53 protein-coding genes and 3 tRNA genes (1 of these 56 running past the window's edge) are annotated in these 57671 nt (G+C 38.5%); 32 read left to right on the forward strand and 24 right to left on the reverse strand.

Going from position 1 to position 57671, the window contains the following annotated elements; all coding sequences use genetic code 11:
- Positions 1-337 precede the first annotated feature (337 nt).
- The 3 genes from FBD94_RS03900 to FBD94_RS03910 all read right to left on the reverse strand — a co-directional run bounded on the left by FBD94_RS03900 (position 338) and on the right by FBD94_RS03910 (position 3447).
- Positions 338-889, reverse strand: coding sequence for a NifU family protein (locus FBD94_RS03900; protein WP_136879198.1), 552 nt, complete (start codon positions 887-889; stop codon positions 338-340).
- Between the two features lie 90 nt (positions 890-979).
- The gene (purB, locus tag FBD94_RS03905) at positions 980-2326 is read right to left on the reverse strand and encodes an adenylosuccinate lyase (RefSeq protein WP_136879199.1); all 1347 of its coding nucleotides are present in this window, start codon (positions 2324-2326) and stop codon (positions 980-982) included.
- A gap of 908 nt (positions 2327-3234) precedes the next feature.
- The gene (locus FBD94_RS03910; RefSeq protein ID WP_090779564.1) at positions 3235-3447 is read right to left on the reverse strand and encodes a hypothetical protein; all 213 of its coding nucleotides are present in this window, start codon (positions 3445-3447) and stop codon (positions 3235-3237) included.
- A gap of 518 nt (positions 3448-3965) precedes the next feature.
- Between FBD94_RS03910 and FBD94_RS03915 the strand changes: the two genes are divergently transcribed.
- Both FBD94_RS03915 and FBD94_RS03920 read left to right on the forward strand, forming a co-directional pair.
- On the forward strand, positions 3966-4532 hold the full coding sequence (locus FBD94_RS03915) for an RNA polymerase sigma factor (RefSeq protein ID WP_131610854.1): 567 nt from the start codon (positions 3966-3968) through the stop codon (positions 4530-4532).
- A gap of 7 nt (positions 4533-4539) precedes the next feature.
- Positions 4540-5631, forward strand: a complete 1092-nt coding sequence (locus FBD94_RS03920; protein WP_131610855.1) for a S1C family serine protease — start codon at positions 4540-4542, stop codon at positions 5629-5631.
- 87 nt (positions 5632-5718) lie between these two features.
- On the opposite strand, the gene FBD94_RS03925 is transcribed toward FBD94_RS03920, so the two are convergent.
- The gene (locus tag FBD94_RS03925) at positions 5719-5901 is read right to left on the reverse strand and encodes a hypothetical protein (RefSeq protein WP_136879200.1); all 183 of its coding nucleotides are present in this window, start codon (positions 5899-5901) and stop codon (positions 5719-5721) included.
- Between the two features lie 640 nt (positions 5902-6541).
- Between FBD94_RS03925 and FBD94_RS03930 the strand changes: the two genes are divergently transcribed.
- From FBD94_RS03930 to FBD94_RS03940, 3 genes are all read left to right on the forward strand, one after another.
- A complete protein-coding gene (locus FBD94_RS03930) occupies positions 6542-7486 on the forward strand; it encodes a DUF72 domain-containing protein (RefSeq protein ID WP_136879201.1) in 945 nt (314 codons plus the stop codon).
- Between the two features lie 73 nt (positions 7487-7559).
- On the forward strand, positions 7560-8195 hold the full coding sequence (locus FBD94_RS03935) for a peroxiredoxin (RefSeq protein WP_131610858.1): 636 nt from the start codon (positions 7560-7562) through the stop codon (positions 8193-8195).
- Positions 8196-8600: 405 nt separating this feature from the next.
- The gene (locus FBD94_RS03940) at positions 8601-9149 is read left to right on the forward strand and encodes a hypothetical protein (protein WP_136879202.1); all 549 of its coding nucleotides are present in this window, start codon (positions 8601-8603) and stop codon (positions 9147-9149) included.
- A 183-nt stretch (positions 9150-9332) separates the two neighbouring features.
- Here the strand turns inward: FBD94_RS03940 and FBD94_RS03945 are convergent, their stop codons facing one another.
- The 6 genes from FBD94_RS03945 to FBD94_RS03970 form a co-directional block, all read right to left on the reverse strand.
- Positions 9333-12329 (reverse strand): glycosyltransferase family 117 protein, encoded by a 2997-nt coding sequence (locus tag FBD94_RS03945; protein ID WP_136879203.1) that lies wholly within the window; start codon positions 12327-12329, stop codon positions 9333-9335.
- 123 nt (positions 12330-12452) lie between these two features.
- A complete protein-coding gene (locus tag FBD94_RS03950) occupies positions 12453-13637 on the reverse strand; it encodes a hypothetical protein (RefSeq protein ID WP_136879204.1) in 1185 nt (394 codons plus the stop codon).
- A 6-nt stretch (positions 13638-13643) separates the two neighbouring features.
- Positions 13644-14918 (reverse strand): aspartate kinase, encoded by a 1275-nt coding sequence (locus tag FBD94_RS03955; RefSeq protein WP_136879205.1) that lies wholly within the window; start codon positions 14916-14918, stop codon positions 13644-13646.
- Positions 14919-14921: 3 nt separating this feature from the next.
- Positions 14922-15719, reverse strand: a complete 798-nt coding sequence (locus FBD94_RS03960) for a DUF3298 and DUF4163 domain-containing protein (protein WP_235884364.1) — start codon at positions 15717-15719, stop codon at positions 14922-14924.
- 16 nt (positions 15720-15735) lie between these two features.
- Complete coding sequence (locus FBD94_RS03965) at positions 15736-16203, reverse strand: GNAT family N-acetyltransferase (RefSeq protein WP_131610863.1); 468 nt, start codon at positions 16201-16203, stop codon at positions 15736-15738.
- 6 nt (positions 16204-16209) lie between these two features.
- Positions 16210-16902, reverse strand: a complete 693-nt coding sequence (locus FBD94_RS03970) for a YggS family pyridoxal phosphate-dependent enzyme (protein ID WP_131610864.1) — start codon at positions 16900-16902, stop codon at positions 16210-16212.
- 70 nt (positions 16903-16972) lie between these two features.
- Here FBD94_RS03970 and FBD94_RS03975 point away from each other — a divergent pair, with 70 nt between their 5' ends.
- The 5 genes from FBD94_RS03975 to FBD94_RS03995 all read left to right on the forward strand — a co-directional run bounded on the left by FBD94_RS03975 (position 16973) and on the right by FBD94_RS03995 (position 22518).
- A complete protein-coding gene (locus FBD94_RS03975) occupies positions 16973-17551 on the forward strand; it encodes a DUF4296 domain-containing protein (protein ID WP_136879207.1) in 579 nt (192 codons plus the stop codon).
- Between the two features lie 2 nt (positions 17552-17553).
- Positions 17554-19926, forward strand: coding sequence for an endonuclease MutS2 (locus FBD94_RS03980; protein ID WP_136879208.1), 2373 nt, complete (start codon positions 17554-17556; stop codon positions 19924-19926).
- A 66-nt stretch (positions 19927-19992) separates the two neighbouring features.
- Positions 19993-21090: a PQQ-dependent sugar dehydrogenase gene (locus tag FBD94_RS03985; protein WP_136879209.1), complete on the forward strand. Its 1098-nt coding sequence runs from the start codon at positions 19993-19995 to the stop codon at positions 21088-21090.
- Between the two features lie 52 nt (positions 21091-21142).
- Positions 21143-21844, forward strand: coding sequence for a CoA transferase subunit A (locus FBD94_RS03990; protein WP_131610868.1), 702 nt, complete (start codon positions 21143-21145; stop codon positions 21842-21844).
- Positions 21845-21861: 17 nt separating this feature from the next.
- A complete protein-coding gene (locus tag FBD94_RS03995; RefSeq protein WP_136879210.1) occupies positions 21862-22518 on the forward strand; it encodes a 3-oxoacid CoA-transferase subunit B in 657 nt (218 codons plus the stop codon).
- Positions 22519-22633: 115 nt separating this feature from the next.
- Here FBD94_RS03995 and FBD94_RS04000 read toward each other — a convergent pair whose 3' ends face one another.
- Together FBD94_RS04000 and FBD94_RS04005 are read right to left on the reverse strand one after the other, a co-directional pair.
- Entirely contained in the window at positions 22634-23293 is a 660-nt protein-coding gene (locus FBD94_RS04000; protein ID WP_136879211.1) for a uridine kinase family protein, read from the reverse strand.
- Positions 23283-24467 carry a LysM peptidoglycan-binding domain-containing protein gene (locus FBD94_RS04005; RefSeq protein ID WP_136879212.1) on the reverse strand — a complete coding sequence of 395 codons (1185 nt, stop codon included), beginning with the start codon at positions 24465-24467 and terminating at the stop codon, positions 23283-23285. Before FBD94_RS04005 ends, FBD94_RS04000 begins: the two co-directional genes overlap by 11 nt.
- Positions 24468-24653: 186 nt before the next feature.
- On the opposite strand from FBD94_RS04005, the gene FBD94_RS04010 reads away from it, so the two are divergent.
- Positions 24654-25133: a Dps family protein gene (locus FBD94_RS04010; protein WP_131610872.1), complete on the forward strand. Its 480-nt coding sequence runs from the start codon at positions 24654-24656 to the stop codon at positions 25131-25133.
- Between the two features lie 81 nt (positions 25134-25214).
- Positions 25215-27047 carry a UbiD family decarboxylase gene (locus FBD94_RS04015; RefSeq protein WP_136879652.1) on the forward strand — a complete coding sequence of 611 codons (1833 nt, stop codon included), beginning with the start codon at positions 25215-25217 and terminating at the stop codon, positions 27045-27047.
- 71 nt (positions 27048-27118) lie between these two features.
- Here the strand turns inward: FBD94_RS04015 and FBD94_RS04020 are convergent, their stop codons facing one another.
- Both FBD94_RS04020 and FBD94_RS04025 read right to left on the reverse strand, forming a co-directional pair.
- Positions 27119-28654, reverse strand: coding sequence for an OmpP1/FadL family transporter (locus FBD94_RS04020; protein ID WP_136879213.1), 1536 nt, complete (start codon positions 28652-28654; stop codon positions 27119-27121).
- Positions 28655-28672: 18 nt separating this feature from the next.
- Positions 28673-29626: a hypothetical protein gene (locus tag FBD94_RS04025; protein WP_136879214.1), complete on the reverse strand. Its 954-nt coding sequence runs from the start codon at positions 29624-29626 to the stop codon at positions 28673-28675.
- Between the two features lie 103 nt (positions 29627-29729).
- Between FBD94_RS04025 and proS the strand changes: the two genes are divergently transcribed.
- The 5 genes from proS (at position 29730) to FBD94_RS04050 (ending at position 34577) form a co-directional block, all read left to right on the forward strand.
- Positions 29730-31202 carry a proline--tRNA ligase gene (gene proS, locus FBD94_RS04030; RefSeq protein WP_131612883.1) on the forward strand — a complete coding sequence of 491 codons (1473 nt, stop codon included), beginning with the start codon at positions 29730-29732 and terminating at the stop codon, positions 31200-31202.
- 9 nt (positions 31203-31211) lie between these two features.
- Positions 31212-31907 carry a hypothetical protein gene (locus FBD94_RS04035; protein WP_131612884.1) on the forward strand — a complete coding sequence of 232 codons (696 nt, stop codon included), beginning with the start codon at positions 31212-31214 and terminating at the stop codon, positions 31905-31907.
- Entirely contained in the window at positions 31904-33043 is a 1140-nt protein-coding gene (locus FBD94_RS04040; protein ID WP_131612885.1) for a cystathionine gamma-synthase, read from the forward strand. Before FBD94_RS04035 ends, FBD94_RS04040 begins: the two co-directional genes overlap by 4 nt.
- A gap of 6 nt (positions 33044-33049) precedes the next feature.
- On the forward strand, positions 33050-33910 hold the full coding sequence (locus tag FBD94_RS04045; protein ID WP_131612886.1) for a TIGR02757 family protein: 861 nt from the start codon (positions 33050-33052) through the stop codon (positions 33908-33910).
- Between the two features lie 151 nt (positions 33911-34061).
- Positions 34062-34577 (forward strand): YdeI/OmpD-associated family protein, encoded by a 516-nt coding sequence (locus FBD94_RS04050; protein WP_136879215.1) that lies wholly within the window; start codon positions 34062-34064, stop codon positions 34575-34577.
- 2 nt (positions 34578-34579) lie between these two features.
- Here FBD94_RS04050 and FBD94_RS04055 read toward each other — a convergent pair whose 3' ends face one another.
- From FBD94_RS04055 to FBD94_RS04075, 5 genes are all read right to left on the reverse strand, one after another.
- A complete protein-coding gene (locus tag FBD94_RS04055) occupies positions 34580-35311 on the reverse strand; it encodes a polyprenol monophosphomannose synthase (RefSeq protein ID WP_136879216.1) in 732 nt (243 codons plus the stop codon).
- Between the two features lie 93 nt (positions 35312-35404).
- Entirely contained in the window at positions 35405-36898 is a 1494-nt protein-coding gene (locus FBD94_RS04060; RefSeq protein WP_136879217.1) for a peptide MFS transporter, read from the reverse strand.
- 84 nt (positions 36899-36982) lie between these two features.
- Complete coding sequence (locus FBD94_RS04065) at positions 36983-38752, reverse strand: peptide MFS transporter (protein WP_131612890.1); 1770 nt, start codon at positions 38750-38752, stop codon at positions 36983-36985.
- A gap of 102 nt (positions 38753-38854) precedes the next feature.
- Positions 38855-39781: a hypothetical protein gene (locus FBD94_RS04070; RefSeq protein ID WP_136879218.1), complete on the reverse strand. Its 927-nt coding sequence runs from the start codon at positions 39779-39781 to the stop codon at positions 38855-38857.
- Complete coding sequence (locus FBD94_RS04075; protein ID WP_136879219.1) at positions 39782-40960, reverse strand: acetyl-CoA C-acyltransferase; 1179 nt, start codon at positions 40958-40960, stop codon at positions 39782-39784.
- A gap of 242 nt (positions 40961-41202) precedes the next feature.
- Between FBD94_RS04075 and FBD94_RS04080 the strand changes: the two genes are divergently transcribed.
- From FBD94_RS04080 to FBD94_RS26560, 14 genes are all read left to right on the forward strand, one after another.
- Positions 41203-43212, forward strand: a complete 2010-nt coding sequence (locus tag FBD94_RS04080) for an HD family phosphohydrolase (RefSeq protein WP_225874862.1) — start codon at positions 41203-41205, stop codon at positions 43210-43212.
- 69 nt (positions 43213-43281) lie between these two features.
- Positions 43282-43368 (forward strand) — tRNA-Ser (locus FBD94_RS04085).
- Between the two features lie 89 nt (positions 43369-43457).
- Positions 43458-43531: transfer RNA gene (locus tag FBD94_RS04090), tRNA-Pro, on the forward strand.
- Between the two features lie 54 nt (positions 43532-43585).
- Positions 43586-43659 (forward strand) — tRNA-Pro (locus FBD94_RS04095).
- 217 nt (positions 43660-43876) lie between these two features.
- The gene (locus FBD94_RS04100) at positions 43877-44311 is read left to right on the forward strand and encodes a hypothetical protein (protein ID WP_136879220.1); all 435 of its coding nucleotides are present in this window, start codon (positions 43877-43879) and stop codon (positions 44309-44311) included.
- Between the two features lie 37 nt (positions 44312-44348).
- Complete coding sequence (locus FBD94_RS04105) at positions 44349-44573, forward strand: hypothetical protein (protein WP_136879221.1); 225 nt, start codon at positions 44349-44351, stop codon at positions 44571-44573.
- Between the two features lie 58 nt (positions 44574-44631).
- Positions 44632-46107, forward strand: coding sequence for an efflux RND transporter periplasmic adaptor subunit (locus FBD94_RS04110; protein WP_136879222.1), 1476 nt, complete (start codon positions 44632-44634; stop codon positions 46105-46107).
- Between the two features lie 12 nt (positions 46108-46119).
- On the forward strand, positions 46120-49224 hold the full coding sequence (locus FBD94_RS04115) for an efflux RND transporter permease subunit (protein ID WP_136879223.1): 3105 nt from the start codon (positions 46120-46122) through the stop codon (positions 49222-49224).
- A 1-nt stretch (position 49225) separates the two neighbouring features.
- The gene (locus tag FBD94_RS04120) at positions 49226-50401 is read left to right on the forward strand and encodes a TolC family protein (RefSeq protein ID WP_136879224.1); all 1176 of its coding nucleotides are present in this window, start codon (positions 49226-49228) and stop codon (positions 50399-50401) included.
- A 124-nt stretch (positions 50402-50525) separates the two neighbouring features.
- Positions 50526-51134, forward strand: a complete 609-nt coding sequence (locus FBD94_RS04125; RefSeq protein ID WP_136879225.1) for a class I SAM-dependent methyltransferase — start codon at positions 50526-50528, stop codon at positions 51132-51134.
- A 131-nt stretch (positions 51135-51265) separates the two neighbouring features.
- A complete protein-coding gene (locus FBD94_RS04130; protein ID WP_136879226.1) occupies positions 51266-51778 on the forward strand; it encodes an HYC_CC_PP family protein in 513 nt (170 codons plus the stop codon).
- A gap of 81 nt (positions 51779-51859) precedes the next feature.
- A complete protein-coding gene (locus FBD94_RS04135; protein ID WP_136879227.1) occupies positions 51860-52333 on the forward strand; it encodes a DUF3347 domain-containing protein in 474 nt (157 codons plus the stop codon).
- 63 nt (positions 52334-52396) lie between these two features.
- Positions 52397-52972 (forward strand): DUF3347 domain-containing protein, encoded by a 576-nt coding sequence (locus tag FBD94_RS04140; RefSeq protein ID WP_136879228.1) that lies wholly within the window; start codon positions 52397-52399, stop codon positions 52970-52972.
- Between the two features lie 98 nt (positions 52973-53070).
- On the forward strand, positions 53071-53262 hold the full coding sequence (locus tag FBD94_RS26560; protein ID WP_394347781.1) for a heme-binding domain-containing protein: 192 nt from the start codon (positions 53071-53073) through the stop codon (positions 53260-53262).
- Here the strand turns inward: FBD94_RS26560 and FBD94_RS04150 are convergent.
- Together FBD94_RS04150 and FBD94_RS04155 are read right to left on the reverse strand one after the other, a co-directional pair.
- A complete protein-coding gene (locus FBD94_RS04150; protein ID WP_136879230.1) occupies positions 53236-54360 on the reverse strand; it encodes a reverse transcriptase domain-containing protein in 1125 nt (374 codons plus the stop codon). The two genes, FBD94_RS26560 and FBD94_RS04150, sit on opposite strands and share 27 nt — an antisense overlap.
- Before the next feature lie 605 nt (positions 54361-54965).
- On the reverse strand, positions 54966-55217 hold the full coding sequence (locus tag FBD94_RS04155; protein WP_136879231.1) for a hypothetical protein: 252 nt from the start codon (positions 55215-55217) through the stop codon (positions 54966-54968).
- Between the two features lie 136 nt (positions 55218-55353).
- Here FBD94_RS04155 and FBD94_RS04160 point away from each other — a divergent pair, with 136 nt between their 5' ends.
- Positions 55354-55629, forward strand: a complete 276-nt coding sequence (locus tag FBD94_RS04160; RefSeq protein WP_235884366.1) for a hypothetical protein — start codon at positions 55354-55356, stop codon at positions 55627-55629.
- A 143-nt stretch (positions 55630-55772) separates the two neighbouring features.
- Here FBD94_RS04160 and FBD94_RS04165 read toward each other — a convergent pair whose 3' ends face one another.
- The 3 genes from FBD94_RS04165 to FBD94_RS04175 all read right to left on the reverse strand — a co-directional run.
- The gene (locus FBD94_RS04165; RefSeq protein ID WP_136879233.1) at positions 55773-56342 is read right to left on the reverse strand and encodes a hypothetical protein; all 570 of its coding nucleotides are present in this window, start codon (positions 56340-56342) and stop codon (positions 55773-55775) included.
- Positions 56343-56545: 203 nt separating this feature from the next.
- Positions 56546-57667, reverse strand: coding sequence for a hypothetical protein (locus tag FBD94_RS04170; RefSeq protein WP_136879234.1), 1122 nt, complete (start codon positions 57665-57667; stop codon positions 56546-56548).
- A 1-nt stretch (position 57668) separates the two neighbouring features.
- On the reverse strand, positions 57669-57671 hold the final stretch of the coding sequence (locus FBD94_RS04175; RefSeq protein ID WP_136879235.1) for a hybrid sensor histidine kinase/response regulator. Its footprint extends 1581 nt past the window's final position; only the last 3 of its 1584 coding nucleotides appear in the window; the start codon falls outside the window, past its right edge; it ends in the stop codon at positions 57669-57671.

Raw genomic sequence — 57671 nt, forward strand, 5'->3', positions numbered from 1 at the left:
ACGTGCGACTTCCTATGGAATACAGAATATGGAAATGCAGGGGGCTATGGCAATTTTTACCGTAAACTTAAAAAGAATCCTAAAACTGATCTAATATTCAATAAATCTGAGTTAAATCCAGTCAATTGCAACCAAAATGCTTATTTATCCTTCGAAAAAGACAGGTATATATTGATCAAAAAATCAGTATAACGAAATCTCAACTTTGTTCAATAAAAAAAACGATCAAGTAAAAAACATGTTCTACTTGATCGTTCCTTAAGCTGGCTCATAAATGAGGAACTTTTTCAGTGCCCTCTGTTAAATGAACCCCTTTTTACTAAATCGTTATTGCTTTCTACAAAGCTTCTGAAACTACTTCTTTCACTTCAGGAACCATACGTTGCAATAAGTTCTGGATACCAGACTTCAACGTGATGGTAGAAGAAGGACATCCACTGCAAGAACCTCTCAGTTCTACAGTTACTACACCTTCATCAAATGATTTATAGCTAATTGCTCCACCATCTTGCTCAACCGCTGGGCGAACATAATCGTGTAGGATTTGCTGAATTTTGATCTCTAAATCTGTTCCTTCAAAAGCAGGCGCTTCATCCGATGTAACTTCTTTTATTTTGTATTCAGATTCAACTGCTCCTTTTACAAATTCCTTCAAAATAGGTTCAATATCTGCCCATTCTGCATCTTCTGTTTTGGTGATTGTTACAAAGTTACTTGCAAAAAAAACACCATTCACAAAATTGAATTTAAACAATTCTTTTGCGAAAGGAGATTGCTCAGCACTCTCTTTAGTTGCAAAATCTTCGCTGCCATTGATCAATAATTTATTGACCATGAATTTCATTGTAGCAGGATTTGGCGTTTGTTCTGTATATACGTTGATAGTCATTGTCTTATTTTTTTATACAAAAATAAATAATTCATAGATGCAATTCCCCTAGCAGGTGTCTGTTTTAGGTCATTATATCTTAAATCATCCTTAAAACACCCCTGTGTAGTTAAATGGCGTGATTTGTTTCAATTCTTCTTTTAACTCATCGCTTACATTTAAGCCGTCAATAAAATCAGCCATAGTTGTGGCAGTGATCTTTTGATTGGTACGGGTTAAATCTTTTAGCGCCTCGTAAGGGTTTGGATAAGCTTCTCTTCTAAGTACGGTTTGTATCGCTTCAGCCACCACAGCCCAGTTGTTTTCCAGGTCTGCAGCGATAGCCTCATTGTTTAATATAATCTTATTTAAGCCCTTTAAAGTCGATGCCATGGCGATTACTGTATGCGCCATAGGTACACCAATATTTCTAAGTACTGTAGAGTCTGTTAAATCTCTTTGTAAACGGGAAATAGGTAGTTTAGCTGCAAAGAACTCAAATAAAGCATTGGCAATACCTGCATTACCTTCTGCATTTTCAAAGTCAATTGGGTTAACCTTGTGTGGCATAGCCGATGAACCTACTTCACCTTCTTTTATTTTTTGTTTAAAGTAATTTTTAGAGATATATGCCCAGATGTCTCTGTCCATATCAATAATGATGTTGTTGATCCTTTTCAAAGCATCACATTGTGCTGCAAACTGATCGTAATGTTCAATTTGAGTAGTGTGCTGTGCACGGGTTAAACCTAAAGCCTCATTTACAAAGCGATTAGAGAAATGTACCCAATTGATTTTTGGATAAGCAATATGGTGTGCGTTGAAGTTTCCAGTGGCACCGCCAAATTTAGCGCTGTTTGGAATGGCTTTCAGGTTATGTAACTGAATTTCTAAACGCTCAGCAAAAACAAGGAATTCCTTACCTAATTTAGTAGGAGAGGCTGGTTGTCCATGGGTATGCGCTAATAATGGCACATCTTTCCATTCGATAGCCAAGTCTCTAATTTTGCCAATTAATTGAGAAATACTTGGGTAATAAACTTCGTTTAGGGCTAACTTAAAGGTATAAGGAATAGCGGTATTGTTAATATCCTGAGAAGTTAAGCCAAAATGGATAAACTCTTTGTAGTTTTCAAATCCAAGTTGGTCAAACTGTTTTTTAATGAAATATTCAACAGCTTTCACATCATGGTTAGTCACTTTTTCAGTGTCCTTTACTTCCTGTGCATGTTCATCATTGAATTGTTCATGAATTAAACGGAGTTTAGGATAGTTTGCTTTGTCAAACTGATCTAATCCAGGTAATCCTGCTTCACATAGTGAAATGAAATATTCAATTTCTACATAGACTCTGTATTTAATTAATGCAGATTCTGAAAAATATTTAGAAAGGCCGTGGGTTGTATTTCTATAACGTCCATCAACCGGAGAAATAGCTTGAAGTGGAGATAAATTCATGAATGTAACTGTTTTTACGAGCACAAAGGTAACATTATTAGGCGGCAAGCAAAGTAGTAGGGTCGCATAAATAGAAAATCTTCGACTATAATGATGCGGCTGGCTTTGCTCTGACTCTATTACAAAGCAATTTAATTCACAGTGTATTAACGGACGTTAACCGGACACTACTCGGCTCCACCCAAGTAGTGTCCGAGTAATGTCCGAGTAACGTCCGGGTAATGTCCGGGAATATAGAGGTTTCAAACGGTTTACGTAGAGTTAACTATAAGGAAATTTTTCAGGAGTCAGGGGACAGTTTTTTCTTTTCTGTATAAATGTAGCTGGCGAGTTGAAGTGGTAAATCTAAGTGTACCCTGAATGTTTTTTACAAAGCTGATCTTTCATCGATGAATACGAGTGATCTAGAATTATTGAAAAGGGAAGAGTTGATTTAAAGCTTAGTACACTTAATAAAATCGCTAAAGCTTTTGATATGAACTTGATGGCGTTTTTTGATTTTTCTGGACTGAATATTGAAAAATAATACAGGCAAATAAAAAAGCGGAAATAGTCAATCCAACTATTTCCGCTCATCTAAATTAACGCTCTCGTATGTAAAGACGTTAATTGGGACTGTATATTGTGTTATCCAACAAATTAATTTGCTTGGAATAAATACCGAATTCGGATCAATACCCAAAAAGTGCTTGATTGTTACTTTGGTCTGGGGGAGTCATTAACAGTGTGTTGTTAAGGTTATTGGGCCCAGGATGGCCCCGTCAATACCTGGGGAAGGTCCCAGCATTGCCCCTCGAATTATTGGTTATGAAAACAAACTGCTTCCAATTTAAATTGGGGATAAAAAGTATTGGGCAATAAAAAAGGCCTTGGGGAAACCAAGGCCTTTTTATAAAGTCTAATTTAGCTTAGTGAGCTGGAGCAGTAGTCTCAGTAGTAGTTTTAACTGTAGTATCTTTTACAGCTGAATCAGTAACTGTAGTATCAACTGTAGTTACAACAGCAGAAGTATCAGTTAAAGTAGTATCTGTAGATTCGCCAGTTTTTTCTGATGATTGACAAGCTGCTACTGATAAAGTGATTGCTAAAGCTAAAAAGCCAAATTTAAATGCGTTTTTCATTCTAATTCTATTTTAAATAATTAATTAATTTTACTGATTAATACCTGAAAGTTTAAAAGGTAACCCAGTGATTTCAAAAAAAAGTAAAATTAATTTAATAAAAATGCTTTTTCTTTATATTGTGCTGTTTTACAATCGGATAAGTTTCTCAGGTCCTAATTCCGAGCCGCAAATATATCATCATTTATTTATTGTTTTCAAATTTATTTTCTTTTTATTTTAATAAAATTCCTTTAGTGGTTATAATGAGTAGGATATCTATTTTCTTTGATAATGCTTAAGAGATCCTTCGGGAACAGTCTAACCCTCCTAGGAGTCTGAAAGGACTCTCGTAGGACCCTAGCTCCTTTTAAATTCCTTTGAAACTCCTTTCATACTCCTTGTTGTATAAAACCATCTTCGAAGTATAGTAAAGAAATACTAATCGATGTTAATTTATGTTTTAAGAGATAATAGCAATAAAAAATATTTTTTTTAGTTAACATTGGGTTACCATTCACGTATAAAGGTATTAATTGGTGAGTAATAAGATAAGCAGTTCAGTTCCAACAGATAGAGAGGTAGTTTTAGGGATCTTAAATAACTCAGAAGAAGCGCTAAATAAGTTGTACGCGGGGTATTTCCCGATGATCTTACAATTTATTTTGAATAATAATGGTGATGAGGATGATGCAAAAGATGTGTATCAGGAAGGAATCATCGTTTTATACAATAAAATTAAAAGCGGCAATTTTGAATTAAGCAGCAAACTAAAAACCTACATATATTCAGTTTGTAGACGGATTTGGTTAAAGAAGCTTTCACAGCAGAGTAAAAAATCAAATGACGTTACAGATTTTGACGATTTAATATCAGTGGAGGAGGATGTAGAGCAACATGAAGAGAAGGATCGCCAGTTTGATAAAATGCAATCGGCACTTCTTCATCTAGGTGAACCCTGTAAAACTATTATTCAGGATTTTTATATAAATAACCTTTCAATGCAGGATATCTGTGAGAAATTTGGCTATACCAATACGGATAATGCCAAAACACAGAAGTACAAATGCCTTCAAAGGTTAAAAAAGTTATTTTTTCAATCTTAATACTGATATGCGGAACGAGATAGAGTTAGAGGGTATAATTGAAGATTACCTGAATGGTAAACTAAATGAAGAAGAGGCAAAAGCTTTTGAACAATTGCGTTTAAATGATCCTTCAGTTGATCATAAGGTGGTTGCACACAAGGTTTTTCTAGAGTCATTAAATGACTATGCCTCAATTTCTGATTTGAAAAATAAAATGAATCAGGTGCATGCGCAGATTGATGTGGAGACCTTAAGTAGACAATTAGGTCCTCATCCTTCGTTTATTGTAAATATCTGGCGTAAAAATAAAGCGGCAATTGCGGTGGCAGCTTCATTTATCTTACTTACCGTAGTTACACTTTATTCTATACAACAAACTACTCAACAAAGTGGAAGCGTGGAGTTGGTAAGTAGAGAGTTGGCTAAGATTAAAAATTCTCAGAGTAACCTGATTCGGAAAATAAATTCCAGTAATGTAGTAACCCCTAATTTAAAGCCTGCTAATTTTGGAGGTACCGGATTTGCATTAACATCCAACGGTTATATTTTAACTAATTTACATGTAGTTGCCGATGCGGATTCTGTATATGTTCAGGATAGTAAAGGTAATTCATATAAGGCTGTTGTAAAACGTAAAGACTCGCAATACGATTTGGCGATTCTTAAAATTGAAGATAAGTCATTTAATAGCTTATCCAATTTGCCTTACAGACTAAAACAAAATGTGATAGGTATGGGCGAATCTGTATATACTTTGGGTTTCCCTAAGGATGATGCAGTATATGGCCAAGGTTATGTGAGCTCTAAAACAGGTTATAATGGTGATACAACCCAGTATCAGGTGTCTATTCCTGTTAACCCCGGTAATAGTGGTGGTCCTTTATTGGATCATGATGGTAATATCATTGGGGTGATCAGTGCCAAGCAGAATCAGGTTGATGGGGCTACGTTTGCTGTTAAATCAAAGTATATTCAGGAAGCGTTAAATTCTATTCCTAATGATTCTTTGGGCACTAAGGTTGCGTTCAGCAAAAGAAATTCATTGCAAGGCTTAAGCAAGCCTAAGCAAGTCAATAAAATAAAGGATTATGTATTTATGATCAAGGTTTATAAATAGTAGTTCTTCTGAAAAGAATTGAAACCTTGATTTATTTACTTTTTCGTTTATCCCCTTAAATATACATTTGAGGGGATTTTTATAAACTCATATAGGTCTATCTTCTTTTTTTATTTCTCTGTTTTCAGGTGCTTCTTTAATTATAGTTTTTTCTATATAATTTTCAACTGAGTTCGAATCTTCTGATTTGATTTTTTCTTTCAAAATTGTGTCCCAGAAAACAGTAGTTTTATTCTCTTTTAATTCGTCCTGTATTTCTTTTCTGATCATAATACCAAATTGAATAAATTTTATTCATTTTTTTGCTAAGGATTGTATTTATTCTTCCAATAGTTGAGCTAACAATAGTGTTGACCTCTCCATTTTCAATCCTGGTGATCTGCGAAAGTTCACAGTCGGATAGGGTCGCAAACTTACGTAGGGATAAAATCGTTAATTTTTTTTTAAAAAAAACTGATAAATAAAGTATAAATGCTACCTTCATGATGAGAGCGTTAGGAACGGCCTGAGAAACCGTTTACAGTCCCCACATTTTAATTAATGTGGGGTTCTTTTTTTATTCGCCTGATTCCAAATGTCTAATCAATCTCTCAACTGTTTCAATACTTTCTTTTTTGCATCGAATGTAGTTCTCCAGGAGGAAAAATGATTGAAAATCATAGTTAACTACCGAATTCAAGGCAGTTTGTAAGTTTTTGGCTTTTAATTGGCAGTCGAATCGTAATTCTTCTTTTTTGGTTTTGTGATTCATTATGAGCAGTTAATAATAATGGGAAATCAAATATACATTTTTCAATAATTATTGTTTTGCTAGTTTTAGTGATTTTGTCGTTATGTTGGACGAAGAACAAATTGAATCCTTAAAACTTATTCATTAGTTTCGGGTTTCTTTTTATATAAAACTTTTAATATGGACTTTGGAAAAGTAGGCGCAAATGAGCTGAGAGCTGTAGATTTTACATTACCTGAAGATGGGAAACAAACGGCAATAACACTTGCGGGCGCTAAACCTGTTAAAGATCCTACATTTTATATTGGTTGTGCAAAATGGGGACGGAAGGAATGGTTGAATATGATTTATCCTCCAAAAACCAAAGAGGCCGACTTTTTGGATGAGTACGTAAAGCACTTTAACTCGATTGAGTTGAATGCAGTTTTTTATAGCATTCCTAATGCAGAATTGATTCGTAAATGGCGAGCAAAGGCTGAAGAGAATGCTAGCAATGGCTTTTTATTTTGTCCTAAGTTTTCCAGAACCATCAGTCATATTAAAAGGTTAAAAGATGCAGAAGTGCCTACGGATCTTTACCTTTCTAGTATTCATGAGTTTGGTCAATTTTTAGGTCCTTGCTTTTTGCAATTGGGCGATAACTTTGGGCCTAAGAATTTTGATGTGCTGGAGAACTACATTAAACATCTGCCAGTAGATTTAGAAGTGTTTGTGGAACTGAGGCACGAAGATTGGTTTTCGGATCATGCAGCACGAGCCCAGCTTTTTGAAATGTTAGCCAAGTATAAAAAAGGGGCGATAATTACGGATGCAAGTGGCAGGCGGGATTGTGTACACATGGAATTGACCATCCCCGAAATATTTATTCGCTTTGTAGGAAATGGACAGGAGCACAAAGATTCTGATTTCGCAAGGATTGATGACTGGGTAGTTCGGATTAAAACCTGGTTAGATAAGGGATTAGCAAAGGTTTACTTTTTTCTGCACCAGCATGATGAAAAGGATACGCCCATTCTGGCCAATTATACCATCGAACAATTTAATAAACACCTGAGTGCTAAGGTGGCACCTATTAAATTCATCAATGATCCTAATGATTTGACAAATCAAGGAGAATTATTTTAGATAGTATACTTAATTTGTAGACTTTATTAGTTAAATTTGTTTTAGACAATTAATAAACCAAAAAAATATAATTATGAGTTTAAGAATAGGGGACGTTGCGCCCAACTTTAAGGCTGAGACATCTATTGGAGATATTGATTTTTATGAATTCTTAGGGGATAGCTGGGGTGTGTTGTTTTCTCATCCGGCAGATTATACACCGGTATGTACAACAGAGCTTGGTCGTACTTCGGCATTGAAAGGTGAATTTGAGAAAAGAAATGTGAAAGTGTTGGCACTTAGTGTGGATTCTGCTGAATCGCATAAAGGCTGGATTAAAGACATTAATGAAACTCAAAATACTAATGTTGATTTCCCAATCATAGCGGATGAAGATAAGAAGATTGCAGATTTGTATGATATGATCCATCCGAATGCCTCTGAGACGTTAACTGTACGTTCATTGTTTATTATATCTCCTGATAAGAAAGTGAAGCTGATGCTTACTTACCCTGCATCTACAGGACGTAATTTTAATGAAGTGTTAAGAGTGATTGATTCTTTACAGCTTACTGCTAATTATAGTGTGGCTACACCTGCTGATTGGAAAGATGGAGAGGATGTCGTTGTTGCAAATAGCATTAAAACTGAAGATATTCCTGCTAGGTTCCCTAAAGGATATAAAGAAATTAAACCTTATTTGAGAATGACTCCTCAACCAAATAAATAATATTTAAGATAGGTTTTGAAGAAAACAAAAATGGGATGTCCTTCTGGACATCCCATTTTTGTTTTTAATAGCTTTAATGATTAGAGTAATGGTGGAAGCATTGATTGAAGTATCTCCTTTTACCACGAAGTTAATTGTGTTTTGTTTGGTCCCGGATGTCGTTGTTTCCTCAAAAGCTCTGTTGGGCTCTATGTTGTAGTTTTTTGTAATTATATATATTATAGAGTAATAATTTGTAGTTTTTATAAGTTTATTATTTATTAATAATTTATAAAAAGTTTTTTAAGTGTGATTTTATTTTGATGTTTGCATTGTTGTAAGCGTGAAAGTGTAAAGAAGTGGGAATGTAATTATGGTTATAACCAATAGAGGCAGGGTGTACAATTAAAAGGAAGATCTCCGTGAATGGATAAAAGACCTAGAATTAAAAAAGAGATAATAGGTGAAATAATTGAACCAGATCCTTTAGCTTTTACTAGTAATAAATGTTCTGGAAATGCTAAAATGGTTCTCACTAAAATTGAAAGAGTAGCATTTGATATATGGTTTGATAAACATTATTATATTAGAGAACAGTATGGAGATTTTGATGGTAAAAGAGATGGCATAAATAAGGAACTTGTGGAGCAAATTGTTATTAGTTCGGCAAAACATTTATTGTTTTATGCTTTAAAAGTTAAGCCTTTTTCATTTGCTAATTTTGAAGTTAATTTAAGAAATCCGAGGATTACTATTACAAAAAACATTGAGGGAGAAACAAAGTTGAACATAGTGATTGAATGTCATTACCTAAGTTTAAATAGATTTGAGGTTACTGTTATTACTGCCCTAAGAAAGAATGATTTTCGCTTTAATGATGGGGAGTATAAAATTGAAATTTATGAGGATGAAACGTCAATTTTGTATAAGAATGAAAAGGGAAAGATTAAAACGATTTGTGAATATTTGTTTTAAGTATATATAGCTATATTTGTGTTGGCATTTGAGGCAGGATAATACTCTGGGCAGCTTTAAAAAGCAGGACAAAATTCTGGGCGGCCTCGCAATACTAAAGCCCCTTAAATAGGGGCTTTTTTCTTTTATAAAGGGATCGAATTCGACCCCTTTGAATTCTGGAAAATCCTAAAAAAGCTGGATTTAACCTAAGGATTTACTGAAACTATCTTCCAGTTCTTTATACTTTTTTTTGATCTTCTTGCTTAGCGCTGTTTCATTTGTTAATTCAGCTAAACCATTTAAAACATACATTCCAATCTGAATATCTCTAATAGCTACTTGCTGCTGCCTTGCGGGTAATGATGCAATGTAACTTAATTCCAGATCTAAAAATGAAGCCGTTTGACTGGCGAGTAAATTTGCATCCTGATGATTGTTTAAGTTATGGAGTATCTGAATGGTTTCGAGTCTATTCAACGTATCATGAATCGAATAAAGTTTTAATGGTAGCTCTTTAATGCTCTTTGTGATGATTTGTTGGGCCTGAGGATTTTTTCCTTCTGAAATCAGATTTTTTGCAAGTGCGTTTTGGTAAGTCCAGGTATCATTTGCAACCCTTCTGCTTTCCGGATCAAGGTATTTCGCTTTGTTGAAAGCGGAGAAATCCATTTTATGTACTGTATTGCTATACATAACATCAGAATTGGTAACCTCTGATTTATCGCGGTTGTCTTTAGCATCTCTTTTAAGTGGTAATAAACGATAAGCATAGCCTTCCAGATAAAGGTATTTATCCAAACCTATATAAGTATCCTCGGAAAGTGAAGAGCCAAAATAGATAGGTCTTTCCCAGTTATTGTTGACAAGGATATCTAACATGGTAAGGTCCGCTTTGCTAGCAAAGTTCTTTTTGAAATCCCATTCCATTTGCGGGGCTATTTTGTCTTTGTCTTTTGCCTGGATGGTATTTGTTTTTACCAACTGGTTAGCATCAATACTCAATTTGAACTTTTTGGTGGGAAGGAAGTTTTCAAATGAGCCGCCTTGCATTTCTACTTTATCATCCTTGTTATCTGAAGTAAGTACAGTTAGTAAATCTTTCAACTCTACGCTGTCTTTAAAGCCATAATCTATAAACGGGAGATAATCGCGAACACCTTTTTGATATTTTTCGGATGCCATACCAATTGGTAGGGGAGCCGATAGGTTGGCTTGCGTTTTCATCTGATCGATATAGTCAATATCAGCTAAAAATTGCAGACAAACGACTCTTACGTCTGTTCTGATACCCTCAACCTCTTGTGCATACCATAAAGGGAAGGTGTCATTATCTGCATTGGTGAATAGGATGGCGTTTGGCGCGCAGGAATTAAGATAGTTAACGGCAAAGTCTACAGCCGTTTTTTTATCAGAGCGGTTATGATCGTTCCAACCTTGTGTGCCCATAATTACTGGGGCAACCAATAGGCCTGTGATAGCTGCCAAAGCCAGAGTTAACTTATGTGATGCCATGCGTGCCATGGTTTCTTTGATGGCCAACACTCCAAAGCCTATAAAAATAGCAAAAGCATAAAATGAGCCTACATAAGCATAATCTCTTTCGCGAACTTGTAATGGATCCTGATTTAAGTAAAGAATAATGGCCAGTCCGGTGAAAAAGAAAAGCGTCGCAATGATGATCGTCATCTGTTTGTTTTTTCTGTATAAAAAGATCAAACCTGCAATGCCCAAAAGGAATGGTAAGCCATAATAGATGTTGTTTCCTTCGTTGGCGGTGATAGAAGGTGGTAATTTCGCTTGATTTGCAAGTCTCAAACCATCCAAACTTTTAATTCCTGTAATCCAATTTCCTTCTGTTAAACTACCTTGTCCCTGGACGTCGCTTTGGCGCCCTACAAAGTTCCATAAGAAATAACGCCAGTACATAAAGCCTACTTGATAGGAGTGAAAGAAGCTTAGATTCTGGAAAAAGCCAGGGCTCTCATTTTCTTCGAGTCCCATCCAGTTTTTATAAAATTCTGCATGTCTGGGTTTATTACTGTAAGTGCGTGGAAAGAGTAGGTTTTTATCATAGCTCAGCTTGTAAGCCTTACCAGACTCTTCATAAGTTTTAGCACCCTTTCTGTATTCTGTGCCTGTTTCTTTAATTTCGGTTTGTTGTGCGTCGAATGTTTTTCCATATAACAATGGCGTATCACCGTAATTGGTGCGACCTAAATAGCTAAGTAATGAAAATGGATTGTCTGGATTTGATAAATTGATATTGGGTTTGGCATTGGCCCGGATCACGATCATGAAATAGGAACTAAAACCAAAAAGAATGAAAGTTAAGCAGACAAGCGCAAGGTTAAGGTTGTATTTATGATGTTTAATAGAATAGAAAATGGCATAAGCAATAGCCGCGGCTAGTAGGAAAATGAATGCCATAGCCCCATAACCAAAACTAAAGCCAAGAGTGTTTACAAAAAAGAGGTCGAATTTTGCAGCAAAGAGCACCAGGTATTGTACGATTACAAATTGTACCAGTCCTACCAGCAGACAGCCAATTGCAAAGGCTTTGAGCGTGCCGATTAAATCTGGTTTTGAAGCTTTTTTGAAGTAGTAAACCAGCACTATAGCTGGAATGGCGAGTAGACTGAGTAGGTGAACGCCAATGGAAAGTCCGACTAAGAACGCAATGAGCACCAACCATCGATTATCCATATTGTTTTCCCATTTTAGGATCGACCAAAATACAATCGCGGTAAATAGGGTAGAAAGTGCGTAAACTTCAGCCTCTACTGCCGAGAACCAGAAGGTGTCGGAAAAAGTATAAGCCAATGCACCTATTACTCCGGCAGCAATTATACTAAAGCTTTGAACGGTGCTTTTTTCTTTTGGATATATTTTTGAAGCCAACGCAGTGATGGTCCAGTATAAAAACATAATGGTGGCGCCACTAAACAATACCGAACTGAAGTTTATCCAATAAGCTATTTTAGCAGTATCGCCCATAGCCAGGAGCGAGAACATTTTGCCAATCATCAGAAATAAAGGTGCTCCAGGTTGGTGACCTACTTCCAATTTATTGGATGCGGATAGAAATTCGCCGCAATCCCAAAAGCTGGCGCTAGGTTCCATAGTAAGCCAATAAACAATACTTGCGAAGGCAAAAAGAACGAAGCCCGTGAGGTTATTAATGCGTTGGTAGTTCTTCATGATTTAGGTTTTTGATTTATGGTTAATCAAAAATAATTAAATCATTAAAATACAGCTGGTTGTAAGTGTTAAAGTTTGTTAAATTCTAGAGGATTCTCTTTGTAAAAGTGCTTTTGAAAAGGATTAATAATGCTGCTCGATAGTAGCGTCAATTACAATATAACCATCATTTTTACTCTCTGTAAAGATCAGGAACCGGTGGTTGTCTGGCTTTATTTTATACTTTTTGACCAGATTTTCTGCTTTATCTCTGTAGTTCCTAACGATTACATTGCCAACAAGCTGCTTTTCTTTTTTCAATTCTCCAGAGCTAATGATCCTATTTATTTTAAAGATTCTTCCCGGAAACTGTTGGTTGATTTGCTCGCTACTGTAAAGCTGTGTTTGCGTATTCAGTTTCTTTAATCCGTAAGTCAAACCGATCAGGTTAAAGGCTCCACTCTTTAATAATGCTGTATCTGGCTCATACAGGTAGCCAGAAGGGGTTTCTGTAAGTATTTGAGGCAAGCTAGCTTCTTCATCACCTTTTAAGAAACTAAAACTCTTTTCACTTTCATTTAAGGTGGTACAAGTTATTTTTACGCTCGATACTTCCTGTTTCTCTATAATCCATAGCAACTCTTTGCATTCGTTTTTTACACTTACAATATGGATTTCGGTAACATTACTCAATTCCTTTAGACCAGCAGATAAATCTAAGAGGGGAGCTGTTTTAACAATGATTCTTGAAGATTTTTGAAGTAACAGTGATAAATGCTCCACCACATTTGGGGTACAATCGTTTAGCATAAACACTTTTCCTGCGCTGCTTCTTCTTGCCGGATCTATATAGATGGTGTCGAATGTAGCTGTCGTGTTTTGCAGATAGGCAAGGCCATCTGTAGCGAGGAAGCTCATGTTATCTTGCCCTAATACCTTTGCATTGTATGCTGCTATTTCGGATAGCTCGGGGTTTATTTCGCAATGTACCACTGAGCCAACTGTCTTTGCAAAGTAATGGCTGTCTACTCCAAAGCCGCCTGTCAGATCGATAAGGCTGTCTCCAATAACCAGTTTCGCTTTGTATGCCGCTGTTGTTTCTGATGAGCATTGCTCTATAGAAAGTAGCGGCGGGTAGTAGATACCTTCTGTATGGTACCACGTGGATAGTTTCTTAACGGATTTGTTTTTGGCAGCAATTTGATTGGCCAGTTCGCGGGCTTCAACCTCCTTAAAGGGACTTTTGGCCATAGCGATTTTATGGACATCATCAATTAAATGTTGATTGATGAATTCCTGTACTGGCTGATCTAGTATGTGCTTGTTCAAGGATGTTTACTCCGTTTCTTTTTTATCTCTCATTACAATCTGGCAGGTGTTTCTACTTTTTACCTCCAAAAGAATGTTTTTATTTACAGTTACGCGATCTATCGTTTCCTGGTTGTAATACCTGATGGTCACCAATTCAACGTCTGTATTGTATTTTATTTTATAATCCTTAGATAAATCTGCAATTAAGCTTTCCAATTTCTTTGCATCGTAATCAAAGCTGATGGAAAAACTGATGGCAGAGTTGAGCATGGTATTAATTTTAACTCTATGGTTATGAAACAGGCTAAAAATATGGCTCAGGTTTTCTTCAATTATGAAAGAGAAATCTTTAGGGAATATGGACAACAATGCCTGGTTTACCTTAAAGATAAAGGAAGGTACTGGCAAGTGATTATTTAGATCGGTAATGTCAGTTCCTTCTGCATCGGGATGAAGAAATGAGCGTACATACAAGGGGATATTCTTGTTTTGTATGGGCTTGATGGTTTTTGGATGGATAACGGTTGCTCCATAATAGGCAAGTTCTATGGCATCATGGTAGGAAAGCTGTGGAATCCTTTCCGTTTCATCAAACCATTTAGGATCGGCATTTAAAACGCCCGGTACATCTTTCCAGATCGTCATAGATTCGGCATTTAAACAGGCCGAAAATATAGCAGCAGAATAGTCGGACCCCTCGCGGCCTAATGTAGTCGTAAAGTTTTCGCTGGTATTACCAATAAAGCCTTGTGTTACGGCAATATTGTCCTTTAAAAGTGGAGCCAGATTTTCTTGTATTTCAGCTTCTGTTTTTTCCCAGTTTACCAGCCCTTCACGGTAAGTATTGTCGGTATGAACAAAATTGCGCGCATCTACCCACTTCACGTTGTTTTGTAAGGTACCCAAATAGGCCGCAAGAATTTTAGTAGAAATGATCTCGCCAATAGAAACGATCTGATCATATATATAATCAGGTGCATCTTCTGGTTCTTCTTCAATCAGCCAATCAATCTCTACAAAAGTATTTGCGACATCATTGAATATTGGATGATTGTGATCTGGAAAGAGTTGATTTAAAATGTTAAAGTGATATAGTTTTATTTCATCAAATATCTGCTGAACATCATCCTGACCGTTTAAATAGGCCGTTGTTAGCTCTTCCAGTTTGTTGGTTATTTTACCCATTGCAGAAACCACAATCAGCAGCTGATTGCCTTTATGGTTTTGGATAATTGATGAAACGTTTTTTATTCCTTCGGCATCTTTAACCGATGCTCCTCCAAATTTATATATCTTCATTTTCTAATTAGCGGGGTTAAGTAAGCTGTTTGGTTTTGCGACATCCTTTAAATCGGCAAAAGGAATAACCAGCTCAGTAATTCCGTAGGCATAAGCTTTAATCTCGTATGGATTGTAAAGGAACTTTAAGCCTTTTTTGTTGATGCTGAAATTTTTATTTAAGCTAAACTTATCGTTTTCAAAGAAATAATTGTCTTTTAAACTCGCAGTAGGTGATAGCTTCTCATTTTTTCTAAATATTTTTTCTGCTACAGCAGTTAATTCTGGCATTGAACCCGGGTTGATCAGTGAATCTAAAACAATCTCCGTATGACTTTTCGGATCGTAGTTTAAATAAGTGAAAGAACTATTGGGGTGGGCTCCACCTTCATAATTTACGTAAGTAAGCAGAAAGGAAAGGTACTGCGGATTTTGTTCTTCAACCTTAACTTTTGCATCCATAAACCAGGTTTGGCCATAGTCTTTGTTCTCTTTGCTGAAAGTATCGAAGTTCTTAATAAAGGCATTTGTAAAATCCTTATAAGTGGCGAAGTGTTCCCCCTCATCAGCAAGATTCATAACCTTTTGCTCAACAAACCGGTTTATCTTTTGATCTGGAAATACAGGATAGGAAATGACTGCTTTTGTGGTATCGGTCAAGTTTTCGTTACCCTTAACCAAAACGTTGCTGGATACTTTTACCGAGTCATATTTAAAAGAGAGGTCAGTCTCGTTTACTTGGTCTGAACTGCTAATGGTTTTTTTCTCATTCTGACAGGCGATAAAGCTTAATGAGAGGAATAAAAGGGCTAATTTTTTCATGGCTGCGTTTTTAATATTATTTCTTACTTAACTGTTCTGTTGAGAATGAACCATTAAGCCAACCTGCTTCGATCTGTGCATCGTACTTGTTGTAAAAATTAAGGGCAGGCTCATTCCAGTCTAAAATCTGCCAGTTCATACCGTTATACCCCTTGTCTTTTGCCTCTTGCATCACACGTTCAAAAAGTAATTTACCAATACCCTTACCTCTGTAACTTTCTGTTACTATAAAATCTTCCAGGTATAAGCGACAGCCTTTCCATGTGGAGTATCTGGTGTAATAAATCGCAAAGCCTGCAATAAATCCATCTACCTCGGCCACAAAGGCATCCCATACTTTATGCTCACCAAAACCTGCATCAACAAATTCTTCTAACGTAACTGTAACCTCTTCAGGAGCCTTTTCATAAACTGCCAGCTCATGTACCAGTTCTAATAATCTTACACAATCCTCTTTTACCGCTACTCTTAAATTTATGTTCATTCTACCTTACAACTCTTCTTTATAATGCTTAATCTTTCTCTTCCCAAAAATGCTACTGCCAATGCGTACCATAGTGCTGCCTTGTTCGATGGCTAGTTTATAATCGCTAGACATGCCCATTGATATTTCTTTAAAATAATCTGCTTTTCTAAAGAAACTCAGTTTAATTCCGTCAAACAACACCTTTAATTCATTAAATTCATCGTTAGTTTGTTTTTCCAATGCATTGTTGCTCGCAATACCCATAACGCCTACAATTCGTACGTTTTTTAGCTCAGCAAACTCATCAGAACGTAGTAATTCTATGGCTTCATCAAAGCCTAGTCCAAACTTGGTGTCTTCATCAGCAATATAAATCTGAAGCAGACAATCAATCACCCGTTTGTTTTTAAGCGCTTGTTTATTAATCTCCGTCAATAATTTTAAGCTGTCTACCGATTGGATCAGGCTAATAAAAGGAGCAATGTATTTAACCTTATTGGTTTGTAAATGGCCGATTAGGTGCCATTCTATATCTTTTGGTAATTTAGCTTGTTTATCAACCAGTTCCTGTACAATATTCTCACCAAATACCCTTTGTCCGGCGTTATAGGCTTCTAAAACGGCATCGGCTTCCTGATATTTAGACACCGCAATTAATTTAACGGATATCGGATCTAATTCGCTTTTATATTTTAATAAGTTATCTGCTATACTCATTTATCAGTATTTTTGGTAAAATTAACAACCTTAGCGAACTTTGTCTAAGAAATAATGATGTTTTAACATAATGAGGAACTTTTTATATATCGTAATTGTCTTTTTTTCTATCTCAGGATGTAAACCGGGTGTCCCAAAAGATATCATCCAACCTGATGAGATGGCGAAGGTATTGCACGATATTCATATTGCAGATAGTTATATAGGTCAGGTTGCCCGCCCTGATTCGGTGAAAATTATTGCTGCGGGTTATTATAAGGGCATTTATAAGAAATATGATATCGATTCGGCCTTGTATAACAAGAGCATGAATTACTATTATAAAGAGCCTAAAGTATTGAATGATATTTATGTAAAAGTTACTGGTCAGTTGACAAAGGAAAAAGATGCCATAGTGAAGGCCGATTCTATTTTTAATGCAAATGAAATACAGAAAGCAAGGCTGAAAATGGTTCGGGATTCGACAAGGACTGCAGATTCTACTTTCTGGGCCGACTTTTTGTTGAAAGATCGGACTAAGCTGAAGAAAGCTAAGTTAACAGATACCGCTAAGCTAAGTGATAGCGCGAAGTTAAAAGACACGGTTAAAAAGAGTATTGACGTGATCAGATTAAAAATGGACTATAAAGGTCTGAAAGATTTAAAATAAGTATGTTATATCCAGAGAATTGTTTGGAGCGTTTGGGCTTTAGTGAGGTAAGACAGCTTATTTACAAACATTGTTTGAGTCCGATGGGACAACAGATGGTTGGGAAGATGCAGGTGATGACCAAGTTTGACCAGATCAATAAGTTTTTGAGGCAAACGCAGGAGTTTAAAAGTATCCTTGAAAATCAAGAGCCTTTACAAATCAGCACCTTTTTTGACATTAAAACCCTTGCTGAAAAGATTAGGGTAGAGGGGGCTTACCTGGTTGAGGATGAATTGCACCAGATGTATGCTTCTTTGCAAACGGTATTTGCTGTTTTGCGGTTTTTTGAAGAAAGAAAGGATGTTTATCCTAATTTGGAAGCCTTGTTTGAGCACCTTCCGGTAGAAAAAAATATCCTTAAAAAAATAGAGACTGTTCTTGATCCAAAAGGGAAAATTAAGCCAAATGCTTCGCATGAATTGCAAAGTATTATTGGCGATATCGCTAAGACAGAACAAGATGTACGCAGGCGGATGGATTCGATTTATAAGCAGGCGGTGGGTAACAATTGGGTGGCCGATGGTAGTTTAACCATTCGTGATGGTCGCATGTGTATTCCAGTCTTAGCAGAAAATAAAAGAAAACTGCGCGGTTTTATCCATGATGAGTCTGCAAGTGGGCAAACAGTTTACATAGAACCAGAAGAGGTATTTACATTAAACAATAAGCTGCGCGACCTTGAGTTTGATAAGCGAAGAGAGATCATTAGAATCTTGATTGCCTTAACCAATGATTTACGTCCTTATACGCCGTTATTGTTGTCGTACCATGGTTTCCTGACCAAGCTTGACTTTGTAAGGGCTAAGGCTTTGTTTGCGATAGAAGTAGAGGCTGATATGCCTATACTGATTCCGGAAGCTAAAACGAAGCTGATCAATGCAACGCATCCCTTGTTATACCTTTCCTTTAAAGAAGATAAAAAGACGGTTGTTCCTTTAAATATTCACATCAATAATGAGTTAAGGATTGTATTGGTTTCGGGGCCTAATGCCGGTGGTAAATCTGTTTGTATGAAAACAGTGGGTTTATTACAGATCATGGTGCAATCAGGCTTGCTGATCCCAGCTCATGAGTCGAGTGAGGTAGGTATATTCGATAATATCTTTGCGGACATTGGTGATGATCAATCTATTGAGAGTGATTTGAGTACCTATAGTGCACATTTAACCAAGATGCGGTATTTCGTGGCGCATGCTACGCCTAAATCATTGGTGCTGATTGATGAGTTTGGTACAGGTACTGATCCACAGTTTGGTGGACCTATGGCTGAAGCGGTATTGGAAGTGTTGAACAATAAAAAAGTGAGAGGCGTAATTACCACGCACTACTCGAATTTAAAACTGTTTGCCGGTAATACGCCCGGACTGGAGAATGCTTCGATGTTGTTTGACAATGGGAAAATGAAACCCATGTACGTTTTAGAAATTGGTAAGCCCGGAAGTTCTTATGCTTTTGAAATTGCCCAGAATATAGGTCTGCAAAAGGAAGTGCTTGAATTGGCTCGCGCGAAAACGGGAACCAATCAGAACAGGATAGATAGTTTGCTGGTAGATCTGGAACGTGAAAAAAAGCAGATTTACGATACCAAGCTCCATTTATCTACTCAGCAGAATAAGGTTAAAAATCTGGTTGCCGAGAATGAGAAGTTGAAGTTGTTTTTGGACGAGAACAAGAAATTACTCATTAAAGAAGCAAAGTTGGAGGCGCAGGCAATCATTAAGAATGCGAATAAGCTGGTAGAAAATACCATTGCTGAGATTAAAGAGAAGCAGGCCGATAAAGTGGCAACTAAGGAACTGAGACAAAACCTGCAAAAGGTGTTGGTGCAGAACCAGGTAAAGGAAGAGAAAAAGCCGGAAGTGCCTCAGCCTGTAAATACGCCTATTGAAGTGGGGGATTTGGTGCAATTGAAAGGTACTGAGACCATGGGCCAGGTTTTAGAGATTAATAGAGATAACCTGGTGTTGGCGCTTGGCGATCTGCGTTCTATAGTGAAGAAGAATAGGGTGCAAAAGATCAGTAATAAACAGGCTAAGAAAATTGTGCAGCATAATTCTTATTCCGGCAGTATTTCTGAAGCGATCAGTAGTTTTAATGCCGAGCTGGATTTAAGAGGAATGCGCGGGGAAGATGCGCTACATGAGGTAGAGAAATATTTAGATAAGTCGATTATGCTTGGCTTTCCTGTGGTTAAACTGATTCATGGTAAAGGGGATGGTATCCTTAGAAAAATGATTAGGCAATACCTGAAAAAATATAGCCAGGTAAACCGTGTTGAGGATGAGCATGCGGATAGAGGCGGAGACGGTATAACCTATGTTTATTTTAATTAAACATATTTAGAATGAGTGTGTTATAGTTAAGTCGGTTTTGTCCGTTTAAATATAATCACAATCATTATGAAAATTTTAGCGATCAGTATCCTCTCTATTTTAATTGCTTTCTATGCTTGTTCAAAAAAGAAGTCGCCAACTCAAGAGGAAGAAGAGTTACCTAATGTCGAGATAAAAACACGGATACTAAGTGCCGGACTTTCTCATGTATGGGAAATGGTTTATGGGCCGGATCAGCAGCTTTGGATCACAGAACGTGGAGGCAAGATTAGTCGGGTTAACCCGCAAACTGGTGCCGTTACTTTGTTGTTAAATGTTCCTGATGTGGTGGCAGATGGTGAGGGCGGCTTATTGGGGATGGCTATTAACCCGCAGTTTAGCACAAATCCATGGGTGTATGTAGTTTACAATTACAACTCCGGCGGCTATAAGGAAAAGGTGGTTCGCTATACTTATACTGGTAATACTTTAAATTCGCCATTAATTATTCTTGATCAGATTCCGGCATCGTCTATCCATAATGGATCGAGATTATTGGTCTCTGCGGATCAGAAACTTTTTATAACTACCGGTGATGCGAGTACGGCTGGCAACGCCCAAAATATGGGTTCGTTATCTGGTAAGATACTGCGGGTAAATATGGACGGATCGATTCCGACTGATAATCCTTTCCCGAATAACAGGGTATGGAGCTTTGGTCATAGGAATCCTCAAGGATTGGTACAGGCTGGTGATAAACTCTATGCCTCAGAACACGGACCAAATAATGATGATGAGGTAAACCTGATTCTGAAAGGACGCAATTATGGCTGGCCAAACGTAGAAGGCTTCTGCGATAAGAGTGCTGAGCAGACATTTTGTGCTGCAAATAATGTCGTAGAACCATTGATGGCCTGGACACCTACCATTGCCACATCTGGACTTACCTATTACAACTCTAGTCTTATCCCCGAATTTAAAAATTCATTATTGCTACTTAGTTTAAAGGCCACTAAGTTTACCCAACTTAAGTTGAGTGATGCTGGCGATAAAATACTGGGTAGCAAAGACTTTTTTGTAAACCAATATGGTCGCTTAAGGGCTATTTGTCAGTCGCCAGATGGCAAAGTATATATTGGAAGTAGTAATGGGAATGACGATAAGATCATAGAAATCGCTAAATAAGTTGGTCGGTACGGCAGATATAGTATAATTTAGCAGCAAAATATATTAATGTATGATCAATAAAGTTGTTTCGGGTGCGGAAGAAGCTATAAAAGACATTAAAGATGGTGACACTTTAATGCTTGGCGGATTCGGGTTGTGTGGTATTCCAGAAAACTGCATTACTGCACTGGTAAAAAAGGGTGTTAAAGAATTGACCTGTATTTCTAATAATGCCGGTGTTGATGATTTTGGTATAGGATTGATGTTGCAACAACGTCAGGTAAAAAAGATGATCTCTTCTTATGTAGGTGAAAATGCTGAGTTTGAGCGTCAGTTGTTAAGTGGCGAACTTGAGGTGGAATTGATCCCACAAGGGACTTTAGCTACCAGATGTATGGCTGCTGGTTATGGTATGCCTGCAATTTTTACTCCAGCAGGAGTAGGAACTGAAGTTGCTGAAGGTAAAGAGGTAAGAAACTTTAATGGTAAAGACTACCTGATGGAGTATGCTTTTGATGCCGATTTTGCAATTGTAAAAGCATGGAAAGGTGATACTGCTGGCAACTTGATTTATCGTTCTACCAGTCGCAACTTTAATCCAGTGATGGCTATGGCCGGTAAAATAACGATTGCCGAAGTAGAGGAACTGGTTGAGGCAGGGGAGCTTGACCCGGATCAGGTGCATACGCCTGGTGTATTTGTTCACCGCATTTTTCAGGGAGCAAATTATGAGAAGAGAATAGAACAACGTACAGTTAGAACTAGAGGGTAATCCTATAAAATATTTATATGCTGGATAAAAATGGAATTGCGCAGCGCATCGCAAGAGAAATACGTGACGGATATTATGTGAATTTAGGAATTGGTATTCCAACATTGGTTGCCAATTATATCCCTGATGGAATAAATGTAGTACTGCAGTCTGAAAATGGACTGTTAGGAATGGGCCCTTTCCCTTTTGAAGGAGAAGAAGATGCCGATTTAATTAATGCCGGAAAACAGACCATTACCACTTTGCCAGGATCATCAATATTTGATTCGGCATTGAGCTTTGGAATGATTAGAAGTCAGAAAATAGACTTGACTATTCTTGGTGCCATGGAGGTATCAGAAAATGGAGATATCGCCAATTGGAAGATCCCAGGTAAAATGGTGAAAGGTATGGGCGGTGCAATGGATCTTGTTGCTTCTGCTAAAAATATAATTGTTGCGATGCAGCACGTAAATAAGGCTGGCGAAAGTAAATTACTTCCGAAATGTACTTTGCCACTAACGGGCGTAAAGTGTATTAAGAAAATTGTAACGGAACTTGCTGTGTTGGACATATTGCCAGAAGGCGGCTTTAGACTGATTGAACGTGCGCCAGGGGTAAGTGTTGACTTTATCAGACAAGCTACCTTGGGTAAATTGTTTGCGGATGACGACGTACCAGAAATGGTATTTTAATGCTGTCGTCATCCTGAATTTATTTCAGGACCTCGCACATATTATTCAAAACCGGCCTAAGAGTGGTCCTGAAATAAATTCAGGATGACGGCCGTACAAATAAAAAAGGAGCTTATTAAAGCTCCTTTTTTATGTAATTACGATTGCAGTATTTTTCTTTCAAATCCACAGAAATCTCTTCTGTTATTTTAATGATGTCATCAGGAGTATCATTGTTATTGATCACAATAGTCTCGCAGGTCTCTTTATAAGGGAGTAAAAACTCCTTGTAAGCTGGCACTACATGGTTGTGCCATTTGTACACTACATCTTCTTCAGGATAGCCACGTTCCATGCCATCGCGTTTGATACGACGTTGCAAGGCAACCTCTTCTTCCGCTTCCACAAAGATTCTGTGATCCAGTAAGGCTGCGATCTCTTTAAAGTGGAGAATAAAAAGTCCTTCAACAATGATGATTGGTGCAGGACTGATTTCCAATATTTTGGTAACGGCCAAAGGGTTGTTAAAGTTGTATTCCTTTTTATAGATCACTTCCCCTTTAATGAGTTTTTTTATGTCTACTAAAAATTGTTGATCGTCAATGGTGGTTGGGAGATCAAAGTTGTAGATTTTATTCTCTTCCTGTGTCATTTCGCCAGCAGGGTGGTAATAATCATCCTGAGAAACGAGCGTTACTTCATCATTTTTAAAATGATGTAAAAAAGAGTTTAAAAAAAAGGTTTTACCGGATCCACTTCCTCCCGCTATACCAATAATGAAGGGCTTATTGTTCATTGTCTTGTCCGCCGTATGTTAAATTGCAATAAAATCTTTTGTCTAAAGCTCCCAGAGCATCAGCAACAGCTTTAGTCATTACAATGATAACATCTTTTGTTGATTCATTCTCAGTGAATTTACCAACAACTTTAGCGAAGGTCGACCGGTTGGTCATTGGGTTAGTGATTTTCATCACCGTTCCAATAGGCGCTGTACGGTGTAATACCAGCATTTTAGAAGGATCAAGGTCTGCATCCATAATCCAGATACCCGTTCCTTTTTCATCTACCTGATTTAAACCGTATCTGCTAGCAGGTAACCTTAAGGCAGGATCTTTTATAGAATTTAAAGTATCTACATGGTTTTCTGTAGTAGACGGAACATTTTTCGGAGGATACTGCCCACTAATCAATAGCTTTTGTCCAACAAATAAAGAATTGTCATGCAGGTTGTTTTTCGCTTTTAACTGATCCATGGTTATTTTATAGCGTGTAGCGATAGAATACATGGTTTCGTTTGAAGCTACTTTATGCTCAATAAACTCTTCTGGTTTACTGGTGTCTGCTGCTTTTTTCTCTGGTTTTTGCTCAGGTTTTTTATACCTGTTTTCAGGGGGGATATTAGTTTTTACGACAGTTTCTTCTGCTTTTTGTTGCACCGGAGGCACTTGCGTCGTGCGTTGCTCTGTTGCTGGTTGTTCAGCAGCATTTCCTGGTATTTTTAACAATTGCCCAATCTGAAGGTTGTTAGAGTTGAGGTTATTTGCCTCTTTAATGTCATTAACCGTTACCCCGTATTGTTTGGCAATCATGTTCAGGTTTTCCTTTTTCTGAACCATATGTTCCGAAAGGTTCCCTTCTGAAGTGGTTGCCACAACAGCAGTCTGATTTGCTTTACTTGCAGCAGTTGAGGTTTTACTTTTGGCAGCTGAAGCTGTAAAAGGCGTGTTTGTAGGTACTTTAACAATTACACCAATCTGTAAGAACTTGCTGTCGTTAAAGTTCATGATATCTTTCGGAACTACATTGTAACGTCTGCCGATTGAATAATAAGTGTCTTTAGCAACAACTTGGTGTACGATTATTTTTTTTCCGTTGAGACTTTCTACTCCTATTGAATCTCTTGTAATGGCACTTGCCGCAGACAAGTTAATCAGGAGTGCAAATACGGATACTATATAATATTTATGCATTAATGTCTTTGTAAAATTTAAAGGGCAATTATACGAATAATATAAATAAAGCGTCGAATTCGAATATTAAACGTTCTTTTTCCTGTCCTATTGCCTGCCTGATTAACATTTTTCCAAACCATTTATGGTCTCATCTGTTACAATAGCAGACAAATACTGTTCTCAAAATAAAATTAAAAAAATATTATGGATGCAAAAGAAATCAGTTTAAAAGAAAAAGAAGTAAAACCGGTAGTTGATATGTTAAATGATTACCTGGCCAATTACCATGTTCACTATCAGAAATTAAGAGGTTGCCATTGGAATGTTAAAGGTCAGAATTTCTTTACGCTACATATAAAGTTTGAAGAATTATATACCAATGCTCAATTGACCATAGATGAAATTGCGGAGCGTGTGTTGACATTAGGTAAACCGCCACATAGCCGTTTTGCCGATTATATTAAAGAGTCGACCATTCAGGAAGTGAATACTATAGGAATGAAAGATCTGGATATGGTGGATGCCGTTCTGCACGATATGGCTAAGTTGATTGAATTAGAACGCGAATTGCTTAATGCTACTGCCGATGCAAGTGATGATGGTACAAACGATATGGTAAATAAGTTTATGCAGTTTAAAGAGAAAAACACCTGGATGCTACGCTCATTTTCCGGTAAGAAATAATTTCCTACATTAGTTTTTATGCGAATCGTCATGTTGAATATATTTCGGCATGACGATTTTTCTTTTAATATCTTTGAGGCGATGGGATATAAAAGCTTAGCAGATTGTGTTGCCGATTTAGAAAAGCACGGTCATTTGATTCGAATAAAAGAAGAGGTTGATCCTTACCTCGAAATGGCGGCCATTCATTTGCGCGTATATGAGCAAAATGGGCCAGCCCTGCTTTTTGAAAATGTGAAAGGCAGCAAGTTTCCGGCAGTTTCCAATTTATTTGGCACCTTGGAACGGTCTAAATTTATGTTTAGAGATAGTCTGCCTAAAGTAGAACAATTGGTAAACCTTCGTTCTGATCCTGTTAAAGCCTTAAAAAATCCATTAAAATTACCGGGGATTGCACTTACGGCACTGACTGCACTGCCTTTAAAGCAAACTTTTAAATCCGTATTCAGCAAAACAACGATTAGTGCATTGCCACAAATTGTAAACTGGCCTATGGATGGCGGTCCTTTTATTACAATGCCACAGGTGTATACCGAGGATGTTGATAAACCGGGGATTTTAAATGCCAACCTTGGGATGTATAGGATACAGCTTGCTGGTAATGATTACGAGTTGAATAAAGAAATAGGATTGCATTACCAAATCCATAGAGGGATAGGGGTACACCAGTCTAAAGCCAATGCCAAGGGGCAACCTTTAAAAGTAAGTATTTTTGTGGGTGGACCACCTTCACATCCCTTGGCTGCGGTAATGCCCTTGCCAGAAGGCTTGTCGGAAATGACTTTTGCTGGCGCGCTAGGGAATAGAAGATTCCGGTATTTTTATGATGAAGAGGGTTTTTGCTTATCAGCTGATGCTGATTTTGTGATCACTGGAACGGTTTATCCTCAGGAAAATAAACCGGAAGGACCATTTGGAGATCATCTGGGCTATTACAGCCTTACACATCCTTTTCCTTTAATGAAGGTACACAACGTATACCATCGTAAGGATGCGATATGGTCGTTCACAGTAGTTGGAAGGCCACCTCAAGAAGATACCAGTTTTGGTGCATTGATTCATGAAATAGCTGGATCGGCCTTGCCTAAAGAAATTCACGGCTTAAAAGAAGTAAATGCAGTTGATGCTGCAGGAGTACATCCCTTATTGTTTGCCATAGGAAGTGAAAGGTATACGCCATATTTAAATGAGCGCAGGCCTCAGGAGATATTGACTATTGCCAATCATATTTTAGGAAAAAATCAATTAAGTCTGGCTAAGTACCTGTTTATCGCAGCAAGAGAGGATGATGAGCATTTGGATACACATGATTTATCTGGTTTTATGCAGCATATCCTTTCGCGAATGGATTTCCGTACAGATTTACATTTTCATACCCATACAACCATTGATACACTGGATTATAGTGGTGATGGCTTAAATAGCGGTTCGAAGGTTGTCTTTGCAGCTGCAGGAGCTCAAAAACGGGTATTGACTAACGAACTACCTGAGGGCTTTCATTTACCAGAGCCATTTAACAATTACCAAATGGCTATTCCAGGGGTATTGGTTATAGGTGCTCATTCTTATGTGGATGCAGCTCATGCTGAACAGGAAATGGTTTTGTTGAACAAGGATTTAAAAGATCAGCAATTGACTGGTTTAGGTTTAATTGTGGTTTGTGACGATCCTAAGTTTACAGCTGCAACAATCAATAACCTGGTATGGGTTACTTTTACCCGAAGCAATCCGGCTTCTGATATCCATGGGGTAGGGAGTTTTATCAGTAACAAACATTGGGGTTGTACAGGCCCTGTTATCATTGATGCGCGTAAAAAGCCGCACCATGCTCCTGAATTGATTAAAGATGAAGCGGTTGAAAGGCATATTGATAGGTTAGGACTAGAGGGTGCTTCCTTGAAGGGTGTTATTTAGCATGACGAGTGCATAAAAAAATGCCTGATCATGTTTATGATCAGGCATTTTTTTATTGAAGGGATGTTTGTTTAAAACCGAATTCCAAAAGTTAAGAATACATTGTTGTTTGCATTTTTAATGCTAGCTACTGGTTCAGCTCCATCACTCAATACATAAGGACTTGTTCTGTCTTCTGATTGAACGCGTTGATAAGCTAGATCAAAATAGTACTCATTAAAGCGGTATCCTAAACCACCACTATAATATTTAGTAGCAAAAATGTTTTTAGTATCATCTTTTACAGGACTGCCATTTAATCCGTAACCAGCTCTTAAGCTCAGGTTGTTGATTTTGTACTCTCCGCCAACTCTGTAGTTTACTGCTGATGTATAAAAGTTCTTAATGTCTGCATTGCTGTTCATAATTTCTTGGTCAAGTGAACCACCACCATCCTGTGATAGGCGGGTGCTTGCATAATCAATAAAATCAACATCAGCAGAAATGATAGCTTGTCCCGCGATTACATAACTGGCACCTAAAGATCCTTTTCCAGGAGTTTTTAGGTTGTAGTTATAAGGATAGGATAAAGGTCCTATGTTATTCGGTTGTTTTTCGCCCGATATCGTTGTAAATAAGTTTTCAGCAAATGCATCTTCCATATACAACCAGGTTGGTGTTTGATAGGTCGCACCGATTCTAAAACTTGAAACAGGTCTGAAGATTAAACCAAGCTTACCGTTAACTCCGGAACCATGAGTTTCCTGACTAGATACATAAGAAAAGTTGTAGTTTTCTTCCGGACCATCACCAACAGCACCGTTTGCGGGATCGCCATTGTAAGTTTGTAGTGTACCTTGTTCTTTATATTCTGCATCATTAACGTAACGTACGTTTACCATTCCTATACTTGCACCAATATACAATTGGTTAGAAATATTAATTGCTCCTGAGAAATTAACTTCGGAGGTAGAACCTGCAGCAGTTAGATTTTTACTTTGCATATTACTACCAATAAATGGATCGGCAGTATGACCAGAGCCGCTGCCAGGTCTATTGTAATTCATCAGGTATTGCTCATAAGCCAGGCGCTGTAAAGTATTATTCTGAATAACTCCATTTTGATCCATGCTGCCATTGGCTAATTCCGAAAAATAATCACGCATAGTAGTCTGGTTGTTGTTTCCGCTGTAACTGTAACTTTGCGTGTAATCGTTGTTTCTGCTATAACCAATACCAAATACGAAACTCAAAACACCTTTTTGAGTGTTTTGTCCCTGTGCTTTAAAAGTAGGATTGTACCACACCACACCAGCTTGATTCATATTTAACTTACTGTCTGAAGCATTGCCTTTCTGGCCCAGGTAATCGGATTTTGAAGTTGCATTGTTAAATTCAGGAGTGAAACTAAACTCTGACCTGGTAAAGAGGCCTAAACCAGCCGGGTTACCATTTAAAGAACTCATGTCTCCGCCTACGCCAATTTGCGCATTCCCCATGCCTTTAAATCGTGCAGAACTACCGTAATTGGTATTGCCGAACCTGATGGCATCTTGGGCATATTGTGCATATGTAGTGCCTGTGGTGGCTACTATAGCCACCATAAGCATTTGTGTAAATTTCTTCATCTCTGTATTTCGCTTAAATTACCTGCCACCGCCTCTTGATGGTCTGCTTGTGCCGCCACCTGAATTACCGCCACCATAGCTTCCGCCAGAACTGCCTTCACTTCTTGATGGAGGGCTGTAAGATGGAGGTGGGGTATAAGATTCTCTGGCTGGTCTTGATGGAGCTTCGGTTCTGCTCGGTCTTGAACTTTCTGTGGTTGCAGGTCTAGCTGGAGCTTCGGTTCTGCTTGGTCTTGAATTTCCAGTCGTTGTCGGTCTTGAGTTTCCAGTTGTTGCTGGTCTTGAAGATGGACCATAATTACCGTTAGTATTACCTCTTGACGGTCTGCCTGAAGTTACACCTGAACCATTCCCGTTACTGTATTGACCTCTAGATGATCTTGGAGAAAGATAGGCATCATTTCCATTACCTCTATTTCCAGTGTACACACTACCACCTCTATTTGGTCTAGGTACATTGGTGGTTCTGCCGGTATAATAACCGCCTCCCCAGTAGCCACCACCCCATAAGCCGCCGCCGAAACCACCGCCATAGTAATTGTTGTAGCCAAAGAATGGAGAATAGTAATTACCCCACGAGTTGTATGGAGAATTCCATATAGAGCCATAAAAAGGACTATAGCCAAATCCCATACCAAATCCTAAGCCTAATGACATGCCATAGTTGCCATACCACCCGCCATCAAAGAATGGGTCATAATATCCTCTCCATGAAGGTCCTGTATTGTAAAATCTGTTTATACGTGATGAGTAATCCATGTCATAATAAGGATCACTTGTGCCATAATACTCATCCTGAGCATCATAGTCAGAGTCTTTCATGGGTACTTGTTGCTTATACTCCCTTGCCTGTGCTACAGAGTTATAAACATCATCAGTCGAATTTTGCTGCGCTAACCTAGGCGCAGAGCAGGAGGTGACAACTATCGCCGTCAGCCCAAGCATACTGGTGAATAAATAATTTGATTTCATAACTATATCCCTTCTTTGTGTGTTGTGTGTTTTGTAGGTATAAATTTATAGATTTGTAACCTACATTACAAGTCATTTAACACAAAAAACGTTCCAAACAGTTATGAGCAAAGGTATTACAAGCAAAAACGAAGATTATTCACAGTGGTATAACGACATTGTTATAAAAGCCGACCTGGCTGAACACTCATCTGTTAAAGGATGTATGGTGATTAAGCCCTATGGATACTCCATTTGGGAGAAAATGCAGGCGGTTTTAGACCAGAAATTTAAAGATACAGGCCACAGCAATGCTTACTTCCCTTTATTCATTCCCAAGTCATTTTTTTCTAAAGAAGCATCGCACGTTGAAGGTTTTGCAACCGAATGTGCCGTTGTGACGCATTATCGTTTAAAAAATGATGGAAATGGAAACATCATTGTAGATGAAACCGCAAAATTAGAAGAAGAATTGATCGTTAGACCAACTTCGGAAACCATCATTTGGAATACCTATAAGGGTTGGATTCAATCCTATCGTGATTTGCCAATCCTTGTAAACCAATGGGCCAATGTGGTACGTTGGGAAATGCGTACGCGTTTGTTTTTACGTACTACAGAGTTTTTATGGCAAGAAGGACATACTGCACATGCTACATCTGATGAAGCAATTGCGGAAACAAAACAAATGCTGGACGTATATGCTGATTTTGCTGAAAACTGGATGGGCTTACCGGTAGTTAAAGGCGTTAAAACTGCTAATGAGCGTTTTGCAGGTGCATTGGATACTTACTGCATTGAGGCGTTAATGCAGGATGGAAAAGCTTTACAAGCAGGTACGTCACATTTCCTGGGACAAAACTTTGCTAAAGCTTTTGATGTGAAATTCACGAGTAAAGAAGGTAAACAAGAACACGTATGGGCTAGCTCATGGGGTGTTTCTACCCGTTTAATCGGAGCCTTAATTATGGCGCATAGCGATGATGCTGGATTGGTATTGCCTCCAAAACTTGCTCCAATACAAGTGGTTATCGTGCCGATATATAAGAATGATGAAGAATTGCAAAAGATCGGCGCATTTGCGGCTGAGCTATCTTCAAAACTAAAAAACATGGGTGTTTCTGTTAAATACGATAACCGTGATACACAGCGCCCAGGATTTAAATTTGCCGAATACGAACTTAAAGGTGTTCCAGTACGTTTGGCAATTGGTGGCAGAGATATGGAAAATGGAACTGTTGAACTTGCCCGTCGCGATACAAGAGAAAAACAAACTGTACCACAAGATGGTTTAGAAATATATATTGCACAGTTGATGGAAGAAATTCAGGCGAACATCTATAACAAAGCACTAAACTATAGAGCTGAGCACATTACTGAGGCTAATTCTTACGATGAGCTGAAAGAACTGTTAGACGGTAAGGCTGGTTTTATTGCTGCACATTGGGATGGAACTCCAGAAACAGAGCAGAAGATTAAGGAAGAAACAAAAGCGACGATCAGATGTATACCTTTAGATAATAAGCTGGAAGATGGCGTTTGTATCTATTCTGGTAAACCATCTATACAGCGTGTGTTATTTGCCCGAGCCTACTAATTTATAAGGATGAGCACAGAAAATTATAATAAGATACTCACTGAATTTAAAGAGAAAGCTTCCTTAAAACAGGCCATCTACCGCAATACAACCGAAGTGTTTGCTTTGTTGAAAAAGCAGTTGGCAGAGATTGCACTGAAACTGCAGCACGATTACAATGTCAAAGATCCCTCGGTAGAGATCAATTTTAAGGAGCATAGTCATTTTGAAGGACAGCTTAAATTTTCTGGTGATATGCTCATGGTATCTATGCATACCAATATATTTTCTTTCGATCCTTCGCATTCTATATTTCAGAGTCAATACATTAAGGATGATATGAGGCTAAACTATTGTGGGATTATCTATCTCCATAACTTCCTGGCCGATTCTATAAAATATAACCGCCTGGCAGATGAAGGAACACTAATTGCCCGTATTTTGATCAATAAGGATAAACATTTTATGGTCGAGGGTGAGGGTGTGCTTGATTCTTTATATCAGGACTTTGCAAATAACCTGGTTACGGAAGAGAAATTAACAGATATTATTGAAAGATCGATCCTTTTTTGTTTGGATTCTGATCTGATGATTCCTCCTTTTGCGCAGGTAAAAGACGTAACTTTAAATCAGAAACAGTCTATGCTGGTTGCCAGTGGATTTCCTACAAGCAAAAACATTGGCTACCAGTTTAAATCAGAAATAGAGCAAAATAATAACATATGAAATTTGCAACAAAAGCTATCCATGCCGGTCAGGAGCCTGACCCAACTACGGGAGCAGTAATGACTCCAATATATCAAACTTCTACTTACTGGCAGAAATCGCCGGGTGATCATAAAGGTTTTGAGTATTCAAGAGGTACCAATCCAACGCGTGTGGCGCTGGAAGCTTGTCTGGCTGCTTTAGAAAATGCTAAACACGGATTGGCGTTTTCAAGTGGTATGGGGGCGACTGATGCAGTGATGAAGTTATTGCAGCCCGGAGATGAAGTAATTACTGGTAATGATCTTTACGGTGGTTCTTACCGTATTTTTACGAAAGTTTACGCCAAGTATGGTATCAAATTCCATTTTCTGGATCTTTCTAAACCGGAAAATATATTGCCTTACATCAATGATAAAACAAAGTTGGTTTGGATAGAAACGCCAACAAATCCAACGATGCAGATTGTTGACATTGAGGGGATGGCTAAAATTACTAAGGAACGTAAGTTGTTGCTTGCTGTAGACAATACATTTGCTTCGCCTTACCTGCAAAATCCAATGGATTTGGGTGCTGATATTGTGATGCACTCGGTTACAAAGTACATTGGCGGTCACTCTGATGTAGTAATGGGGGCTTTATTGGTAAGTGATGATCAATTGTATAAAGACCTTTGGTTTATTTACAATGCATGTGGAGCAACTCCTGGTCCACAGGATGCATTTTTAGTGCTTAGAGGGATTAAGACGCTTCATTTACGGATGAAAGCGCATTGCGAAAATGGCGCTAAAGTTGCTCATTTCCTAAAAAAACATCCTAAGGTTGACAAAATATACTGGCCGGGCTTTGAAGATCATCCTAACCACGACATCGCTAAAAAACAAATGCGTGATTTCGGCGGAATGGTGTCTTTCACTTTAAAGGATGCTGATTTACAAGAGACCTTTAGGGTTGCAGGTTCATTTAAGGTATTTACATTGGCCGAATCTTTAGGCGGTGTTGAATCTTTAATTAACCATCCAACCAGTATGACTCATGGTTCTATTCCTAAGGAAGAACGTGAAAAGGTAGGTGTAGTTGATAACCTATTGCGTTTAAGCGTTGGGGTAGAGGATATTGATGACCTTATTGCTGATCTGGAACAGGCACTTAAATAAAAGGAATTGGAATTTTTAGAACTTAAAGATTTTTTAGACATTAAGGTTGAGCAGTACAATAGGCCCAACTTTATTCAAAACGATCCAATCTGCATTCCACATCAGTTTTCTAAAAAACAGGATATTGAAATTGCCGCATTTTTTGCGGCAATTTTAGCTTGGGGACAACGCAAAACCATTATCAATAAATGCAATGAGCTTTTTGCAAGGATGGATAATGATCCGTATAATTTCATGCTTCATCATAGTGATGATGACCTGAAAAGGTTACTGGGGTTTAAGCACAGGACCTTTAATGATACTGATCTTTTATACTTTGTTGCTTTCTTTAATCAGCATTATCAGCAGTTTGATAGCTTGGAGGCCGCTTTTTTGCCGCCAGGGGATCTATTTCAAACTGATTTTCTATCGGGGCAGGTTGTGGGAAATTATAAAGGATATGCTTCATCGAGTTGTATGCTTTCAGAATTGGATCAACAGGAACCAAAAATAGAAAGGGCCTTGAATTATTTTAGATCCTATTTTTTCTCTTTGCCCGATTATCCGAGACGGACGATTAAACACGTTTCATCGCCTATGCAAAAGTCTACCTGTAAGCGTTTAAATATGTTTTTGAGGTGGATGGTGCGTAAAGACAATAAGGGTGTTGATTTTGGGATCTGGAACATGATTAAGCCTGCTGATTTAATTTGTCCTTGTGATGTCCATGTGGATCGTGTAGCGCGTAAGCTAGGGCTGATAGAACGTAAGCAAACGGATTGGCGTACGGCAGTAGAGCTAACGGGGCATTTGCTGGAGTTAGATCCTTTAGACCCGGTTAAATACGATTTTGCTTTATTTGGGCTAGGGGTTGAAGAGAAGTTTTAAAAAAGGGAAGTTTAAAAAAAGGAATATCCTTGTTCAGACTGGAACCTTTTGCCTTGAAGAAAGGCAAAAATTCCTAGGTCTTCTCAAGAACATTCCTTTTTTTGGATGCATACCGTTCATCTTTGCATATTGTTCATATCTTTAAGCTGAGATGATTACTTTTAAAGCAGAAATAGAACGTTTTGCCGAAATGGGCGAGAAAACTGGTTGGACTTATGTTTTTATTCCACAGGCCATTGCTAATCAGATTAAGGCCGATTGTAGGAAGAGTTTTCGAGTAAAAGGGCAGCTGGATCAAGTAGAAATCAAAGGGATGTCTCTTGTTCCTATGGGGGAGGGCGACTTCATTCTGGCCTTAAATGGTACTATACGTAAGCAGCTACGAAAAGAAATGGGTGCTATGTTGACTTTAGTTTTAGAGGAAGATGCGACCTTTAAGATTGAAATGCCGGAGGATCTGGAGCTTTGTCTTTCTGATGAACCCCGTTTGCTGGAAAGTTTTTTAAAGCTGCCTAAATCCCACCAAAACTGGTACATCAATTGGGTTAATGCAGCCAAAACAGAACCTACAAGAACAAAGCGATTGGTAAGGATTGTTAATGCAATGGATAAGGGCTGGGATTTTGGAACCATGATGCGTGATGGCAGGCCACGGGAAGAAAAGTAATTTTAAGATTGGTCGTATTTCCTAAACCAACTCCATACCTTCATTTGTATCACACCTAAAAATGCTTCTCTAAATATTCTTGTACTCATTTTTGAACTTCCTTCTGTACGGTCTGTAAAGATGATTGGCACTTCGACTACGTTAAAGCCATATTTTAGCGCTGTAAACTTCATTTCTATCTGGAAAGCATAACCCACAAACTTAATCTTATCGAGTGGTATGGTGGCTAAAACCTTACGACGGTAGCATTTAAATCCAGCTGTGGCATCCTGTATGTCGATACGTGTAATTAATCTAACATACATCGAAGCAAAATAAGACATCAGTACCCTGCTCATTGGCCAGTTTACTACATTAACTCCATTTACATAGCGTGAACCAATGGCTACATCAGCACCATTTACGCAAGCCGTTCTTAAGCGGATCAGGTCTTCGGGGTTATGCGAAAAATCAGCATCCATCTCAAAGATATATTCGTAATTAGGTCGTTTCAGTGCCCATTTAAATCCATGTATATAAGCTGTACCTAAGCCTAGTTTTCCAGTACGTTGTTCCAGATATAGCGCAGGGTATTCTGACTGTAATTTTTTTACAATATCAGCGGTCCCGTCGGGAGATCCGTCGTCAATAATTAAGATTTCAAAAAAGTAGTTTAATGAAAAAATCTTTCTAATGATTTTCTCAATGTTCTCTTTCTCGTTATATGTAGGAATAATAATTAAGCTGTCTGACACGCAAAATGAATTAGTCAGTAAAATTATGGATTCTAAATGAAAAACCCGTAGTATATGGAAATACTACGGGTTAAAATATGTTAAATGTAGGCGTTAACTTACCCCATGCATTAGTTTTTTAACCAATGGAGAGAAAATAATCAGAAATACACCTGCAACTGCAGCATAAATAGCCAATTGATAATATCCGTTGGTATAAGATTCCAGTTTAGTCAGCAAAGAAGCATGTTCATCACTTACCGACATATTGGCTCCTAGTTTACCGGCAGCAAATTGTCCGAATGCACTAGCCAGGAACCACATTCCCATCATCATTCCTGTGAGTCGTTTAGGGGATAGCTGGGTCACAAGCGACATACCTATAGGCCCCAGACACAGTTCACCTATGGTAGTGATGAGATAACCAAATGTAAATAAATTCAAAGAAGTCACCCCATTGGCGTCGGCAAAGAAACGGGTATAGTAGAAGATGTAAAATGATGCTGCTAAAAAGAGAAAACCGATCCCAAATTTAATGATGGAATTGGGTTCCAGTTTCTTTTTTGCCAGCCATAACCACAACAAGCCTATTAAAGGGCTAAGAATAATCACAAAAAGTGAGTTGGAGCTGTTGTTTACCACATTTGGATCAATATTAAAAAACAAAAGGGTATGGCTTAGGTTCTTTTCTGCAAAGAGCGACAATGAGCCTCCACTTTGCTCATAAATGGCATTGAATAAAAAGTAAAAGAAGATAAATATAAAAGCTGCAAACAGTTTTAAACGGAACTTATGCTCTTTAACTGTATAGGTTTCATACAAAAAGTAAATAATGGACAGTGGGGCGATGGTGTACATAAAATAATCAGTATATTTTGTGTTCTGTACCATGATCAGGATCAATGGAATAGAGATCAGTGATAAAAGATAAACGCCAATTTCACGCAGTTTTCTTTTCTTTACCGTCAAATGTTTCAATGGAGAATCACCTATAGGTCCCAGGATTTTCTGAGTAAAAATAAAGGTAACCAGGCCAATGATCATTACCAATGCTGCCGCAAGGAAAGCGTAGTTCCAGGATACATATTTACCCAGGTATACACATAAAGCACCTCCAAGTAAACCACCAATGTTTATACCGGCATAGAACATTCCATATCCTGCATCTCTGCGGCCATCACCCTCTTTATATAGATCGCCTACCATAGAGGATACATTGGGTTTAAAGAAACCCGTTCCGATAATGGAGAGGGTAATACCTATATAGAAAAAATCCTTTGGAGAAATTGCAATGATCAGGTTTCCCAGTACCATAACCATTCCACCAAAAAAAAGTGATTTTCGGAATCCCAGGATCTTATCAGCGAAGATACCACCGAGGAAAGTGAAAGTGTAAACAAAGGCTTGTATGGCTGCATACTGTAAGTTAGCACTCTTGTCCGATAGTGCTAAGCCAACCACCTTATCGATCATAAATATGACCAACATACCCCGCATCCCGTAAAAGCAAAAGCGCTCCCACATCTCCACAAAAAACAATGCCCAAAGCTGCTTAGGGTATTTACCCTTAAAATTCTGGATTTCTTCTAATGACAACTCATCAGCCATATTCGTGTTTTTAAAATATAAATGTAAAAATAAAAGCCTTTAGAATATGCTCTAAAGACTTTTATAAGTTTGTGATTTAAATAGCTATTTTACGCCGTGCATTAATCGTTTAAGCACAGGGGTAAGCAACATGATGATGAGCCCCAGACCTACCGGAATAAAGGTAAAGATCAGGAAGAAGGTTGTCATCGAATATTTAGAAGTGATTTCGTCAATCATACCACCCATCGTACCAGCAATCTTATTACCAATAGCAATGGCCAGGTACCAGATACCAAACATGATGGCGATCATCCTTCCAGGTACCAGTTTACTTACATAAGATAGACCTACTGGTGAGATAAACAATTCGCCCATGGTATGGAAGAAATAAGCCAATACCAACCAGATCATACTTACTGATGCAACCGCTGCTCCCTGAGGGATGGTACTTGCACCATAAGCCAATACTGCGAAACCTGTACCTAACAAGATCATTCCGAAACCGTTTTTATAAGTTGCAGAAGGGTTGTATTTGCTTTCCCAAAGTTTGGATACAATAGGCGCACAGCTGATGATGAATAAGGAGTTTAAAATACCGAACCAGGTTGCTGGAACTTCAGATTTTACTTCGCTGTATTGATTTTTTAGCATGTAAATCACGAGAACCCAGATGATCACAAAGCCCGAGGCTAAAATGATGTTACCAAGCGAGTATTTACCAAAGGTTTTAGAGAATAATTTTAATAATACATAAGAGATAATCATCAGGGGAATTACTGTGATTAAAGTGTTTACCACATTGAAGATCACTTTTGAATTACCAACCAATACCCTTTGTGTATAATCTTTTGCAAAGATGGTCATCGAACCACCTGCCTGCTCGAAAGAAGCCCAGAAAAAGATGGTAATGAAAGCCAGTATAATTACGGCAATCATTTTATCTCTTAAAACAGGGGTGTATTGAGAGATCCTTTTCACCAGGATGAACAGGAATAGCACCAATGCAGTCACGATCATGATATTGCTACCGTCGATGCCACTTATTTTAAAATTGAATAAGTTCATGCTGGTAATTTTGGACACCGGATCATTAATGATCCATGATAAACCAATTACAGCAATTAAGCCGATCAATACCAAATCAAATTTAGAGAATGGGTTGCGTGTTGCTTCTTCTGCAGTTTCTTCAAGATCTTGTACATCATTTTTTAATGGTTTTAAACCAATGTTGCCAAAAATACCTTGTGTAAAATAGAACTGTAACATACCGATAAACATAAAGATACCGGCTAAACCGAATCCATAAGCCCATCCCCAGTCTTTATTCTCACCAATGTATCCACAAAGTAGCATACCTAAAAATGCACCTGCATTTACACCCATATAGAAAATGGTATAAGCACCATCTTTTTTCTCTGGGTGTTTTTTGTACATCTGTGCAATGATTGAAGTCATGTTCGGTTTAAAGAAACCATTACCCAACACTAACAAACATAGACCTAAGTACATGAATGAATGGTCTATTTCAATAGCCATAGACAGGTGACCTAAAGTCATAAGTAGGGCGCCTACAATAACTGCCCAGCGGTAACCAATAATCCTATCGGCAATGTAACCGCCTAAAATGGGGGTTAAGTAAGCCAAACCGGTATATGAACCATAAATTGCCAGGGCATATTCTCTTGGCCATCCCCATCCTGGATTGTCTCCGATTAATGAGGAAGTAAGGAATAGCACCAATAAGGCTCTCATGCCATAGTAAGAAAATCTTTCCCACATTTCAGTGAAGAACAAGACAAACAATCCTGCTGGATGTCCGAGTACCTTATTCTCGAAAAAGTTATTTGGAGTGTCCAAACTCTGTGTATTCATTTTGTTTTTTTATGTGTTATAAAAGTTTAGTTAGTTGCGCAAGATAGGTACACGAAGGCAAACTCACAAATTTTAAAAATTGATTGGTTTGCATCATGACCATTAAAGTTTTTTTTCAGCTTTAATCTGTTTATCCTTAGGGTCTATATAAAAATCATCCATAGCATTAGGCTCATTTTTCATCTCTACATTTTCTACCAATTTGAGTCTGCCGCCAACAATTTTATAGGCATCAAAGCTTAAATCAGATGCGTAAAATTCGAAATTTCCCTGCATCTCTGCAGAAAAAGGAGCGAGGTGATCAAATACAATCATGTTTACGGACCTGTCCAGCGTTAGTGTCATTGAATTTAGCTTATTGTATTCAAATACAATCCTGTTTTTAATGGTTTCGCCCTTTAGACCATCAAATATAGTTTTCCCAAATACAGGCTGATCTGCTTTGTCAAAAGAAAGTATGTCAATTACTTTTTTAGAGGTTTTGGCATTGTTGCCCTTCCATCCAAGTAGTATATAATAAGGTGCTCTGCCGTTCATCACTATCGGGATCACCTGATAATATCGGGCACCATACCAGTTTTTGTTTCCAGTAATCTGATTTACGTCCTTCATGTTATTGGTGTCATCAATCAGTGGGAACATTTTTAACTTTCCATCTTTTGTAGCCATTTGTATGGCACCATAAAAACGGTAACTGCCGTCATCAGCAGGGACATACCAGGAGAAAATTCTTAGGGTATTGTTTGGCGATTTCAGCACTGAGATTCTTTTTAAAGAATCGAAAGGGAAGTTAAATGATGCTGGTGTTTTTAATGCCGTAACGAGTGTTTTGATGAACTGGGAATTCGCGAAAAGGCGCTCCTGATCATTTGATGCATTGTAGGTTGCATCGCTCATGCGTTGTAAGGAGTCCTGATAAGTTTTCAGGCGCGATACATTGCTGAGCTCAAAAGTATGCTGTGCAGAAAGTCTTGTTCCTGCACAACATAATATAAAAAGTAATATTAAAGGTTTTAAAGCCTTAATCATTTAGTTTAGGTTTTCTATGACCATTGCACTGGCACCGCCACCGCCGTTGCAAATTCCGGCTACGCCGATTTTGCCTTTGTTTTGCGATAATACGGAAAGTAAAGTAACTACAATTCTGGCTCCCGAAGCACCTAGTGGATGTCCTAATGAAACAGCACCACCATTTACGTTTACCTTTTCGTTATTTAAGCCCAGTTCTTTGTTATTTGCCAGCGAAACTACAGAAAAAGCTTCGTTTATTTCAAAATAATCAACATCAGCAATACTTTTGTCTGCCCTTTTAAGTGCCAACGGAATCGCTTTTGAAGGAGCCGTGGTAAACCATTCCGGAGCTTGCTGTGCATCTGCATAAGAAAGGATTCTTGCTAAAGGCTTTAATCCCAGTTCTTTTGCTTTGTCTGCACTCATTAAAACAAGTGCAGCTGCACCGTCATTTAGTGTAGAAGCATTGGCTGCTGTTACGGTGCCACCTTTTTCAAAAACAGGTTTTAGCGTAGGTATTTTATCAAATTTTACGGCAAAAGGCTCTTCATCTTTGTTGATTAAGGTGATGTCACCCTTACGGTCTTTAACTTCTATTGCTATAATTTCGTTGTCAAACTTGCCTTCTGTTTGGGCAGCTTGTGCTTTTTTGTATGAACTGATGGCAAATGCATCTTGTTCTTCACGACTAAAGCCACATGTGCTGGCACATAATTCGGCTGCAGAGCCCATGTGGTAATCATTGTACACATCCCATAAACCGTCTTTAACCAGACCGTCTGTAATCTGACCATGACCTAAACGGTAACCATTTCTTGCTTTATCAAGGTAATAAGGTACATTACTCATGCTTTCCATACCGCCGGCTACTACAATGTCGTTTTGGCCTAAGGCAATGCTTTGTGCAGCAAGCATAATCGCTTTGGTTCCTGAGGCACAAACTTTATTAATAGTGGTAGATGGCACATCCGGTAAGCTGGCAAATTTGGCGGCCTGTGTTGCTGGGGCCTGGCCAACATTAGCAGATAAAACATTGCCCATGTAAACTTCTTGAATATCAGTTGGTTTTATTCCTGCCTTTTCTACAGCGGCTTTAATGGCAAAGCCGCCAAGTTGTGTAGCAGAAAATCCAGATAATGAGCCTCCGAAACTCCCTATGGGGGTCCGTACTGCTGATACAATTACTACTTCTTTCATTAATGTTTTTAAGTTAGTTAGTAGCAAAGTTAAGTAATTGCGATGTATAGGTGGTTAAGATGTAGGTAATATAACTGTTAAACTCCATTCGGAGCGTTGTCTATAACCATTAAAATAGGATATACTGATGAAATTATATTATTTTTGAATAGAAATCAATTTGCATCGCTTTGGCCAAAATCAGAAAAAATTCTCATAAGGTACTTTACAGGAAGTATTCATCTAATATTAAATATATCATGATGGTGCTTTCGGTATTAATTATAACTACGTTTTTACCCAAACAGCCACGTTTTAGATATGAATTTGAAAAGGGAACGATCTGGAAAAACAAAGATCTGATCTCGCCGTTTAGCTTTGCGATTTTAAAAACCAATCCTCAGGTTACTACGGATAAAAAAGATGCGCTTGAGAATGTCTTGCCTATTTATAAGCTAAACAAAGATTTGTTTAATGTTGTTGAGGAAGCTTATTTAAACGAATTTGATGTGAAATGGAGAACCAATGCTTTTCCTGAAAATGAAAGTGCAACCTATAAGCAGGCTTCTCTTAAATTACTTAAATCTATTTACGACAAAGGGATTATTGCTATAAATCCAAAACATAATAAAGGTAATTCGAGTAATTATGATTTCTCTTTATTAAATAATAACATCTCCAAAACGGTAAATACCCAGGATGTTTTTACGGTACAAACGGCGCTAGCCTATTTTAAAGACAATTTTAACTCGGTTAATCTAAAGATAAAAGAAGCTGTACTAAATCTGGCTGAGGACCATTTGCAACCCAATATTGTTTTTGATGAGAAGCTGACCGCGATTGTGCAGGCCAGTACCGTGAGTAGTTTATCCGTCACGCGGGGGATGGTTCAAAAGGGGGAACTAATTATATCTAAGGATAATGTGGTAGATGATGATACTTATCAGAAGTTGTTGTCATTTAAAGAGGCCTATGAAGCGCAGACGAAGACTATTGGTGATAGTAAAGTAGTTTACTTTGGCCAAATCTTATTGGTAGGCTTTATTGTAAGCTTGTTAATGGTGTTCCTTAAATTGTTCAGGAAAGATATTTTTGCTGATAACAGGCAGCTGTCCTTGATCCTATTGGTGATCACCACCATGTTGTTGGCCTTAACATGGGCTATTAAACTGGATTTACCTAGCATATACTATATTCCATTTTGTATTGTTCCCATCATTATCCGTATTTTATTTGATACCAGGCTTGCGCTTTATCTGCATTTGCTGGTGGTATTGATTTCGGGTTTCTTTGTGCCCAATAGTTTTGAATTTGTATTTTATCAGGTTACTTCTGGTATGGTCGCTATTTATAGTATCAGGAATTTGATTAAACGTGAGCAGTTGCTCTTGTCTGCTTTATTTATTCTATCCGCATACTTTGTGGCTTTTGTAGGGATTTCCTTATTAAGAGAAGGATCCTTTGCCCAGGTGGCCTGGATTAACTTTGTGCCCTTTATTATCAGTGTGCTACTTTCCTTATTGGCCTATCCACTTATTTACGCATTCGAAAAGATGTTTGGTATCACTTCTGATGTGGCTTTAATTGAACTAACCAATACCAATAATAAATTGTTAAGGGAGTTGGCCTTTAAAGCGCCTGGAACTTTTCAGCACTCCTTGCAAGTGGCTAATCTGGCCGAAGCAGCCATCTTTAAAATAGGGGGGAACTCTTTATTGGTTAGGGCAGGGGCATTGTATCACGATATTGGAAAGATAGAGAATCCACAATATTTTATAGAGAACCAGAATACGGCGCTGAGTCCGCATGATAAGCTACCTTATGAGCAGAGTGCTCAGATTATCATTAAGCACGTTCATAAGGGGATAGAAATTACCCGTAGACACCAATTGCCGGAAAGTGTGATCGACTTTATTAGAACGCACCATGGTAACACACGGGTAGATTATTTTTATCAGTCTTTTTTAAAGAATTCGCCTGAGAAATTTGTTGATGAAAACATTTTCAGGTACCCCGGACCGATTCCTTTTTCTAAGGAAACTGGTGTTTTAATGTTGGCAGATTCGGTCGAAGCTGCGTCGAGAAGTTTAAAAAATCCGGATGCTCAGAGCATAAATGACCTGGTCGAACGCATCATTAGCTACAAATTGGAACAAAATCAGTTAGATAATTGCGATATTACATTAAAAGATATAGAAACTATAAAGTTGATATTCAAGACGATGCTGATGAGTATTTATCATGTGCGTATAGATTATCAACAAATCCTGTAATTTTTTTTTGCAAACATAAATGAATTACTATATTTGCACTCCCTCAGCACGGATATGCAGAGGTTAATCGGAGGGATGCCTGAGTGGCCGAAAGGAACAGTTTGCTAAACTGTCGTACTGGCAACGGTACCGAGGGTTCGAATCCCTCTTCCTCCGCTGAAATAAAAAAAAAGTAAAGTTAGGATTTATCATTTTAAAATCGTTGCTTTGCAATCCCTTCGAAAAAGGGAAAACAGATACCAGTTCGGGGTGTAGCGTAGCCCGGTATCGCGCCTGCTTTGGGAGCAGGAGGTCGTAGGTTCGAATCCTGCCACCCCGACAAAATTACTTGGAAGAGTAGTTTAATATTGACCAGTAAAAACAGATACCAGTTCGGGGTGTAGCGTAGCCCGGTATCGCGCCTGCTTTGGGAGCAGGAGGTCGTAGGTTCGAATCCTGCCACCCCGACGAAACAAGGACGTAAAGTCTATTAAAACCCCTCTAAATGTAACAGTTTAGAGGGGTTTTTCGTTTGTTTCATATCAAAGAAAAGCATAATATATCAAGGCTTTTATGGATAAATGCCAAAAATTATGCCCTATTCTATATCCTCTTTTTATTAGCTATTATTAATATTTACCGGAGCTCTAATCAGTATCTGTTTATTAATTAGTAATATTGTACCATGATGCTGAAAAAACAATTTCTGTTGTTCTTGCTGATTGGTGCATTTTCTTTGCACCTGGCGCATCAGTTGTTTCCGCACCATCATCATGAAGAAGAAGTTGTTGCAACGCATTCCCATGAATCCGGGAGCAAACATCATCATCACCATGATACTCCCAGTTCATCTAAAGAGGATAAACAAACCGATTTACTTGATGAAATCCTTTCCTTCATCAATCACGGTAAAACCGACAATCCAATACAATCAGGTAACCAGTTAAAAGCTGATTTCTGTAAAACTATATCCATTATCCTTCCGGGATTTAGTGGCATACAAGATTTTTCATTATTGGAGTATAATCTTATGCTCCCGGTTTATTCCCCGCCAGAGGAACAGCCAATAAAACACGTCATTCTTTTCAAAAGCAGGCGCGGCCCGCCTGCAATGGCCTAATTATATCCATTTTTTTATTTAACCACAATTTACAATCATGAAAAAAACCATGCTTGCAATGGCTGTTGCCATTGGATTATTTGCCGTATCATGCAACAACGAGAAAAAAGCTGAAGGTACCCACCAGCACGAAGACGGATCGACCCATGTTGATCATGACAGCACTGCTGTAGATACCACTAAGCAGGAAGAGTTCAAAGTAGACTCGGTAAAACCTGATACTACCCATGTGCATGACGAAAGTAAACCGCACACACATTAACACCCTAACAGTTACAGGTAAAAGCGCCTGTAACTGTTAAATCAAAAAAGGCCATAAAATGAAAAGAATATATTTATTAATAATAACAGCAGTGCTGTTTACGGCTTGCGGGCAACAGGCTGAACACGCCGCTCATGAAGCAGAAAATATCAAACTTAGTTTGACGGATCTGGACGATCAGGTGGAGGTTTTTGCAGAGTATGATCCGTTCATTAAGGATTCAGTTTCCAAATTTGCCATTCACCTGACCACTCTTGAAGACTATAAACCTATTAAAAGTGCAAAGGTGACCACTAGTCTTGTAATTGCTGGTAATGGGATCAGGAAAGTATTGGATTCCGCTACTGTACCAGGTATTTATAAAATTGTCCTTAATCCAAAAGTACTTGGTAAAGGAGAGCTAATTTTTGACATCAATCTGAACGGGAATATACATCAGTTTAAGGTTTCGGCTACAGTCTTCTCCAGTTATGATGAATTTAAAAAACAACATCAATCCCCGGCTGCTTCGGCAAACGAAATTACTTTTTTAAAGGAACAGAGCTGGGAACTGGATTTTGGGGTAACCAAAATTGCTACCGGTAGTTTCGCTGGTATAATTAAAGCCCCAGGGGCGATAACAGCCGCAGTAGGTGATCAGGAAAGCATAGTTGCTACAGCAGCCGGAGTACTGAAATTTCATGCCCCATTAACTACCGGAAGTCGGGTGAGTTCAGGACAGGCTTTGTTTTCTATCTCAGGGGCAAGTCTAACAGGGGACAACCTGAATACCGCAGTGCAGGAAGCAAAGCTGAAACTTGCTAAAGCAAAGGCCGATTACGAACGTGCAAAAGCTTTACGCCCTGATCAAATCATTTCTGAAAAGGATTACCAAAATGCACTCAACAATTATCAGGGGCAACAATTGAACTACCAAAAACTTTCCCGTAATTTTTCAGGAAACGGGGTTGCTCTTAAATCTCCCGCAGCTGGTTTTTTAACTGACCTGTTGGTTAAAGAGGGAGATTATGTACAGGAAGGTCAGCAGTTGGCTACAGTATCAGCAAGTAAAAAGATCCAGCTTACGGCTGATGTTCCCGCTTCCTATGCAGGACAATTAAGTCAGGTGAAATCTGCCAATTTCAAGATCAATGACAAGCTTTACGAACTAGAGAACCTAAATGGAAAATTGCTTTCTTATGGACGTTCTGTATCTGCATCGGGACTGATCCCTGTTATCTTTTCTTTGGACAACCGCCCTGAATTTCTACCGGGTGTCCCGGTTGAAGCCTATCTTTTAACCAGTTCGGGCAGCACGGTATTACAAATACCTGAAACTGCTGTTATGGAGGATCAGGGTAATTACTTTGTCTACGTACAAAAGGATGGTGAGCATTTTGAAAGGCGGAGCATACAATTGGGGCAAAGCAATGGCAAAATGGTACAGGTTACCGGAGGGTTGAAGGATGGTGATATTCTGGTTACCAAAGGTGCCTATTATTTAAAACTTGCCGCAGGTCAGGGTTCTGCTCCGGCGCATGGTCACGAACATTAATCTCCGAAGATCATGTTAAATCATATTATAAAATTTGCACTGGGGAACCGCCTTGTGGTTCTTCTTGCATCGGTGCTGCTGTTGATCGGGGGTAGTTATACGGCTGTAAAAATGGAAGTTGACGTTTTTCCAGACCTTACCGCCCCAACCGTAGCGATCATTACCGAAGCACATGGATTGGCCCCGGAAGAAGTGGAACAGTTGGTCAGCTTTCCAATTGAATCAACGGTCAATGGATCAACGGATGTACGCAGGGTCAGGTCTTCTGCCTCAGCAGGGATATCTATTGTTTGGGTAGAATTTGATTGGGGTACAGATATTTATCGTGCGAGACAGATTGTTGCCGAGAAACTGGCTACGTTATCCGGGAAATTTCCGCAAGGAGTTAGTTTGCCTACATTAGCGCCCAATACTTCCATTATGGGCGAGATCATGCTCATTAGCATTACTGCTAAGCAAACTAACCTGATGGAGCTAAGGAGTATCGCAGACTGGAATATTCGTCCGGTATTACTGGCTACAGGCGGTGTTTCACAGGTCGTGGTGATTGGTGGCGATTATAAGCAATACCAGATTTTAGCGAAACCCGCATTGCTCAAAGCTTATGGCATCACCATGAATGAGCTTTTTAAGGCTACAAATGGCATCGGTCAAAATGTTTCCGGCGGCTTGATCAATCAGTATGGTAACGAATACCTGGTTAAAGGAATTTTGCGTAGCAACAGACCTGAAGACATTGGCAACACGCTAATCAAAACCGTAAATGGCAAAGCAGTTAAAATAGTTGATGTGGCAACGGTTACCATCGGTGCAGCAGTTAAATTGGGGGATGGTTCATTGAATGCTCAGCCTTCGGTGATCATGACGGTAATGAAACAGCCCAATACCAACACACTGGAACTCACCGAAAAGATTGATCATACCATTGAAGAATTAAAGGGAAGTTTACCAAAGGATGTCATCGTAAACACGAAAATATTCCGTCAGGCCAGCTTTATTGAAGCCTCTATAGGTAACATTGAAAAAACATTGATTGAAGGCTCTATTTTCGTAGTGATCATTCTTTCAATCTTCATGATGAACTGGCGGGCAACAGCCATTTCCCTCATTGCAATTCCAATTTCCTTATTGGTAGCTATTGTGGTACTCAAATTAATGGGTTTAACCATAAATACGATGAGCCTCGGTGGTATGGCTATTGCCGTTGGAGATTTAGTGGATGATGCGATCATTGACGTAGAAAACGTACTGAAACGCTTAAAGGAAAATGCACATCTTCCGGTAGAACAGCGGGAAAACAAATTTACAGTGATTTACAACGCATCTACAGAGATTCGTTCTTCTATCATTCATGCTACTTTTATCATCATTATTGCCTTTACACCGTTGTTTTTTTTAACAGGAATGGAAGGACGGCTCTTGGTGCCGCTGGGCATTGCTTTTGTAGTGGCCTTGTTTGCTTCGCTGATCGTAGCCATTACCTTAACACCTGTACTCTGTAGTTACCTGTTAACATCAAATAAGACCTTATTAAAACAGGAAAAAGAAAGCTGGCTGGTAAGGCATTTGAATCATAGTTATCTTGGTGCTTTGCAAAAAGCAATCACTTACCGAAAATGGCTTGTTACCGCAGTGGTCGGTTTATTCATTGGTGCCTTATTCCTGTTCAGTAGTTTTGGACGTAGTTTTCTGCCGGAATTTAATGAAGGTTCCCTGGTGATCAGCGCAGTTACAATACCCGGTATATCATTGGAAGAAAGCAATAAGATCGGACAGCAGGTAGAACGTGCCATGCTCAGTATTCCTGAAGTGAAAACCACTACCCGCAGAACCGGACGTGCTGAACTTGATGAACATGCTCAGGGTGTTAATGCTTCTGAAATTGATGTGCCCTTCTTTCTGGAAGAACGCTCCAGGTCTGAATTTATGGCTGATGTAAGGCGGAAATTAGCGGGTATTACTGGTGCAAACATTACTATAGGTCAGCCTATCGGCCACCGGATTGACCACATGTTGTCAGGGACGAGAGCGAATATTGCGATTAAGATATTTGGTCAGGATTTGGCAGAACTTTATCGTCTGGGCAATGAAACCAAAAAGGCAATAGAGAATATTCCCGGACTGGTGGACATTTCAGTTGAACAGCAAATCCAAATCCCTCAAATCCAGATCAAACCCAAAAGAGACCTGCTTGCTGCTAAAGGCATTAGTCTGGAAGATTTTAGCCGCTTTGTAGAAGTTTCTATTGGTGGTGAAAAGGTAGGTGATGTTTACGAAGCAGGAAAACGCTTTGATCTGGTACTCCGATACGAGGAATCTGCCAGAAGCAAGATAGAAGATTTGAAAAACCTGTTGATTGATGCAGGTGATGGTTCTAAAGTTGCTTTGGGGAGTGTAGCGGAAATCGTTTCAACAAAAGGCCCGAATACCATTAACCGGGAGAACGCACAACGTAAATTGGTGGTTTCAGCCAATGTTGCGGGACGAGATCAGTTATCTGCCGTTGAAGAGATACAGGCTAAAATGAAAGCCATTAAGCTACCGCAAAACTACAGGGTTGAATATGGCGGACAGTTTGAGGCAGAAGCGGAAGCTTCCCGGACTTTAGTGTTGACCTCAGTATTTGCTTTATTAGCGATTTTTCTTGTCCTGTACCATGAGTTTAAAGATTCTGCGCTGTCTATGATTATTCTGATCAATTTGCCATTGGCACTCATTGGTGGTATAGTCAGTGTATGGTTAACTGGCAGTATCATTAGTATTCCTATTATCATTGGCTTCATCACGCTGTTTGGAATAGCAACAAGAAATGGGATTTTATTGGTTTCTCATTACAGGCATTTACAACAGGAAAAGGGCTTTTATGATCTGGATATTGTGATCAAAGGATCAATAGACCGTTTAAGTCCTATTCTGATGACCGCCCTTACCGCAGGTTTAGCTTTGATTCCGCTCGCAATGGCCAGCGATCAACCAGGGAACGAGATTCAAAGCCCGATGGCTAATGTCATTCTAGGTGGTTTGTTAAGCTCTACGCTGTTAAATCTGTTCATCGTGCCCATTGTGTACAATAGCCTGATGAAAAAAAGAAAATCTACAAACCTTAATCAAGCATAAGATGAAAACTTTAACATACACATTGCTTTTGATCTTAGGGCTAAATCAAGCAAAAGCACAAACGGTGGATTCTGTATTAAATCTTACAAAGTCACAGAACAAAACGCTGAAAGTACACCAGGCCGAAACTGATGCCAGTAAAATGGCGTTCCGAACTGGCCTAAACCCTGAAAATCCAACGGCAGAATACGAAATACTTTTCGGCACACCAAAAGATGCAGGGAATCAACAAGATTTTGCCATTACCCAGCGTTTTGATTTTCCAAGTAGTTATACTTATCGCAAACAGGCATCCAATGAGAAGATAAAGCAAGCCGATTTTATTGCAAAAGCAAAAGGACAGGAATTGCTTTTAAATGTGAAATTAGACTGGCTGCAATGGGTTTACCTTAATCAGCTCAATCTCACGTATGCCGAACGGGTAAAGGCTGTTGAAAAATTGCATACTGCTTATCAGAAAAAAATGAGCGCTGGTGATGGGAATATCCTTGATTTCAATAAGATTAAGTTGCTGCTTTTGGAAACCAAAACCCAGTTAAAGCGTAACGAGCAGCAAAAGGAGCAGTTGAAACAAAAATTTGTGACTTATACAGGTGGAAGCTCAGTAGCCATAGATACAAAAGTATATCCCGAAAATCCTTCCATACCGTCTTTTGAAATACTGGATAGTTTGATTGAGGCAAATGATCCGTTGCTTAAAATTTATGCCACTCAACAGACAATTGCGGCTAAAGAAACGGCATTGAATAAAGCTTTGACCTTACCGGGTTTTGAAGCAGGTTATCACAGCCAGTCTATCCTTGGTCAGAAATACCAGGGCATCCATGTAGGTTTAAGCATTCCACTTTGGGAAAAGAAAAACGCAGTTAAGCAAAAGAAACTGGAGCAATTGGTCGCTGAAAACCGTATGACAGACCATCGTTTGGAACACATGCAGGAAAACAGGGTCTATTATCAACAATACGAAGAGGCTACCTATTTACTTGGGGAATATAAGGGCTTGCTGGATCAGCTCAAATCCGAACCTTTGTTAGAAAAGGCTTTGCGGTTTGGTGAGATTTCAGTAATCCAGTATTACAATGAAATTTTATCACTTTACAAAACACGTGATGCTTACCTGGAATATGGTTTACAGCAACAACAAGCTATAGCAAGGTTGTTTAAATGCAAACTTTAAGCAAGCATCATCAAAAAATAGTCAATTTGTTCCGAAAACTAACAATAGTCGGAATAAATTGACTTAATAGTTAAGGATATAGTTAATTTCGTGAGAAGCTATTGATCATCATTAATTTTACACCATGTCAGAAAGAAAAGCTCATTGGGAATACGTATATGCCTCAAAACAACCTGAAGAGGTCAGTTGGACTCAGGACATTCCACAAACTTCCCTTGATTTTATCAATAGTTTTAACCTTCCTAAATCTGCAAGTATTATTGACATTGGTGGAGGAGATAGTAAGCTAGTGGATTGTTTACTGGATCTTGGATATGACAACATCACTGTCTTAGATATTTCAGCGAAAGCATTGGAGAAAGCCAAAGGACGATTGGGAGTAAGGGCAGAGAAGATCAAATGGATTGTCTCGGATATCACTGATTTTAACTCTTCTGAAAAGTATGACGTCTGGCATGACCGCGCCACTTTTCACTTTTTAGTAAACGCCGAACAGATTGGGAAATATTTAGATAGTGCGCGTAAATCGGTTAAGGGATACCTTGTAATTGGCACGTTTTCAGCCAATGGCCCTAAAAAATGTAGCGGTTTAGAGATCCGTCAATACTCCGAAGAACAATTAGACTTTCAATTATCTGATGGTTTTCAAAAACTGCATTGCATTGTTGAGGATCATGTTACACCTTTTGATACCATCCAGAACTTTTTGTTTTGCAGCTTTAAAAAGGTTTAAGTTAAATAAGCGTAAAGTATGGTCAAGATAAAACTATACATATTCTAAACAATATCTTTATTGAACTGTTTTACAAATTAATGATGCTTGCCAGAATTATATAAAATTATGACAAAATAATATAAATCTAGGTGGAGAAATATCACGTAATTTTGTTATTGATGAAAGGAAAACTATCCGTACCATTAAAAGCAGTGTTTTTACTGGTTGTGTTTTTATTAAACACAGTGGTTGGTTTTGCCTGTGCTGTCACTATGCAGAATGGGATTCCTCAACAGGAGCAACATGCCACTGAATCACATAAACATACAGATCATTATCATGCTAATCATTATCATGCTAATCATGATCATTCTAAATCAGCTGAAGCTCACCACGATTTAACGGATCATCATGGCACTAAAAAAGATAACGATGAATGCTGTAAGGATGAAGTCACAAAACTACTGAAGGAAGACAAGGTATCGCCTTCTAAAATAAAATTCAGCATACAACCAGATACCTTTTTTACTTTACTTCCCACTTATTGTCAGTTAGATGCTTTGGCATTCTCTGTATATCAACCCACTACTAAATATTTCGTAAGAAGCTATCATCCACCCATACGGGATATCCGGATAAGCATTCAAAGTTTTCAAATTTGATTAAATGATTTCATAGTTTTTGCATGGAGACTGGAACTCCTATGCCTATAATTTTCTATAAATCATTGAAATCAAATCATCATGAAAAGAATATTTCTTTTAGTTGCAATTTTAGCAACATCCCTTGTGCACTATAGCTTTGCGCAAGACCACTCTGGTCACACTCAAACTGGCGACCTGCTCAATCTTTACTATAAAACCAAGGACGCACTTGTAGCAGGAAATGCTAATCTTGTTGCCTCAAAATCGGCAGAATTGGTTAAGTCATTAACTGATGACAAAACTGTCAGTAAGGCAATGAAAGCTTCTTTGTTGGAACATGCAGGTTTGATTGCGGAAAGCAAAGATCTGAAAAGTCAACGTGAACATTTTGCAGGTCTTTCTAACGGAATGATCACACTCGTTAAATCTACGAAGTTATCCGCCGAACCTATTTACCAGCAATATTGCCCAATGAAAAAGGCCAACTGGCTAAGTAGTGAGAAAGCAATTAAAAACCCGTATTACGGCAGCTCTATGCTGACATGCGGCAAAGTAGTAGAAACAATTAAGTAATCTTTTTATAATTAGCCTCACGCTTTTTGTTTGGGGCTTTACTTGTATTTTAATAAAAACATCATGAAAAATATCATATTTAGTATGGCTGCGTCCATCCTTTTTTTAGCGGCCTGTAACAATGAAACAAAGAAGAACGAGGCTACTTCCAGTACTGACAGTACGTCGGTAACTGCTGTAGACACTACTTCAAAATCACAACAGAAGTCACCGATCCACAACATTGTTAGTGCTTATTTACAGTTAAAGAATGCACTTGCTAAAGATAACGACAAAGATGCGGCATCGTCTGGTAAGGCATTGGAAACTGCGTTGGCAGGCTTTGATAAATCTTCCCTGACCGCGGATAAAGTTAAAATATATGACGATATAGCTGGCGATGCCAAGGAACATGCAGTGCATATTGGTGCAAATGTCGGCAACATCAAGCATCAGCGTGAACATTTTGAAACCCTAAGTCAGGATATTTATGATCTTGTTAAAGGAATTGGTGCAGGGCAGAAGCTGTATGTTGATCATTGCCCAATGTACAATGAGAACAAAGGTGCAAATTGGATTAGTGAGTCCAAAGAAATCAGTAATCCTTATCTGGGACAGTCTATGCCAACATGCGGTACTGTTAAAGAGGAATTGCAATAATAGCCATGGGCGGCATAAAGAAAATTCTTCTTGGGTTATTGGTAATCCTTATAATTATCCAGTTTATACACCCTGCCCGCAACAAAAGCGGGCAGGCTATGCCAAATGATATTTCCAAAATGGTTGCCATGCCAGGTGATGTACAGGGAATCTTGAAGAAAGCCTGTTATGATTGCCATAGTAACAATACGGATTATCCCTGGTATACTTATATACAGCCCTTCCATTGGTTTATGAATTACCATATAGCATCTAAAGAAGAATTAAATTTTAATGAATTTGGTATCTAAAAAACTGTAGGCTGCGATCCAGCCTTCAACAGCATTGCGCACTTTTACCAATACCTGGAGCAGGCCAAGGGCCAGATCAGGATAATTTTCTTTAAGGGTCTTCAAAGAAGAAAGGTCTTTTAGTTTGTTGATGACGGAGATGATCTTTTTGTCGGAAACCGTGCAGTTTTTTCCGTCGAACTTGACCGATAAGAAACTGAACTGTGTTTCTGCGGGCTTTAAAATGCGGCTTATTTTTTCTCCAGGTGCTGAGCTGGGCTTCAGCGGGTAAAGTTTTAAACCCAGTTTGGTTTCGAGTTCATTGACAGCAATCAGATAGGCCGCTTCTGCATCTTTTTTCGATTTGCACATGATGATAAAGTCATCTGCATACCGGATCATTTTTATGTTTTCCCTGATCATGCGCTGATCAAATTCGGAAAGGAATACATTTGCCAGCAGCGGAGATAATGCATTTCCCTGCGGTATACCTTCTTCTGCACTAACAAAAATATCGTCGTAGGTTTTTAAATCACGCTTTTTAAGTTCTTCCCTGTTTCCTAGTTCTTGGTTAAGAGAACCCTGTAGCAGATGGTTAATAGAGTCATCCGGTAATTTACTGTACAGGTCTTTTAATAACATGCTTTTATTGACCGTTGGGAAGAAACTTTGAATGTCTGCTTCCAGGATATGCGTATAGCCCTGTTGGTAGTATGATGCCATTTTCAAAATGGCATCCTGAATACTACGTTTCTTTTGATAGGCAAAACTGCATTTGTTCCTGATTTTGTAAATCCTGGCAACTTTGGCTTCTACTTTAAGCGCAAGTGCTTTATGTACAATTCTATCATTTACTTCGGAGATCAATAAAGGACGGTGGCCTTTGTTTTTCTTCGCTAATGCTACTCCTTTAACCTTGGAAAAGGTGAATGTTCCTTTAGTTAGGGAATTTGAAAGTGCCTGGATGTTTTTATTGAGGTTGGTTTCAAAATCTTTGATAGATATCTTAGATAAACCAGTTGATTTTTTATTGGAGGTATTAAGTAATTTCCAAGCTTTTTTAAGGTGCTGGATAGTGGATATTTGTTTAATTAAGGGTTGAGGTGTTCTTGATGCCATATTTATCTATGAAGTGTGGGTCCAAACTGTTGCAGTCCTTGCAGGTCCATTCATAATCACAGGAGAGAGGTTATCAAACACAGTAATGGTAGATAATACCACACTTTACGCTTAACAGTCTCTTTAGCATTAGCCATCGTCAGGCGCTTAGCACCGTCCATTGTCATAACTTTTAGTTCCCGGCCTCCAGCCAGGCTCCATTTCTTTGTTTTTTACCTTTCATACTACTTTGTTTAGGCGTATCTACGCAATATAAAGCTACAGTTTTTTACCACTTTTGCAACTTTTTTGAAAATAGTTGAAGGCCGCTGCTCCCCGCCCTTTAAAAGTCCCAATTCCACTGATATGGTTACCCCGAACCTGCAAGTAAAAGTGTCATTAGGTTTGCACAGGAGAGAGGTTATCAAACACAGTAATGGTAGATAATACCACACTTTACGCTTAACAGTCTCTTTAGCATTAGCCATCGTCAGGCGCTTAGCACCGTCCATGACATGCACAAAGATAAATAATTTCTACAATACTTGTGCTAGCATCTCTTCTTCAATTACTAGCATATCTTCCCCTTTTCGCGTTTTGCTAAAGAAGGGGCAAGGGCTAGTTTATTAGGCGTAATGTGCATCAATTTCCTGTCCGATGGTCTGGATTTCTTCCTGCTCCATGTTGCCTTCCAGTAAATGCCAACGGTCGTCTGCATCCTGATGAAGGACGCCGAGCATCTCGTTGTCACGGAGCACGCGGTAGTTCCGCTCATGTTTTGGAACAGAGGCCGGATAGTATATGGTGATCGTGAATGTTAGGGGTTCTAGCCCGGCGTTGATCGCTATCGATAGGTTAAATATTTCTTCTTCCTGCATGGCCTGTGATGGTTTATAGGTTAAACACCTGCCAGCTGAATTAGTTAGTCCAAATCGTACACTTTTTGAAAGTCGCTGTTTATTATCTGCCTTTGGCAGCTGATTGATGGTTTATGATTTCGGGGCAATTGATAATGTGCAACCTTTAAGGCCTGAAAGTTTATTTGAGCTTTTAAAAACGGAATTTCCTGCTTACGTGAATGAGCAGCTTGGTAGCAACCTAGCTGTGGAATTTGCTCACGTTGCTGATATTGTGAATATCAGTTTCCCGGAAATTATTGACGGTAACGCTTACACGATTACAGTCGGGGACAGTAGTCTCGAACTCACTGACCACACTACAGATGGTACTTACAATACCGAGTTGCTAGAACAGCATCTCATGGAATTTTTGACTTTAAAGGCAGGTTAGCTTGGTTACTTTTTTCGATATGTAATTCACTGTAAATCATATAGATGACGGAAACGGCTTCATTTACGATGTAATATTGTTATATGCTGGTGCAACAACTTTTTCCAGTTAGCGCTGTGTTTTCCATGATTTAGTCTGATTTGTTAAGAATTAGCTTCTTTTATATGTTGAGGTAATCTACTGTACCATTTTATAATTCCATAAGTTACTTGCTTAAGGAACACATTTAGCTGTTTTAGCTCTTCCTCTTTACACTCATTTTGATTTTGTGTATAATTTGATTTTGCATGTACGATTGAATTTCTTGTACTATATAGAATTGTACCTAATGAATTTATACTTTTTTGTATTTGCTCAGGATTTGTCTCGTAGCTTAACTGTGCTGAGTTAAGTCCCGAATTTTTACTAACTTTTTTTTGAAGATCATCGGGCAAAAGTTGGAAAACATCGATTAAATCTATGGTTTCTTTCAATATAGATTGGGCTAATTCCTTATCCGTTTGAGAAGTTCGATGTTGGTCAGCGATTTGTATTATTGCCTTAATATCATGGTTTTTTGCTCCACTAATTCTAATCGAATCCAATTTCCGAGTTAAACTATCGTATGCAATACGTTTTGAAGATATTAGGGCATAAAATTCAATAATTATATAGTAGTATAAAAAACTAATCTCGGGGTCAACTGACTCTGTCGCCTTTAAATACAAATCCATACCCTCTGTATATTCTTGTAATGTGTCAATTTTGACATCATGTATCCCTTCTTCAACCTAGTCTTCAGAACTATCCCAATACACAAGTAAACAGATCGACGAATGCAAATTTATGGTGGAGCGTGACATAGTAAAACGAAATGAGGGCTTTGGTTAGTGCTGCATCGTCATTAATATACTTCAGACAGACTTGCTAATACTACTCAAACGTCCGCAGCGATTGAGCCAAAAGTTACACGCTTAGGAATTTCGTGAGGTTTTAAGGATGAACGTATCTGTTTCATTACCGCCTCTCTATTTGCTTTGTTATCTACATGCAAACCTAAATAAGCATGTATGGTTACTTTATTTTCAATACGCTTTGCACTTAAATTACAATTTTGAACGGCGGGGAACTGCTCTATGATATTTTGGATGTAATCCAAATCCGCTAGTTTTCCTGCAATTTTTATTTTTTTGTCCTTTCGGCCCAAAATATTCAGCGTGTTCGCGCCGTTTATCCCAATGTGATCCATTAACATGTAGGTCAGTTGGGTATCCTGATCTTCAATTTCGCTATTATTCGGAGTTGTCGTAAATTTCCAGTATGGAAACAAGGTAAATCCTTGCAAAAAGCTTTTCCTGAACGCTACACCAGCGGTTTCAGTTGAACCATATAATTCTGTAAGAATTACGTTTTTATTTATTATATCTTTAAAAAGAGAATCAAATAGAGGGGCGCCAGAGGATACGCCATAACAATTAAGAACGGATGGTGAAGGAACTAATATCACCTGCCAATGAAAAGGGGTAGCTACGATGAGCGCTTTTGATGGCAGATTTTGCAGATTGATTTCGGATGGGTATAAAACCGGTATTTTTAATTTTTGCTGTAATCCAACGGTGAATAAAAATCCATAGATCGTATAGGATGGAATGTAGGGGATAATTTGGGTAGCATCGTTGAACAAGGTTGATAAAAAGTTAATTTCCCGATCTAAAAATTGCATCGTGTGCTTAACGACTTTTGTATTGCCCGTTGTTCCTGAGGATGTGAAACTAATCGAATTGTTAACTTCTTTCTTTGCACTCAGTATCTCACTCACCCATTCGTCAACGCTGCTATACGACAATAAGTAGGGTGGCTGATCCATTTCAAAAAGACTAAAAAATGACCCGGCTGCCACCGACAGGTGCATCAACTGAATTGAATCTAAACCAACATCATTTTTCCAATCAAGCCCAGTTGTATCATAAGGTGTATTTACACCGTAAAATGGCGTATCTGTCACCTTTAAAGCAAGGTCCAATAATATCCTTTTAATATGCTGCGTCTCCCAAATCATCCTA

It is taken from the genome of Pedobacter hiemivivus (genome assembly GCF_005144565.1).
In the GTDB taxonomy this organism is placed as follows: domain Bacteria; phylum Bacteroidota; class Bacteroidia; order Sphingobacteriales; family Sphingobacteriaceae; genus Pedobacter; species Pedobacter hiemivivus.

What these genes read in the sequence shown, in the direction of transcription:
- FBD94_RS04100 (WP_136879220.1), top strand. Translation starts at nt 43,877, where the DNA reads ATGATGCTGAAAAAACAATTTCTGTTGTTCTTGCTGATTGGTGCATTT.
- FBD94_RS03935 (WP_131610858.1), top strand. Translation starts at nt 7,560, where the DNA reads ATGAGTTTAAGAATAGGGGACGTTGCGCCCAACTTTAAGGCTGAGACA.
- FBD94_RS03940 (WP_136879202.1), top strand. Translation starts at nt 8,601, where the DNA reads ATGGATAAAAGACCTAGAATTAAAAAAGAGATAATAGGTGAAATAATT.
- FBD94_RS04135 (WP_136879227.1), top strand. Translation starts at nt 51,860, where the DNA reads ATGAAAAGAATATTTCTTTTAGTTGCAATTTTAGCAACATCCCTTGTG.
- FBD94_RS04040 (WP_131612885.1), top strand. Translation starts at nt 31,904, where the DNA reads ATGAAATTTGCAACAAAAGCTATCCATGCCGGTCAGGAGCCTGACCCA.
- purB (WP_136879199.1), bottom strand. Translation starts at nt 2,326, where the DNA reads ATGAATTTATCTCCACTTCAAGCTATTTCTCCGGTTGATGGACGTTAT.
- FBD94_RS04080 (WP_225874862.1), top strand. Translation starts at nt 41,203, where the DNA reads ATGGTGCTTTCGGTATTAATTATAACTACGTTTTTACCCAAACAGCCA.
- FBD94_RS04125 (WP_136879225.1), top strand. Translation starts at nt 50,526, where the DNA reads ATGTCAGAAAGAAAAGCTCATTGGGAATACGTATATGCCTCAAAACAA.
- FBD94_RS04065 (WP_131612890.1), bottom strand. Translation starts at nt 38,752, where the DNA reads ATGAATACACAGAGTTTGGACACTCCAAATAACTTTTTCGAGAATAAG.
- FBD94_RS03965 (WP_131610863.1), bottom strand. Translation starts at nt 16,203, where the DNA reads ATGAACATAAATTTAAGAGTAGCGGTAAAAGAGGATTGTGTAAGATTA.
- FBD94_RS04115 (WP_136879223.1), top strand. Translation starts at nt 46,120, where the DNA reads ATGTTAAATCATATTATAAAATTTGCACTGGGGAACCGCCTTGTGGTT.
- FBD94_RS04000 (WP_136879211.1), bottom strand. Translation starts at nt 23,293, where the DNA reads ATGAACAATAAGCCCTTCATTATTGGTATAGCGGGAGGAAGTGGATCC.
- FBD94_RS03925 (WP_136879200.1), bottom strand. Translation starts at nt 5,901, where the DNA reads ATGATCAGAAAAGAAATACAGGACGAATTAAAAGAGAATAAAACTACT.
- FBD94_RS04165 (WP_136879233.1), bottom strand. Translation starts at nt 56,342, where the DNA reads ATGGATTTGTATTTAAAGGCGACAGAGTCAGTTGACCCCGAGATTAGT.
- FBD94_RS04170 (WP_136879234.1), bottom strand. Translation starts at nt 57,667, where the DNA reads ATGATTTGGGAGACGCAGCATATTAAAAGGATATTATTGGACCTTGCT.
- FBD94_RS03970 (WP_131610864.1), bottom strand. Translation starts at nt 16,902, where the DNA reads ATGAGTATAGCAGATAACTTATTAAAATATAAAAGCGAATTAGATCCG.
- FBD94_RS04005 (WP_136879212.1), bottom strand. Translation starts at nt 24,467, where the DNA reads ATGCATAAATATTATATAGTATCCGTATTTGCACTCCTGATTAACTTG.
- FBD94_RS03980 (WP_136879208.1), top strand. Translation starts at nt 17,554, where the DNA reads ATGTTATATCCAGAGAATTGTTTGGAGCGTTTGGGCTTTAGTGAGGTA.
- FBD94_RS03920 (WP_131610855.1), top strand. Translation starts at nt 4,540, where the DNA reads ATGCGGAACGAGATAGAGTTAGAGGGTATAATTGAAGATTACCTGAAT.
- FBD94_RS04035 (WP_131612884.1), top strand. Translation starts at nt 31,212, where the DNA reads ATGAGCACAGAAAATTATAATAAGATACTCACTGAATTTAAAGAGAAA.
- FBD94_RS04110 (WP_136879222.1), top strand. Translation starts at nt 44,632, where the DNA reads ATGAAAAGAATATATTTATTAATAATAACAGCAGTGCTGTTTACGGCT.
- FBD94_RS03930 (WP_136879201.1), top strand. Translation starts at nt 6,542, where the DNA reads ATGGACTTTGGAAAAGTAGGCGCAAATGAGCTGAGAGCTGTAGATTTT.
- FBD94_RS04020 (WP_136879213.1), bottom strand. Translation starts at nt 28,654, where the DNA reads ATGAAGAAATTTACACAAATGCTTATGGTGGCTATAGTAGCCACCACA.
- FBD94_RS03900 (WP_136879198.1), bottom strand. Translation starts at nt 889, where the DNA reads ATGACTATCAACGTATATACAGAACAAACGCCAAATCCTGCTACAATG.
- FBD94_RS04015 (WP_136879652.1), top strand. Translation starts at nt 25,215, where the DNA reads ATGGGATATAAAAGCTTAGCAGATTGTGTTGCCGATTTAGAAAAGCAC.
- FBD94_RS03985 (WP_136879209.1), top strand. Translation starts at nt 19,993, where the DNA reads ATGAAAATTTTAGCGATCAGTATCCTCTCTATTTTAATTGCTTTCTAT.
- FBD94_RS04050 (WP_136879215.1), top strand. Translation starts at nt 34,062, where the DNA reads ATGATTACTTTTAAAGCAGAAATAGAACGTTTTGCCGAAATGGGCGAG.
- FBD94_RS03960 (WP_235884364.1), bottom strand. Translation starts at nt 15,719, where the DNA reads ATGAAAAAATTAGCCCTTTTATTCCTCTCATTAAGCTTTATCGCCTGT.
- FBD94_RS04025 (WP_136879214.1), bottom strand. Translation starts at nt 29,626, where the DNA reads ATGAAATCAAATTATTTATTCACCAGTATGCTTGGGCTGACGGCGATA.
- FBD94_RS04075 (WP_136879219.1), bottom strand. Translation starts at nt 40,960, where the DNA reads ATGAAAGAAGTAGTAATTGTATCAGCAGTACGGACCCCCATAGGGAGT.
- FBD94_RS04070 (WP_136879218.1), bottom strand. Translation starts at nt 39,781, where the DNA reads ATGATTAAGGCTTTAAAACCTTTAATATTACTTTTTATATTATGTTGT.
- FBD94_RS03975 (WP_136879207.1), top strand. Translation starts at nt 16,973, where the DNA reads ATGAGGAACTTTTTATATATCGTAATTGTCTTTTTTTCTATCTCAGGA.
- FBD94_RS03955 (WP_136879205.1), bottom strand. Translation starts at nt 14,918, where the DNA reads ATGAAGATATATAAATTTGGAGGAGCATCGGTTAAAGATGCCGAAGGA.
- FBD94_RS03910 (WP_090779564.1), bottom strand. Translation starts at nt 3,447, where the DNA reads ATGAAAAACGCATTTAAATTTGGCTTTTTAGCTTTAGCAATCACTTTA.
- FBD94_RS03945 (WP_136879203.1), bottom strand. Translation starts at nt 12,329, where the DNA reads ATGAAGAACTACCAACGCATTAATAACCTCACGGGCTTCGTTCTTTTT.
- FBD94_RS04060 (WP_136879217.1), bottom strand. Translation starts at nt 36,898, where the DNA reads ATGGCTGATGAGTTGTCATTAGAAGAAATCCAGAATTTTAAGGGTAAA.
- FBD94_RS03995 (WP_136879210.1), top strand. Translation starts at nt 21,862, where the DNA reads ATGCTGGATAAAAATGGAATTGCGCAGCGCATCGCAAGAGAAATACGT.
- FBD94_RS04150 (WP_136879230.1), bottom strand. Translation starts at nt 54,360, where the DNA reads ATGGCATCAAGAACACCTCAACCCTTAATTAAACAAATATCCACTATC.
- FBD94_RS04120 (WP_136879224.1), top strand. Translation starts at nt 49,226, where the DNA reads ATGAAAACTTTAACATACACATTGCTTTTGATCTTAGGGCTAAATCAA.
- proS (WP_131612883.1), top strand. Translation starts at nt 29,730, where the DNA reads ATGAGCAAAGGTATTACAAGCAAAAACGAAGATTATTCACAGTGGTAT.
- FBD94_RS04105 (WP_136879221.1), top strand. Translation starts at nt 44,349, where the DNA reads ATGAAAAAAACCATGCTTGCAATGGCTGTTGCCATTGGATTATTTGCC.
- FBD94_RS04155 (WP_136879231.1), bottom strand. Translation starts at nt 55,217, where the DNA reads ATGCAGGAAGAAGAAATATTTAACCTATCGATAGCGATCAACGCCGGG.
- FBD94_RS04010 (WP_131610872.1), top strand. Translation starts at nt 24,654, where the DNA reads ATGGATGCAAAAGAAATCAGTTTAAAAGAAAAAGAAGTAAAACCGGTA.
- FBD94_RS26560 (WP_394347781.1), top strand. Translation starts at nt 53,071, where the DNA reads ATGCCAAATGATATTTCCAAAATGGTTGCCATGCCAGGTGATGTACAG.
- FBD94_RS04140 (WP_136879228.1), top strand. Translation starts at nt 52,397, where the DNA reads ATGAAAAATATCATATTTAGTATGGCTGCGTCCATCCTTTTTTTAGCG.
- FBD94_RS03990 (WP_131610868.1), top strand. Translation starts at nt 21,143, where the DNA reads ATGATCAATAAAGTTGTTTCGGGTGCGGAAGAAGCTATAAAAGACATT.